This window comes from uncultured Dietzia sp., from assembly GCF_937873725.1.
Classification (GTDB): domain Bacteria; phylum Actinomycetota; class Actinomycetes; order Mycobacteriales; family Mycobacteriaceae; genus Dietzia.
In genome coordinates this window covers 1-57,671 of the sequence record NZ_CALMYY010000030.1, presented here as the reverse complement: position 1 = coordinate 57,671, position 57,671 = coordinate 1, and the positions used below count along the sequence as shown (strand labels likewise).

General features: G+C 72.0%; 52 protein-coding genes and 1 riboswitch (1 of these 53 running past the window's edge). Of the genes, 18 read left to right on the top strand and 34 right to left on the bottom strand.

The window, feature by feature from the left end; translation table 11 throughout:
• Positions 1-671, bottom strand: partial view of a YggS family pyridoxal phosphate-dependent enzyme gene (locus tag Q0444_RS02310; protein ID WP_299021017.1) — the 5' portion only. The gene continues 58 nt to the left of window position 1, outside the view; only the first 671 of its 729 coding nucleotides appear in the window; the start codon lies at positions 669-671; the stop codon falls past the left edge of the window.
• A gap of 114 nt (positions 672-785) precedes the next feature.
• Between Q0444_RS02310 and Q0444_RS02305 the strand changes: the two genes are divergently transcribed.
• Complete coding sequence (locus Q0444_RS02305; RefSeq protein WP_299021015.1) at positions 786-1,229, top strand: META domain-containing protein; 444 nt, start codon at positions 786-788, stop codon at positions 1,227-1,229.
• Positions 1,230-1,267: 38 nt separating this feature from the next.
• Here the strand turns inward: Q0444_RS02305 and pgeF are convergent, their stop codons facing one another.
• From pgeF to Q0444_RS02225, 16 genes are all read right to left on the bottom strand, one after another.
• Positions 1,268-1,990 (bottom strand): peptidoglycan editing factor PgeF, encoded by a 723-nt coding sequence (gene pgeF / locus Q0444_RS02300; RefSeq protein WP_291083913.1) that lies wholly within the window; start codon positions 1,988-1,990, stop codon positions 1,268-1,270.
• 8 nt (positions 1,991-1,998) lie between these two features.
• Positions 1,999-3,192, bottom strand: a complete 1,194-nt coding sequence (gene ftsZ / locus Q0444_RS02295) for a cell division protein FtsZ (protein WP_291083916.1) — start codon at positions 3,190-3,192, stop codon at positions 1,999-2,001.
• Positions 3,193-3,379: 187 nt separating this feature from the next.
• Positions 3,380-4,204 (bottom strand): cell division protein FtsQ/DivIB, encoded by an 825-nt coding sequence (locus Q0444_RS02290; RefSeq protein ID WP_291083919.1) that lies wholly within the window; start codon positions 4,202-4,204, stop codon positions 3,380-3,382.
• 13 nt (positions 4,205-4,217) lie between these two features.
• The gene (gene murC / locus Q0444_RS02285; RefSeq protein WP_291083987.1) at positions 4,218-5,639 is read right to left on the bottom strand and encodes a UDP-N-acetylmuramate--L-alanine ligase; all 1,422 of its coding nucleotides are present in this window, start codon (positions 5,637-5,639) and stop codon (positions 4,218-4,220) included.
• Positions 5,640-5,707: 68 nt separating this feature from the next.
• Positions 5,708-6,826 carry an undecaprenyldiphospho-muramoylpentapeptide beta-N-acetylglucosaminyltransferase gene (gene murG / locus Q0444_RS02280; RefSeq protein ID WP_299021011.1) on the bottom strand — a complete coding sequence of 373 codons (1,119 nt, stop codon included), beginning with the start codon at positions 6,824-6,826 and terminating at the stop codon, positions 5,708-5,710.
• Positions 6,823-8,472, bottom strand: coding sequence for a putative lipid II flippase FtsW (ftsW, locus tag Q0444_RS02275; protein ID WP_291083925.1), 1,650 nt, complete (start codon positions 8,470-8,472; stop codon positions 6,823-6,825). Before ftsW ends, murG begins: the two co-directional genes overlap by 4 nt.
• Positions 8,473-8,476: 4 nt before the next feature.
• Entirely contained in the window at positions 8,477-9,961 is a 1,485-nt protein-coding gene (murD, locus tag Q0444_RS02270) for a UDP-N-acetylmuramoyl-L-alanine--D-glutamate ligase (protein WP_299021055.1), read from the bottom strand.
• A 50-nt stretch (positions 9,962-10,011) separates the two neighbouring features.
• Complete coding sequence (gene mraY, locus Q0444_RS02265) at positions 10,012-11,106, bottom strand: phospho-N-acetylmuramoyl-pentapeptide-transferase (protein WP_291083928.1); 1,095 nt, start codon at positions 11,104-11,106, stop codon at positions 10,012-10,014.
• A complete protein-coding gene (murF, locus tag Q0444_RS02260; RefSeq protein WP_291083931.1) occupies positions 11,103-12,608 on the bottom strand; it encodes a UDP-N-acetylmuramoyl-tripeptide--D-alanyl-D-alanine ligase in 1,506 nt (501 codons plus the stop codon). Before murF ends, mraY begins: the two co-directional genes overlap by 4 nt.
• Positions 12,605-14,164 (bottom strand): UDP-N-acetylmuramoyl-L-alanyl-D-glutamate--2,6-diaminopimelate ligase, encoded by a 1,560-nt coding sequence (locus tag Q0444_RS02255; RefSeq protein WP_299021004.1) that lies wholly within the window; start codon positions 14,162-14,164, stop codon positions 12,605-12,607. Before Q0444_RS02255 ends, murF begins: the two co-directional genes overlap by 4 nt.
• Positions 14,165-14,239: 75 nt before the next feature.
• On the bottom strand, positions 14,240-16,153 hold the full coding sequence (locus Q0444_RS02250) for a penicillin-binding protein 2 (protein ID WP_299021001.1): 1,914 nt from the start codon (positions 16,151-16,153) through the stop codon (positions 14,240-14,242).
• Positions 16,154-16,178: 25 nt separating this feature from the next.
• Positions 16,179-16,997, bottom strand: coding sequence for a hypothetical protein (locus Q0444_RS02245; protein ID WP_291083943.1), 819 nt, complete (start codon positions 16,995-16,997; stop codon positions 16,179-16,181).
• Entirely contained in the window at positions 16,994-18,016 is a 1,023-nt protein-coding gene (gene rsmH / locus Q0444_RS02240; RefSeq protein ID WP_291083946.1) for a 16S rRNA (cytosine(1402)-N(4))-methyltransferase RsmH, read from the bottom strand. The genes Q0444_RS02245 and rsmH overlap by 4 nt, the downstream gene beginning before the upstream one ends.
• 176 nt (positions 18,017-18,192) lie before the next feature.
• The gene (locus Q0444_RS02235) at positions 18,193-18,669 is read right to left on the bottom strand and encodes a division/cell wall cluster transcriptional repressor MraZ (RefSeq protein WP_291083949.1); all 477 of its coding nucleotides are present in this window, start codon (positions 18,667-18,669) and stop codon (positions 18,193-18,195) included.
• Between the two features lie 397 nt (positions 18,670-19,066).
• Positions 19,067-19,477: a DUF3040 domain-containing protein gene (locus Q0444_RS02230; protein ID WP_291083952.1), complete on the bottom strand. Its 411-nt coding sequence runs from the start codon at positions 19,475-19,477 to the stop codon at positions 19,067-19,069.
• Positions 19,478-19,655: 178 nt separating this feature from the next.
• Positions 19,656-20,060, bottom strand: a complete 405-nt coding sequence (locus Q0444_RS02225) for an SAV_6107 family HEPN domain-containing protein (protein ID WP_291083955.1) — start codon at positions 20,058-20,060, stop codon at positions 19,656-19,658.
• A gap of 93 nt (positions 20,061-20,153) precedes the next feature.
• On the opposite strand from Q0444_RS02225, the gene Q0444_RS02220 reads away from it, so the two are divergent.
• Genes Q0444_RS02220 through Q0444_RS02210 form a run of 3 tightly spaced genes read left to right on the top strand, consistent with a single transcriptional unit; the run spans position 20,154 to position 23,048 of the window.
• Entirely contained in the window at positions 20,154-20,753 is a 600-nt protein-coding gene (locus tag Q0444_RS02220; protein WP_291083958.1) for an N-acetyltransferase, read from the top strand.
• Entirely contained in the window at positions 20,737-22,323 is a 1,587-nt protein-coding gene (locus Q0444_RS02215) for an NAD(P)/FAD-dependent oxidoreductase (protein ID WP_299020996.1), read from the top strand. Before Q0444_RS02220 ends, Q0444_RS02215 begins: the two co-directional genes overlap by 17 nt.
• Positions 22,320-23,048 carry an LppM family (lipo)protein gene (locus Q0444_RS02210; protein ID WP_291083964.1) on the top strand — a complete coding sequence of 243 codons (729 nt, stop codon included), beginning with the start codon at positions 22,320-22,322 and terminating at the stop codon, positions 23,046-23,048. Before Q0444_RS02215 ends, Q0444_RS02210 begins: the two co-directional genes overlap by 4 nt.
• 40 nt (positions 23,049-23,088) lie before the next feature.
• On the opposite strand, the gene metF is transcribed toward Q0444_RS02210, so the two are convergent.
• Entirely contained in the window at positions 23,089-24,066 is a 978-nt protein-coding gene (metF, locus tag Q0444_RS02205; protein ID WP_291083966.1) for a methylenetetrahydrofolate reductase [NAD(P)H], read from the bottom strand.
• 93 nt (positions 24,067-24,159) lie between these two features.
• On the opposite strand from metF, the gene Q0444_RS02200 reads away from it, so the two are divergent.
• Both Q0444_RS02200 and mptB read left to right on the top strand, forming a co-directional pair.
• Positions 24,160-25,239, top strand: a complete 1,080-nt coding sequence (locus Q0444_RS02200) for a polyprenyl synthetase family protein (protein ID WP_291083968.1) — start codon at positions 24,160-24,162, stop codon at positions 25,237-25,239.
• Positions 25,240-25,241: 2 nt separating this feature from the next.
• Positions 25,242-26,771 carry a polyprenol phosphomannose-dependent alpha 1,6 mannosyltransferase MptB gene (mptB, locus tag Q0444_RS02195; RefSeq protein ID WP_299020993.1) on the top strand — a complete coding sequence of 510 codons (1,530 nt, stop codon included), beginning with the start codon at positions 25,242-25,244 and terminating at the stop codon, positions 26,769-26,771.
• Here the strand turns inward: mptB and Q0444_RS02190 are convergent.
• Positions 26,768-27,133: an Rv2175c family DNA-binding protein gene (locus tag Q0444_RS02190; RefSeq protein ID WP_291083972.1), complete on the bottom strand. Its 366-nt coding sequence runs from the start codon at positions 27,131-27,133 to the stop codon at positions 26,768-26,770. The genes mptB and Q0444_RS02190 overlap by 4 nt on opposite strands.
• A 98-nt stretch (positions 27,134-27,231) precedes the next feature.
• Here Q0444_RS02190 and pknB point away from each other — a divergent pair, with 98 nt between their 5' ends.
• Positions 27,232-29,415: a Stk1 family PASTA domain-containing Ser/Thr kinase gene (gene pknB / locus Q0444_RS02185; RefSeq protein WP_291083975.1), complete on the top strand. Its 2,184-nt coding sequence runs from the start codon at positions 27,232-27,234 to the stop codon at positions 29,413-29,415.
• 21 nt (positions 29,416-29,436) lie between these two features.
• Here the strand turns inward: pknB and Q0444_RS02180 are convergent, their stop codons facing one another.
• The 5 genes from Q0444_RS02180 to Q0444_RS02160 are packed head-to-tail and all read right to left on the bottom strand — an operon-like array spanning position 29,437 to position 33,509.
• Positions 29,437-30,843 carry a class II 3-deoxy-7-phosphoheptulonate synthase gene (locus Q0444_RS02180; protein ID WP_299020985.1) on the bottom strand — a complete coding sequence of 469 codons (1,407 nt, stop codon included), beginning with the start codon at positions 30,841-30,843 and terminating at the stop codon, positions 29,437-29,439.
• 35 nt (positions 30,844-30,878) lie between these two features.
• Positions 30,879-31,376 carry a polyadenylate-specific 3'-exoribonuclease AS gene (locus Q0444_RS02175; RefSeq protein ID WP_299020982.1) on the bottom strand — a complete coding sequence of 166 codons (498 nt, stop codon included), beginning with the start codon at positions 31,374-31,376 and terminating at the stop codon, positions 30,879-30,881.
• A gap of 5 nt (positions 31,377-31,381) precedes the next feature.
• Positions 31,382-32,125: a 1-acyl-sn-glycerol-3-phosphate acyltransferase gene (locus tag Q0444_RS02170; RefSeq protein ID WP_299020979.1), complete on the bottom strand. Its 744-nt coding sequence runs from the start codon at positions 32,123-32,125 to the stop codon at positions 31,382-31,384.
• Between the two features lie 38 nt (positions 32,126-32,163).
• On the bottom strand, positions 32,164-33,051 hold the full coding sequence (locus Q0444_RS02165; protein ID WP_291085417.1) for a hypothetical protein: 888 nt from the start codon (positions 33,049-33,051) through the stop codon (positions 32,164-32,166).
• On the bottom strand, positions 33,048-33,509 hold the full coding sequence (locus tag Q0444_RS02160; protein ID WP_291085415.1) for an SRPBCC family protein: 462 nt from the start codon (positions 33,507-33,509) through the stop codon (positions 33,048-33,050). The genes Q0444_RS02165 and Q0444_RS02160 overlap by 4 nt, the downstream gene beginning before the upstream one ends.
• A gap of 140 nt (positions 33,510-33,649) precedes the next feature.
• On the opposite strand from Q0444_RS02160, the gene Q0444_RS02155 reads away from it, so the two are divergent.
• Positions 33,650-35,449, top strand: a complete 1,800-nt coding sequence (locus tag Q0444_RS02155; RefSeq protein ID WP_291085412.1) for a long-chain fatty acid--CoA ligase — start codon at positions 33,650-33,652, stop codon at positions 35,447-35,449.
• Positions 35,450-35,499: 50 nt separating this feature from the next.
• Here the strand turns inward: Q0444_RS02155 and Q0444_RS02150 are convergent, their stop codons facing one another.
• From Q0444_RS02150 to Q0444_RS02135, 4 genes are all read right to left on the bottom strand, one after another.
• Entirely contained in the window at positions 35,500-36,633 is a 1,134-nt protein-coding gene (locus Q0444_RS02150; protein ID WP_291085409.1) for a glycosyltransferase family 4 protein, read from the bottom strand.
• Between the two features lie 52 nt (positions 36,634-36,685).
• Positions 36,686-37,699 (bottom strand): NlpC/P60 family protein, encoded by a 1,014-nt coding sequence (locus tag Q0444_RS02145; RefSeq protein ID WP_291085406.1) that lies wholly within the window; start codon positions 37,697-37,699, stop codon positions 36,686-36,688.
• 227 nt (positions 37,700-37,926) lie between these two features.
• Positions 37,927-38,526, bottom strand: coding sequence for a C40 family peptidase (locus Q0444_RS02140; protein ID WP_291085404.1), 600 nt, complete (start codon positions 38,524-38,526; stop codon positions 37,927-37,929).
• Between the two features lie 13 nt (positions 38,527-38,539).
• Positions 38,540-38,689, bottom strand: a riboswitch (cyclic di-AMP (ydaO/yuaA leader).
• An 80-nt stretch (positions 38,690-38,769) separates the two neighbouring features.
• Positions 38,770-38,931: a hypothetical protein gene (locus Q0444_RS02135; RefSeq protein ID WP_291085401.1), complete on the bottom strand. Its 162-nt coding sequence runs from the start codon at positions 38,929-38,931 to the stop codon at positions 38,770-38,772.
• Positions 38,932-39,149: 218 nt separating this feature from the next.
• Between Q0444_RS02135 and Q0444_RS02130 the strand changes: the two genes are divergently transcribed.
• On the top strand, positions 39,150-40,793 hold the full coding sequence (locus Q0444_RS02130; protein WP_291085398.1) for a DEDD exonuclease domain-containing protein: 1,644 nt from the start codon (positions 39,150-39,152) through the stop codon (positions 40,791-40,793).
• Here the strand turns inward: Q0444_RS02130 and trpD are convergent.
• Positions 40,774-41,838: an anthranilate phosphoribosyltransferase gene (gene trpD / locus Q0444_RS02125; protein ID WP_291085395.1), complete on the bottom strand. Its 1,065-nt coding sequence runs from the start codon at positions 41,836-41,838 to the stop codon at positions 40,774-40,776. The two genes, Q0444_RS02130 and trpD, sit on opposite strands and share 20 nt — an antisense overlap.
• A gap of 286 nt (positions 41,839-42,124) precedes the next feature.
• On the opposite strand from trpD, the gene Q0444_RS02120 reads away from it, so the two are divergent.
• The 4 genes from Q0444_RS02120 to Q0444_RS02105 are packed head-to-tail and all read left to right on the top strand — an operon-like array spanning position 42,125 to position 46,480.
• Positions 42,125-42,736 (top strand): heme-copper oxidase subunit III, encoded by a 612-nt coding sequence (locus tag Q0444_RS02120; RefSeq protein ID WP_291085392.1) that lies wholly within the window; start codon positions 42,125-42,127, stop codon positions 42,734-42,736.
• A gap of 56 nt (positions 42,737-42,792) precedes the next feature.
• Positions 42,793-43,677, top strand: a complete 885-nt coding sequence (locus tag Q0444_RS02115) for a c-type cytochrome (protein WP_291085389.1) — start codon at positions 42,793-42,795, stop codon at positions 43,675-43,677.
• Positions 43,674-44,864: a ubiquinol-cytochrome c reductase iron-sulfur subunit gene (locus Q0444_RS02110; RefSeq protein ID WP_291085386.1), complete on the top strand. Its 1,191-nt coding sequence runs from the start codon at positions 43,674-43,676 to the stop codon at positions 44,862-44,864. Before Q0444_RS02115 ends, Q0444_RS02110 begins: the two co-directional genes overlap by 4 nt.
• Positions 44,861-46,480 (top strand): cytochrome bc complex cytochrome b subunit, encoded by a 1,620-nt coding sequence (locus Q0444_RS02105; RefSeq protein ID WP_291085383.1) that lies wholly within the window; start codon positions 44,861-44,863, stop codon positions 46,478-46,480. Before Q0444_RS02110 ends, Q0444_RS02105 begins: the two co-directional genes overlap by 4 nt.
• A gap of 191 nt (positions 46,481-46,671) precedes the next feature.
• Here Q0444_RS02105 and Q0444_RS02100 read toward each other — a convergent pair whose 3' ends face one another.
• Positions 46,672-48,258, bottom strand: coding sequence for an FAD-binding protein (locus tag Q0444_RS02100; protein ID WP_291085380.1), 1,587 nt, complete (start codon positions 48,256-48,258; stop codon positions 46,672-46,674).
• Positions 48,259-48,408: 150 nt separating this feature from the next.
• On the opposite strand from Q0444_RS02100, the gene Q0444_RS02095 reads away from it, so the two are divergent.
• Together Q0444_RS02095 and Q0444_RS02090 are read left to right on the top strand one after the other, a co-directional pair.
• Positions 48,409-48,948, top strand: coding sequence for a DUF3253 domain-containing protein (locus Q0444_RS02095; protein WP_291085377.1), 540 nt, complete (start codon positions 48,409-48,411; stop codon positions 48,946-48,948).
• A 112-nt stretch (positions 48,949-49,060) separates the two neighbouring features.
• Entirely contained in the window at positions 49,061-50,218 is a 1,158-nt protein-coding gene (locus tag Q0444_RS02090; protein WP_291085374.1) for an acyl-CoA dehydrogenase family protein, read from the top strand.
• A 182-nt stretch (positions 50,219-50,400) separates the two neighbouring features.
• On the opposite strand, the gene Q0444_RS02085 is transcribed toward Q0444_RS02090, so the two are convergent.
• Both Q0444_RS02085 and Q0444_RS02080 read right to left on the bottom strand, forming a co-directional pair.
• Positions 50,401-50,817: a cytochrome c oxidase subunit 4 gene (locus Q0444_RS02085; protein ID WP_291085371.1), complete on the bottom strand. Its 417-nt coding sequence runs from the start codon at positions 50,815-50,817 to the stop codon at positions 50,401-50,403.
• 37 nt (positions 50,818-50,854) lie between these two features.
• Complete coding sequence (locus tag Q0444_RS02080; protein WP_291085368.1) at positions 50,855-51,973, bottom strand: cytochrome c oxidase subunit II; 1,119 nt, start codon at positions 51,971-51,973, stop codon at positions 50,855-50,857.
• A gap of 226 nt (positions 51,974-52,199) precedes the next feature.
• On the opposite strand from Q0444_RS02080, the gene asnB reads away from it, so the two are divergent.
• Positions 52,200-54,125 (top strand): asparagine synthase (glutamine-hydrolyzing), encoded by a 1,926-nt coding sequence (gene asnB, locus Q0444_RS02075; RefSeq protein WP_291085365.1) that lies wholly within the window; start codon positions 52,200-52,202, stop codon positions 54,123-54,125.
• Between the two features lie 43 nt (positions 54,126-54,168).
• On the opposite strand, the gene Q0444_RS02070 is transcribed toward asnB, so the two are convergent.
• Positions 54,169-55,146, bottom strand: coding sequence for a carbohydrate kinase family protein (locus Q0444_RS02070; RefSeq protein ID WP_291085362.1), 978 nt, complete (start codon positions 55,144-55,146; stop codon positions 54,169-54,171).
• Positions 55,147-55,211: 65 nt separating this feature from the next.
• Positions 55,212-55,559 (bottom strand): iron-sulfur cluster assembly accessory protein, encoded by a 348-nt coding sequence (locus Q0444_RS02065; RefSeq protein WP_291085359.1) that lies wholly within the window; start codon positions 55,557-55,559, stop codon positions 55,212-55,214.
• A 167-nt stretch (positions 55,560-55,726) separates the two neighbouring features.
• Here Q0444_RS02065 and Q0444_RS02060 point away from each other — a divergent pair, with 167 nt between their 5' ends.
• Positions 55,727-56,419, top strand: coding sequence for a DUF3043 domain-containing protein (locus Q0444_RS02060; protein WP_291085356.1), 693 nt, complete (start codon positions 55,727-55,729; stop codon positions 56,417-56,419).
• A 30-nt stretch (positions 56,420-56,449) separates the two neighbouring features.
• Positions 56,450-57,671: bifunctional adenosylcobinamide kinase/adenosylcobinamide-phosphate guanylyltransferase (locus Q0444_RS02055; protein ID WP_299020949.1), on the top strand; the 1,222-nt coding region annotated here is incomplete at its 3' end.

Below are 57,671 nucleotides of genomic sequence, written 5' to 3'. Positions count from 1 at the left end.
GCGCCGATCGCCGCCTCCAGATCCCCCGACATCCCGGCGGAGAACTCGACGGCCGCGGGGTGATCCCTGCGCAGCGCCTCCCGGACACCGGCGGCGTCGGCGAAGTGGGAGGCCGGATCCCCCTCGAGTGGGGGCACCACCATGAGCCCGGCCAGGCGTAGGTGGGCGAGGCCCGCGACGTGGTCGGCGAGGGCGGGCAGGTCCCCGCGGTCGACCCCGCCGCGCGAGGTGTCGCCGTCGAGGCTGAGCTGCAGGAGGACGGGGAGCGGGCCCACGCCGTCGCGCTCCCCCTCCGCCCGGGCGCGGCCCCTCTCCAGGCCGTCGGCGACCTTGACGGAGTCCACCGAATGGACGCGGTCGGCCCACCCGGCCACCGCGGCGGCCTTGTTGGACTGGATGTGGCCGATCATGTTCCACCGCACCCCCGCCGCCAGGGCCGGTTCGGTGGCCGCCAGGTCGGCCACCTTGGCGGCGGCCTCCTGCACGCGGTTCTCCCCGATGTCGCGTACCCCCAGGCGGGCGAGCCGCGCGACGTCGGCGACGGGATGGAACTTGGTGACGACGACGAGGTCCACCTCGTCGGTCCGGCCCGCCGCCGCCAGGGCCGCGTCGAGGCGCCCGCGCGCCTCGGCCAGTCGCTCGGACAGCTCGCGGGTCCGGGGATCAGTCATGGGCGCCGGTGGCCGGGCGATCGCAGCGGTACATGGCGGTAACCTATCGGAGTCCCCGGACCTGCCGCCACCACCGAGTCGCGGCCCCGGTCGCGTCGTTCAAGGAGTGTCGTCATGTCTCCCACACCCACCCCGCGGACCCTCCGGCGGCTGGCGCTGATCTTGGCCGCCGGAGGGTCCGCGGCGCTCCTGCTGACCGCCTGCTCCGCCGCCTCGGATCCCACGGTGTCCGACCAGGCCGCCTCCGACCCGGCCGTGGGCACCTGGGGGGTCGACGCCGAGCACGCGCCGCAGCTGGTCCTCTCCGAGGACGGGTCGTTCACCGGCACCGACGGCTGCAATCGACTGTTCGGGCGCTGGGAGCGGGGTGGCGACGCCGTCTCCTTCAGGGACGTCGGTTCCACCATGATGGCCTGCCCCGACGTGGACACCTGGCTCGCCGGGCTCGACTCCGCCCGGGTCGACTCCGCCCGGGTCGACTCCGCCGGGGCCGACCGCGACACGCTGCACGTCTTCAGCGCCGCCGGCGCCGAGATCGGCGCCCTCGCCCGGGCCTGACGGGCGGTCGCGGTGCGCGACGGTCCCCGCGGGGACCGTCAGGCGGTCCGCCAGATCACGCTGGCCTGTCGGCCGGTGCGTCCCTGCCGCCGATAGGAGAAGAGGGTCTCGTCGGCGATGGTGCAGCGCGGATCGGAGTCCACCCGCGTCACGCCCAGCCCGGCGAGCTGGCGGGTGATGCCCACGCGGAGGTCCACCCCGGCGGTGCCCGCGGCGGTCCGGGTACGGCTGCCGGGCAGCGCCGCCTCCACCTCGTCGGCGAGGTCGTCGGGCAGTTCGTAGTGCCTGCCCGCGGCCGCCGGCCCCAGCAGCACCGTGATCCGGTCGGGGCGGGCACCGAGCGAGCGCATCGCGCCGATCAGCGAGGGGACGATCCCCCCGACCGCGCCCACGCGCCCGGCGTGCACCGCGCCGATCACCCCGGCCTGCTCGTCGGCGGCGAGGACCGGCACGCAGTCGGCGGTGAGGACCGCCAGCGCCAGGCCCGGGCGGTCGGTGACCAGCCCGTCGGTGGCCGGCACGGGCCCGCCCGTCGCGCGGGTGACGCGGGCGATGCGGGTGCCGTGGACCTGGTCCATCCACACCACGTCGGAGGCCGGGAGCCCGAGCCGGCGGGCGAGGCGGGCCCGGTTCGTGGCCACCGCGGCGGGCGAGTCCCCCACGTGGTCGCCGAGGTTGAACGAGTCGAAATCTCCCGAGGACGCTCCGCCGCGGCGGTCGGTGACCACCCGGCGGACGCGCCCGGGACCCTGTGGGCCCATGCCCGGGCTCAGTGCCGCATGAAGGGCGGGACGTCGATGTCGTCGTCCTCGTCGCGGCGGCGCGACCCCGCCGCGCCGGATCCGGGATGCGTCGCGGGCTCATCGCGGTGCTCCTCGCGACGGCGCCCGTCGAGGGGGGTCGATCCGAGTCCGGCGGCACCTGCGGTGTCGCCGGAGGCTCCGGGGACCGACTCGTCGTCGTCGATGTGGTGGCGGCCGCGGCGCGACTGGCCCCCACCCGCGCCGACCTGGCGGGAGCCGCCCTCGAACCCGGCGGCGATGACGGTCACGCGGACCTCGTCGCCCAGGGAGTCGTCCACGACGGTGCCGAAGATGATGTTGGCGTCGGGGTGCGCCTCCTCCTGGACGAGCGTCGCGGCCTCGTTGATCTCGAACAGGCCGAGGTCGCTGCCGCCGGCGATGGACATGAGCACGCCCTTGGCGCCCTCCATCGTGGTCTCGAGCAGCGGCGAGTTGATCGCGGCCTCGGCGGCCTTGAACGCGCGCCCCTCGCCGCGCGAGGAGCCGATGCCCATGAGCGCGCTGCCGGCGCCGGACATGACGCCCTTGACGTCGGCAAAGTCGACGTTGATCACGCCGGGGGTGGTGATGAGGTCGGTGATGCCCTGGACGCCGTTGAGCAGGACCTCGTCGGCGGTCTTGAAGGCCTCCATCATGGACACGCCCGCGTCGCCGAGCTGCAGGAGCCGGTCGTTGGGGATCACGATGAGCGTGTCGCAGGCCTCGCGCAACTGGTCGATGCCGGTGTCGGCCTGTCCGCCGCGACGCTTGCCCTCGAAGGAGAACGGGCGGGTGACAACGCCGACGGTCAGAGCGCCGAGCTTGCGCGCGATGGCCGCGACGACGGGCGCGCCGCCGGTGCCGGTGCCGCCGCCCTCGCCGGCGGTGACGAAGACCATGTCGGCGCCCTTGAGGACCTCCTCGATCTCGTCCTTGTGGTCCTCGGCGGCCTTGCGGCCGACCTCCGGGTCCGCGCCGGCCCCCAGCCCGCGGGTCAACTCCCGGCCCACGTCCAGCTTGACGTCGGCGTCGGACATGAGCAGGGCCTGCGCGTCGGTGTTCACCGCGATGAACTCGACGCCCTTGAGGCCCTCGTCGATCATCCGGTTGACGGCGTTGACGCCGCCGCCGCCGATCCCGACGACCTTGATGACTGCGAGGTAGTTGTGCGGTGAGCTCATCGAGGCCCGGCCTTCCTATGGGGGTGTCGTGCGCGGTTGAGTGCTGTCTCGGCGAACCCACCCGGAGCCTCAAGTCTCACCCTCTACTAGAGGGTTAAACTTGCTGGTCAGGGGCCGTTTCCGCCGTCGGGACACACGCTAAGCGCAGCGGCCCCGCGCGGCCACGAAGCGCGCGGGCGTGTCGGGTCTACCGCGACGCGGGCAGTGCGGGATTGGACACGTTCCAGGTCTGACCGGGCTGCTCGAGGACCATCTGAAGCGCGACGGCCTTCTCGTGGTCCCGTCCGGCGGCACCCCACTCGATGATCCGTCCGTCCGCCAGCGTGAGCACGATCGACGCCGGGGTCGGCACCGCCACCGCGGCGATCTCCTGCCCCGCCGTGACCCGCACCTCGGCGAAGACCGTCGCCAGGTCCCGCACGATCCCGGGCAGGTCCGCGCGCGCGTCCTGCCCGACGGTCAGGGTCGGCGTCCCCGGGGGAGGCTCCCCCTGCCCGAAGTCGATGCCCTGGCCGTCCACCAGGTGCTGGGCGCCGTCGACCTCGACCACCACCAGGGCGGTCCGCTCGATCAGCTCGATCCTCAGGCCCGACGGGTAGTCGCGCGTGACGGTCACCTCGTCCACCCGCGGGATCCCCGCGACCCGCCGGGCCACCGCGTGGGTGTCCACCTGCAGCAGCGGCGTCCCGGGCGCGACCGCCGCGCGCTCGGTCACCGCCTCGACCGGGATGGTCCGGACCCCGTCCACCTGCACGGTCCGCACGGAGAAGACCGGCAGGAAGTACAGCGCGACGTACCCGACGAGCAGGACGAGCAGCGCCGCCCCCAGCCCGGCGTAGATGCGGTTGGTACGGCGTCGCCGCCGGCGCAGGGTCGCGCGGACCGACGGGTCGGAGTGCCGCACCCGCTCGTCGGAGCGGCGGACCGTGGCGGCCGCGATCCTCCGGTCCGGATCGTCCGTCGTCGCCGGGTCCGCCTCGGCCCCCGGACGGTCGGGCGACGCGTCCGTCACTGCCCGGCCCCCCTCACGAATCCGTCCCGGTCCCCGCCGGCCCGGCCACGATCCTCGGGCCCAGCGTGGTGATGTCGCCCGCGCCGAGGGTGAAGAGCACGTCCCCGGGTCGGGCGATGGCCCACACCGTCTCCAGGGCGCCGTCGAGATCGGGGACGTGGTGCACCGGGGAGGTCACGTGGCGGGCCACCGTCCCCCCGTCGACACCCGGTTCGGGCTGCTCGCGCGCGCCGTAGACGTCGACCACCACGACCTCGTCGGCCGCCGACAGGGCCCGGCCGAACTCCTCGGCGAAGATCCGGGTGCGCGAGTACAGGTGGGGCTGGAAGACGGCCACCAGCCGGCCGCCCTCGGCGTCGACGATCTCCCGGCCCGCGCCAAGCACGGCCGCGACCTCGGTGGGGTGGTGGGCGTAGTCGTCGTACACCCGGACCCGTCCGCCGGCCACCTCGAGGGACCCCTTGGGCTCGAAACGACGGCCGACCCCCCCGAAGCCCGACAGCCCGCGGAGGAACCCGTCGACGTCGAACCCGGCGTCCGCCCCGACCTCGCGGGCCGCCAGGAGCGCGGCGAGGGCGTTGAGCGCCATGTGCTCGCCCGGGGTGCCCACGTGCAGCTCCCCGTGCGGTGCGCTGTCGAGCGTGAGGCGGGCGCGCGTCCCGGCGGAGTCGACGACGATCCCGGAGAGCTCGCCCGCCACCGGCAGGTCCGTCCCCGGACCGTCCGCCGTGCGGTACCCGACCACCCGGACACCCCCGGCCGCGGCGCGACGGGCGCGCTCGACCGCCCCCTCGTCGTCCAGGCACACCACCAGCACGCCGGTGTCCGGGATGCGGGCGAGGAAGGAGTCGAACACCTCGAAGTAGGCCTCGGCGGTGCCGAAGTGGTCCAGGTGGTCCGGTTCGGCGTTGGTGAGGATCACCACGTCGGGCCGGTAGTGCACCAGCGAGCCGTCGGACTCGTCCGCCTCGGCCACGAACACCGGGTCGGCGCCACCGCGCGCATTGGTGCCGAACTGCAGGACGGTCCCGCCCACGGCGAAGGACGGGTCCGCACCGGCCGCGAGCATCCCGGCGATGAGCATCGACGTGGTGGAGGTCTTGCCGTGCGTCCCGCACACCATGATCGAGCGACCCGAGCGGGCGAGGTGGCCGAGGACCTGCGAGCGCGTGACCACGGGGATCCCCGCGGCCCGCGCCGCGATCAGCTCCGGGTTGTCCGCGGGGATCGCGGCCTTGGAGACCACCACGATCTCCGGGGCGGCCCCGAGGAGGTCCAGGGCCGCGGCGTCGTGGCCCACCCGGACGACCGCCCCCCGATCCTCGAGGGCGCGCAGCTCGGCGGAGTCGCGGGCGTCGCTGCCCGAGACCGCCACGCCGTGGTCGAGGAGGATCCGGGCGACCGCGGACATCCCGGCGCCCCCGATCCCGATCATGTGGACCCGGGCCAGGGTCTCGGGGACCGAATCCCCCGCCGCCGGCTCTCCTGGGGTGGTGCTGTGGGTCAACTCCGGGCCTTTCCGGCGGCGTCGAGCGCGATCCGCGCCACGACCTCCGCCGCATCTCGGGAGCCGCCGCGGACCGCGGCGGCGGACATGGTGTGGAGGCGGTCCGGGTCGAGCGCCAGCGGCAGGACCTCGGACCGGAGGAAGCCCGGGGTGAGCTCGGCGTCGTCGACGAGCATCGCGGCCCCGCCCGCCACGAGGTCGCGGGCGTTGAGCGCCTGCTCGCCGTTGCCGTGCGGGAGCGGGACGAAGACCGCGGGCAGCCCGACCGCGGACACCTCGGCCACGGTGATCGCCCCCGAGCGGCACAGGATCAGGTCGGCGGCCGCGTACGCCAGGTCCATGCGGTCGAGGTACGGGACGGCGACGTACGCGGCGCCGCCGCCGGGGACGCGCGGGGCGTCCGCCACGTTCTTCGGGCCCACCGCGTGCAGCACCCCCACACCGGCGCGGGAGAACTCCTCGGCGACCCCGGCCATCGCCGCGTTGAGGGACCTCGCCCCCTGGGAGCCGCCCACGACCAGCACGGTGGGCGCGGAGGGGTCCAGGCCGAAGAACGCCCGGGCCTCCGCGCGCAGTCCGGCCCGGTCGGGGGTGGCCGCCGGGCGCTTGACCGGGTTGCCCACCACCCGGGCGTCCAGGCCGGAATCGCTGACCGCGGCCAGGGTCGCCACCGCGAACCTGGCGCCGAGCCTGTTGGCGATCCCCGCCCGGGCGTTGGCCTCGTGGACCACGATCGGGACCCTGCCCCTGGTCGCGGCCGCCGCCAGGTACACGGGGACGCAGGCGTACCCGCCGAAGCCCACCACGACGTCGGCGCCGGTCCGGCGCAGCACGTCCCGGGCCCCGCGGACCGCCCGGATCAGCCGGACGGGGAGCCTGACGAGGTCGCCGCCGACGCGGCGGGGCATCGGCACCGGGTCGACCAGCTCGAGGGGGAACCCCCGGCGCGGCACCAGCTCCGTCTCCAGGCCCCTGGGGGTGCCCACCGCGGTGACCCGGGCGGTCGGGTCGAGGTCCATGACCGCCTCCCCCACCGCGAGCGCCGGCTCGATGTGGCCGGCGGTCCCGCCGCCCACGACCACCACCGAGAGCCCCTCGGTCCGCGGGGCACTCATCGCTCCCGGCTCCGATGGATCGGGCTGGGCCGGCCGGCACCGGGCGCCTGCCGCGTCCCGGAGTCGGGCGGGGCCGCGGGGCTCCTCCGCTGCCGGTCCTCCGCCTCGCGCCCGCGGACGGTGCGGGCGGTGCGTCCGGTGACCGCGGTGGCACCGCGGCGGTCGCGGGCGGCAGCGCCCGGGATCGGAATCGACTCGTAGGCCGGGGCCGGCGACGCGCCCCGCGCCTGGCGGGGCGCCCGCGCGGGACGCGCGGCGGGCTGCCGGGTGACGGGCTCGCCGTAGCGTCGGGTTCCGGCGCTCGACCGGCCGGGGGTGTCCGACGCGGGGACGGGTCGACCGGGGCGGTACGGGCGCGGTTCCGGCAGGGAGTACCACCGGCGACGGTGTCGGGCGGGCGAGCTGAGGATCGCCGAGATCGCCTCGGGCTCGTGCCGGGCGCAGTTGGCGAGCAGCCCGAGGGAGGTCAGGGTGACCACCGCGGAGGTGCCGCCGTTGGAGATCAGGGGCAGCTGCAGACCCGTGACGGGCAGCAGGCCCACCACGTAGCCGATGTTGATGAAGGCCTGGAGGACGATCGAGGCGGTGACGGTCCCGGCCAGCAGGCGACGGAACGGGTCGACCGAGCGCAACGCGATCCGCATCCCCGCCCAGCCCAGGGCGAGATACAGCGAGACCACCACGGCGGCACCGAACCAGCCGAGTTCCTCGCCGATGATCGCGAAGATGAAGTCGTTGGTCGCCTCGGGCAGGTAGAACCACTTGGCGCTGGACTGGCCCAGCCCCACCCCGAACAGACCGCCGTCGGCGAGCGACAACATCCCCTGGTAGGACTGGTACGCCGATCCCTGGGGGTTGGAGAAGTCGCCCACGAAGGTGTCGAGGAACGTCCGGATACGCTCGAAGCGGTAGGCGAAGGCCACCGCGGACACCGCGAAGACCACGACGCCCAGCGCGATGACCAGGAGGAAGTGGCGGGCCGGGTAGCCGGCGAACCACAGCAGGCACACGAACGCGATGGTCACCGCGGTGGCCATCCCCAGGTCCGGGGCGGCGACGACGAGGGCCGCGATCACGCCGTACCCCACCACCGCGGGGAAGAGCAGGTCGAGCCAGTAGCCGGTCCGCATCCGCTTGGCCACCACCGAGGACGCCCAGATGATGAACGCGAACTTGGCGATCTCGGCGGGCTGGATCGCGAAGAGCTTGAGATCGATCCACCCGCGCGAGCCGTTGACCTCCATCCCGACTCCCGGGATGAGGACGGCGACGAGCAGCACGATGGCCACGAGCAGCAGCGGGAACGCCGCCTTGCGCACCAGCTCGATCCGGGTCCGGAGGGCCACGAGGAACCCCACCCAGCCGATCAGCACGAACAGCGTCTGGCGGAGGAAGATGTCGAACGGCGTCCCGCCCCCGGAGAACGCGAGGACGTTGGAGCTCGACAGCACCATGCCCAGGCCGATGACGGTGAGCAGGCAGGTGACCACCATCACGACGTGGTAGGAGGTCAGCGGAGCCCGGTTGACGGCGGCGAGCGGCGCGGCGATCCGCCCCAACAGGTCCGGTCGGGACCCGGGGTCGGCGGTGGTCGCGGCCTCGGGCGCGGGGCGCCCTCCCCCGCGAGGGGTGTCTTCCTGTGCCATGCCCTTACCTCCCGGCCACACGGCCCACGGCGAGGACGAAGCTGCGCCCGCGGTGGCCGTAATCGGTGAACATGTCCATCGACGCGGCGGCGGGGGCGAGCAACACGGTGTCGCCTCCGGTGGCCATCCGTGCGGCCTCGGCGACCGCCCGGTCCATCGTCTGCTGCGGCTCGTCAGGACCCGCGGCCCCGTCATCGTCTCCCGAGGCCAACTCCACGACGCGCACCGTGGGGGCGTGTCGGGCCAATGCCTCGGCGATCCGCCCGCGATCGCGGCCGATGAGCACCACGCCGCGCAGGACCCCGGCGACCTCCGCCACCAGGGGTCCCACGTCCGCCCCCTTGAGCAGGCCGCCGGCGATCCACACCATCCGCCCTCCCGCGAGCAGCGAGGTGCGGGCGGCGTGCGGGTTGGTCGCCTTGGAGTCGTCCACGAACCGGACACCGTCGACGGTGTCCACGAGCTCGGCCCGGTGGGCGGCCACGGTGAAGCCCCGGAGGGCGGCGGCCACGTGCTCGGGCCGCGCCCCCACGGACATCGCCACGGCCGCGGCGGAGAGCGCGTCGAGGATGCCGGCGGGCCCGGGCGGGCGGACGTCCGCGGCGGGCAGCAGCGCCACCTCGTCGTCGTCCCCCTCCCCGTCCCCGATCCGCGCGGCGCGCACGCCGTCGATCCCGCCGTACTCCCCCGCCCGCGGCGCCCCGAGCCGCACCCCGATCCGCGTGGCGGCGGGCGCGGCGGCGAGGAGTCGCGCGGCGATCCGGTCCTCGGCGCCGGCCACGGCGACCCTGCCCGTGAGCACCTGCGCCTTGGCCGCGGCGTAGGCCTCCATCGACCCGTGCCAGTCCAGGTGGTCCTCGGCGACGTTGAGGACCACGCCCACGTCGGGGCGGCAGCTCGGCGCCCAGTGCAGCTGGAAGCTCGACAGCTCGGCCGCCAGGACGTCCACCCGCGGCTCGGCCAGCAGGACGTCGGTGATCGGCAGGCCGATGTTGCCGCACGCGCGCGCGGCCATCCCGGCCTCCAGGCACATCGCCTCGAGCATCGAGGTGGTGGTGGTCTTGCCGTTGGTGCCGGTCACCGCCAGCCAGGTGCGGCGCGGCCCGAACAGCTCGGCGGCGTCGGCGCGCCACGCCAGCTCGACGTCGCCCCACACCGCGACGCCGGCGGTGGCGGCGGCCACCAGCAGGGGGGAGTCCGGACGCCATCCGGGGCTGGTCACGACCAGGTCCACGCCGCCGCGGGCGCCGGTCCGGCCGAGCAGGGCGGCCGCGCGCTCCAGGTCGATCCCCTCACACCCCACCCCGTGGGGCAGGCCGTCGCGCAGGCGCGCGATGGCCTCGGGGCGCGAGTCGGCCAGGATCGGCTCGGCACCCAGCGCGTGGAGGATGCGCACGGCGCCGGGACCGGAGACGCCGGCACCGAGCACCAGCACCCGCAGCCCGGCGAGCGCCCGGACGTCGGGGCCCTGCCCGCCTGCCGCGGTCACATGGGTCGGCTGGGTCACGTCGGTCGACCGGGTCACGTCAGTCACGTCGGTCATCCCGTCGAGCTCGCGAGCCAGTCGCCGTAGAACAGCGCGATGGCCAGGCCGCAGGAGATGGCCACCAGCAGCCAGAACCGGGCGGTGACGGTGGTCTCGGCCCAGCCGCCGTTCTCGAAGTGGTGGTGGATGGGCGTCATCCGGAACGGGCGAAGGCCGGTGGTGCGGTACGCCGCCACCTGGATGAGGACGGAGACGAACTCGATCACGAAGACCGCGCCGACGACCACCATGAGCAGCTCGGTCCGGGAGACCACGGAGACGCCGGCGACGATGCCGCCCAGGAACATCGATCCCGTGTCGCCCATGAAGATCTTGGCCGGGGCGGCGTTCCACCACAGGAAGCCCAGGCAGGCCCCGAGGGCGGCCGAACACACCACGGCGATGTCGAGCGGATCCCGCACCTGGTAGCACCCCGACAGGTCCACCCCCTCGGCGGTGGAGAAGCACGAGTACCGGAACTGCCAGAAGCTGAACACCACGTAGGTGCCCATGACCATGGCCATCGACCCGGCGGCCAGCCCGTCGAGTCCGTCGGTGAAGTTGACCGCGTTGGACCAGCCGTAGACCAGGATGACGATGAACACGAGGAAGACGACGACGGGGAAGGTCACGGCGACGAAGTCCCGCACGTAGCTCAGCGACCGGCTGGCCGGGGTGAGCCCGTCCGGGTTGCGGAACTGCAGCGCGAGGATGCCGAACGCGATGGCGGCGACCACCTGGCCGATGGTCTTGGACAGGATGCCCAGGCCCTTGTTCTGGCGCTTGAACACCTTGAGTCCGTCGTCGACGAACCCCACCACGGCCAGCGCGGTGGCCAGGCCCAGGATGAGCAGCCCGGACGCGGTGAACCCGCCGCCGCCGACGGTGAGCTGGCCGATCCCCCCCGCCACGATGTATCCGAGCCAGACGGCGGCGAGGATCGCGATGCCGCCCATGTTGGGCGTGCCCCGCTTGCTCATGTGGGACTGCGGCCCCTCGAGCCGGATCTCCTGCCCGAACCCGCGCCGACGGAAGTAGATGATGAGCAGGGGTGTGAGGAAGATGCTCACGACAAAGGCCACGATGCCTGCGACCATGATCTGGGTCATTCGGACTTCTCCTCACCACGCGTCGCCAGCAGCTGCTCGGCGACGCTCCACAAACCGACGGCGGACGACGCCTTGACCAGGACCACGTCCCCGGGTTCCACACGCTCGGCGAGGATGTCCATCGCCTCCTCCGGGGTCTCGACGTGCTCGGCCTCCGATCCCCACGAGCCCTCCTGGATCGCGCCCTGGAACAGCGCGCGTTGCGGCCGACCCCGTCCGACCACCACCAGCTGCGACACGTCGAGCCTGACGAGGAATCGTCCCAGGAGGTCGTGCTCGGTGACCGAGTCGTCCCCGAGCTCGGCCATCTCGCCCAGCACCGCCCAGGTCCGACGGTGGCCCCCGGGCGTCCGCGCCATGACCGCCAGGGACTTGAGCGCCGCCCGCATGGAGTCGGGGTTGGCGTTGTAGGAGTCGTTGATCACGGTGACGCCGTCGGCGGTCACCCGCACGTCCATCCGCCGCGCCGAGGCGGCCTCGGCGGTACCCAGCGCGGCGGCGACGGCGCCCGGCTCCATCCCGCAGGCCAGCCCCACGGCGGCGGCCGAGAGCGCGTTGCCCACCTGGTGCTCGCCGTGGACCCGCAGCGCCACGTGGGCGTCACCCGACGGCGTGACCAGCCGGAAGGAGGCGCGCACCTCGCCGTCCAGCGTCACGTCCTCCGCCCGGATGTCCGCGGACCGGCTCATTCCCACCGTCACCACCTCGGCGACGGTTCGACGGGCCATGGCCAGCACGCGGTCGTCGTCGGCGTTGAGGACGGCGACCCCGCCGTCCGCGGCCGGGGGCAGGGCCTCGACCAGCTCGCCCTTGGTCGCGGCGATCACGTCGCGGGAGCCGAACTCGCCCAGGTGCGCGGTGCCCACGTTGAGCACCACCCCGATCCTCGGCGGCGCGATCCGCGCGAGTTCGGCGATGTTGCCGGGCGCCCGGGCGCTGAGTTCCAGGACGAGGAAGTCGGTGGTCTCGTCGGCCCGCAGCGCGGTCCACGGGTGCCCGATCTCGTTGTTGAACGACCCGGGAGGGGCGACGACCGTGCCCGCCGCGGACAGGACCGCCCCGATGAGGTCCTTGGTGCTGGTCTTGCCGGACGACCCCGTCACCCCCACCACGACGAGCCCGTGCTCGGCGACGAGCCGGTCCACGCTCGCGCGGGCGAGGAGGCCGAGCGCGACGAGGACGGCCGCGCCGGACCCGTCGGAGTCGGCGGCCAGCGCCATGGCGTTGGTCTCGCGCCGGTCGACGGGCGGCACCACGATCTGAGCGCCGGACACCCCGTCCACCTCGCGGGCCACCACGGCGGCGGCCGCTCCCGCGGCCAGGGCGCGGGCGACGAAGTCGTGTCCGTCGACGCGCTCGCCGGGCAGCGCCAGGAACAGGCCGCCGGGCCGGAGCCGTCTGGAGTCGAACTCGACGGACCCGGTCACGGGCGTGGCCGGATCGCCTCCGACCAACCGACCGCCGACGATCCCGGCGATCTGGCCGAGGGTGAGGTCGATCATGAGGTGCTGTCCTCCGTCCCGCCCGGCGAGGCGGAGCCGCCCAGGCGTCTGGTGAGTTCTTCGGCCGCGCGGACCCGGTCGTCGAAGGGGGCCACGGTACCGGCCACCTCCTGGCCGGTCTCGTGTCCCTTGCCCGCGATCAGCACGACGTCGCCGGAGCGCGCCCAGTCGACGGCGGCGGCGATCGCCGCGCCACGGTCCGCGATCTCCACGACCCGCGCCCGGTCCCCCGCCGCGGCCTCGGCACCCGCGCGGACCGCGGCGCGGATCTCGGCGGGGTCCTCGCTGCGCGGGTTGTCGTCGGTCACCACCACGAGGTCGGCGACCTCGGCCGCGGCGGCCCCCATCGGTGCCCGCTTGCCCGGGTCCCTGTCCCCGCCGGCGCCGAGGACCACCGCGACACGCCCCGCGGCCTGCGCGCGGACCGACCGCAGGACCGCCTCGACCGCCCCGGGCTTGTGGGCGTAGTCCACGAGGACCCGGAAATCCTGGCCGCGCTCCACCGGTTCCAGCCGGCCCGGCACCCGGGCGTTCCCGAGACCGGCGGCGGCGGCGCGGACGTCCGCGCCGAGGGCGTCGACGACCGCCAGCGCGACCAGCGAGTTGGCCACGTTGAACCGACCGAGGAGCGGCAGTTCCACGTCGACCCGCAGGCCCCGGGGACCACGCGCGGTGAAGGTCTGGGTGCCCTGCTCGGTCGTCGTGGACTCCCCCGCGGTCCACTGCGCCCGCCCCTGCGGGTCGGCGGAGACCGTCACGGCGTCCGGTCGCATGCCCACGAGCCTGCGGCCCCACTCGTCGTCCACCACGACGACCGCCCGGTCCGCGGGACGGACGGCCGAACCCGGGTCCGCCGCGGCGTCGAAGAGCCTGCACTTGGCCCGGAAGTAGTCCTCCATGCTCGGGTGGAAGTCCAGGTGGTCCTGGGAGAGGTTGAGGAAGGCGGCCACGGCGAAGCGGGTGCCGTCCACGCGCCCCAGCCGGAGGGCGTGGCTGGAGACCTCGGCGGCCACCGCGCGGGCCCCCTCGGACCGCATGACCGCCAGCAGCGCCTGGAAGTCGGGGGCCTCCGGGGTGGTGAGCCGGCTGGCCAGCGGTCGCCCCGCGACGCGGCTTCCCGTGGTCCCGATCAGCCCGGCCACGTGGCCGCAGCCCTCGAGCGCGGCCTCGACCAGGTACGAGGTGGTGGTCTTGCCCGAGGTCCCGGTGATCCCCACCACGTCGAGGTCCGCGGACGGGTCGCCCGCGACGACCGCGGACACCGCGCCGAGAATCGAGCGGGGATCGGGGTGGACGAGCACGGGGACCCGCTCGGCGGCGGACCCCATCAACTCCAGGCCCGCGGCGTCGGTGAGCACCGCCGACGCCCCCGCGTCGAGCGCGGCGGAGGCGAACGAGGCGCCGTGGACGCGGGTCCCGGGGAGCGCGGCGAAGAGCGTTCCGGGCCCGGCGTCCTGGGCGCGGATGGTCGCGGCGGTCACCTCGACGTCGGATCCGTCGCCGTGGCCGAGGACCGAGGCCCGCACCGTGGCCGCCCGCTGTGCTGCCGTGGTCATGACCTGCCCTCGACCCGCCTCTCCTTGTCCGTGACCTCCCGTGAACCCGCTACACGCTACCCTGCGCGGCGCCCGTCACTGCGCCTGCAGGACGAGGTCCGGGGCGGGGGCGGACGGCGGGATGTTGTCGCGGTTGATCAACCACGAGGCGATGTCGTGGAAGAGCGGCGCGGCGGACGCACCGAGCACCCCGCGGGACGGGGCGTCCAGCATGATCGCGATGACGTAGCGGGGGTCGTCGGCGGGCAGGATGCCGGCGAAGGTGATCCAGTAGCGGGAGTTGGAGTAGCAGGAGCACCCCGGGTCGATCTGCTGGGCCGTACCGGTCTTGCCGCTGATCTGGTACCCGGCGATCGCGGCCTGCGGACCCGTTCCCGACTGCGCGCCCGGTCCGGACTGGGTGACGGCGCGGAACATGTCGCGGACCGTCCGGGCGGTCTCCTCGCTCACCACGCGCTGGCCCTCCGGCCGCTCGGCCGGGTGGGACTCGCCGTCCGGACCCACGCGCTCGGCGATGATCCGCGGGGGGACGCGGACACCGTCGTTGGCGATGGTCTGGTACACGCCCGCCATCTGCAGCGTGGTCATGGACAGGCCCTGGCCGATCGGGAGGTTGGCGAAGGACCCGCCCTGCCAGTTCTGCAGATCGGGCACCAGTCCGTCGGACTCACCCGCGAGTTCGACCCCCGTGCGTTGCCCGAGGCCGAACCTCTCCAGGTAGTCGGAGAAGGACTCCCTGCCCACGCGCTGCGCCAGCATGAGGGTGCCCACGTTGGAGGACTTCCCGAAGATGCCGGTGGTGGTGTACGGGGTCGGCCCGTGCTGCCAGGCGTCCGAGACGGTGACCCCGTCCATGGTTATGCTGCCGTCCACCGAGTGGACCTCGTGCGGGTCGGTCAGCCCGGCCTCGATCGCCGCCGCCGCGGTGATGATCTTCTGCACCGATCCCGGCTCGAACGGCGAGGTGATCGCCGGGTTGCCGAGGTCCGCCCCGCGTTCGAGCTCGGCGCCGACGCCCACCGCCGGGTTGAAGGTGTTGTCGTTGGCCATCGCGCGGATCTCGCCGGTGGCCGCGTCGAGTACCACCGCGGAGGCGGCCTGCGCGCCCGAGGAGTCCTTGGCGGACTGCACCGCCTTCTGCACGTGCCACTGCAGGTCCGCGTCGAGGGTGAGCCGGATCGTGTCACCGTCGCGCGGGGCGGACACGCCCCGCAGCGTGCCCGGGATGACGGTGTTGTCCTGGGCCCTGTCGAAGGTCTGACGCCCGTCCTCGCCGTCGAGCTGGTCGTTGAAGAACGCCTCGACGCCCTGGAGTCCGATGAGCTTGCCGTCGTCGCTCTTGGAGGTCGCCCCGACCACGTTGGCCGCCAGCGCTCCCCCCGGGTACTCACGGATGTCCACCCGCTCCGCGCCGATCATGGGGAACTTCCTCGTGATCGCGTTGGCCTGGGTGACGTCGACGTTGCGGACGAGATAGGTGAAGCCTCCCTCGGACCTCAGCTTGGCCTCCACCTCCTCGCGAACCACCGCGTCGCCGAGCACGGCGACGAACTCGTCGGCGATCTGGTCGACCAGCTCGTCCCAGGTGGGCTTCCTGCTGTCCAGATCCCTCCGCGCCTCCGCGTTGCGCCGCTCGACCAGTGGCTGGATGGACAGGTCCCGCGCCTCGCGGGTGAACGCGATCGGATCGCCGTGGACGTCGACGATGGATCCGCGCGCCGCGGGCAGGACCTGCTGGACCTGTCGCTGGCTCTCGGCGCGGGCGGCGAGCTCGGTTCCGCCGATGGTCTGCACCCAGAGGAGCTTGGTCAGCGCGATCACGAGGATCACGGCGAACGCGGACCGCATCCAGGTGAACCGCCGGTCGGTCCCCCCGACCGTCCGGATCCTGCCGGACCGGGTGGGCGGACGGCCCTGACCCGATCGCCCACCGCCGGGAGCCCCCGAGGGGACCCGGGGGCCGTTCCCCGGGGTGCGTCGATCGGTCATCGAGGGGCCTTTCGGGATCGGTTCGTCAGAAGAGCTGGCCGGGTACCGGGGCGAGCGTCGCGGCGTCGACTCGCGGCGCCTCGGGCGCGGGCGCCGGCGGTTCGGGCGCCACGGCCCCGGGGGGCGCAGGGGGCACGGAGGCCGGCGGGATCGGAGCGGGCATCGGCGCCGGCGGCGCGACCTGTGTCGGTGGGCCGGCGAGGGGCGGATACGGGACTGGTGCGACCCCGCGCGGAGCGCGGTCCTGTGGGGCCTGCGCGGGCGGTGCGTCGAACTGACCCCGGTCCGGGGACCTCGACGGTCCGGACGCTACCGGAGCGGGCTGCAGCGGCTTGATCGGCGCGCCGAGCTTCGCGTCGGGCTCCCCGACCACCTCGATCACCCCGTCCGAGCCCCGGGTGAGGATCGGCGCGCTCGCCACCCCGACCATCCCCAGCTTCTCGGCGCGCTGGGCCAGGACCTCCGCCGACCGGGCCCGCTCGTTGGAGGCCCGGAGCGCCTCCATCCGCTCGACGAGTTCGACGTTGGCGTCGCGCGCGTTCTTGAGGTCGTAGGTGTCCTGGGTGGTCTGGGCGGACAACAGGAGCGTGCCGCCCACGCCGGTTCCGATGAGGAGGAGCAGGACGACGACGAAGGGGACTCGACCCGCGAGGTCTGCCGGACTCAGCCGTTGCGCGGGGACCACCACCGTGCGGCGGCCGCGAACCGAGCGGGTGACCGGCTTGCGCCGCAATCCGACGACGCCCGGAACCCGCTCGGAGGCCGCGTCGACGGCGTCCGGCCGGCTCCCGGTCCGGGTGTCCGAATCCTCGGCCCGCCCCGGCGTGTCGATCGTTCTCGTCATGGGGTTCTCCCGTCGATGCGCCGGACGCAGCGCACCCGGACCGAGGCCGAGCGCGGGTTGTGGTCGATCTCCGCCTGTGACGCCTTCTCCGCGCCGCGGGTCACGGACTCGAACTCCGGCCCGTGCCCGGGCAGCTCCACCGGCAGGCCCGCCGGGGTGCGGGAGGCGGTGCGGGCGGTCAGCTCGCGCTTGACGATCTTGTCCTCGAGCGAGTGGTAGGCCATGAACACCGCGCGCCCGCCGCGGCGGAGGAGGTCGAGATAGCCGGGGACGGCGTTCTCCACCGCCTCGAGCTCGGCGTTGACCTCGATCCGGAGCGCCTGGAACACCCGTTTCCCGGGGTGCCCGCCGGTGCGTCGCGCGCCGTGGGGGATGGTGTCGTAGAGGAGCTCGACGAGCTGCGAGCTGGTCCTGACGGGGTCGTGATCCCGGCGACGCACGACGGCCGCGGCGATCTGGCGCGCGAACCGCTCCTCGCCGTACACCCGGAAGATCCGGGAGAGGTCGTCACGGGTGTACTCGGCCAGGATGTCGGCCGCCGTCGGACCCGTGGTGGGGTCCATCCTCATGTCGAGGGGCGAATCGACCGAGTACGCGAACCCCCGATCGGCCACGTCGAGTTGCATCGAGGACACCCCGAGGTCGAGCAGGACGCCGTCGATCGCCGGGCCGACCTCGTCCCGGGCGTCGGCGGGGAGGTTCTCCACGATCCGATCGAAGTCGTCGAAGCGGGCGTGGACGGGGGTGAACCGGTCACGGTAGGCGGTGAGGCGGCGGGTGGCCATCTCGAGGGCCTCCGGGTCGCGGTCGACCCCGACGATCCTCAGGTGGTCGAACTCGGCGAGGAGATGCGAGGAGTGGCCGCCCAGGCCCAACGTGCCGTCGACGATGACCGGGCGACGCCCCTCCGCGCGGGCGGCGTCGACGACGGGGCGGAACAGGTCGATGGTGCGGTCGAGGAAGACGGGGACGTGGCCCGCTCGCGCGGCGGCGCGGTCGGCGTCGGGCTCTCCTGCCATCTCGCCTCCCTCGCGTCCGGATGTGGTGGGTGCCCCGGTTGTGGTGGAGCCCCCTGGTCCCCGTCCGGTACCCACCTGGCGTTGGGGAAATACGTCAGGGTGGTGCCGGGCAGGGGCCGGGGGGCTCCGTCCGTCGCGGGCGGCCGTGCTGTCGTTCCGGCCTCTCCCCCGCGGGATCAGAATTCGATCCCGAGGGAGGTGCCCTCCATCTCGGAGAACACGGGGAGGTTCTCCGCGCTGTACCGATCCCAGGCCTCGGCGTTCCAGACCTCGAGACGCTCCCCGAGACCGTTGACGACGCAGTCCTTGTCGAGACCGGCGTAGTTCCGCTGACTCGCCGGGATGGACACCCGCCCCTGCGAATCGAGTTGCTGGACTTCGGCGCCGCTCACCAGGAGCCGGAAGAACGCCATGTGCCTCTCGCTGAGGTTGGCGGTCGGCCGGACCTTTCTGACCAGCGCGTCGAACTCGTCCTCCGGGAAGACCGAGAGCGTGTTGGTGAACCACCCACACACGACCACCCCGTCCGCCAGGCCTGGCCGGAATCGGGCGGGGATCGTCAGTCGCCCCTTGTCGTCGAGTTTGGGACGGTGCGTCCCGTACCCGACAAAGGCTCGTTCACGTCCGGAGTCGACGGGATCGGCGTCGGTCACCCGCCACCTCCTGGGGTTCAGGCCCTTCGAGCTCCTTGCGTCCCCCACTGTACCCCACAACGCCCCACATTCAAGGCCTGTGCCCCACTTCGCCCCACCGAGTTACATCGATGCAGTTCATAGGCCATATTGCGGGCGGGTTTCTGGAGATCCACGCCGTGGCACGCCGCCCGAACGTCCGGAATCACACCGTTCCCCTGGGTCAGTTGGGACGATTTCACACAATCGAGAGCCATGTGTCACCGACGGTGGGGCGAAGTGGTGACCGGTGGTGGGGCGTGGTGGGGCACCAGGGTCCGGCGGGGACGCGCCGCGGCGGAACCGGGCCCCGAAATCGGCGGAAGGGGCGAGCGCTGGTGCGCTCGCCCCTCCCGGGACGGAATCGGGGACTACGTGGCTACTGCTCGAACCGTCGGCGGAACCGGTCCTCCATGCGGGACGAGTACGACCGGCCGCCGGCGCTCTTGGGGGACGCCTTCCCGGCACCCGGCACCCGCGCGCCGCCACCCCGTCCGGGCGCCGACGCGCCCTTGGGCGGCGTCGAGCGCAGCGCGAGCACTCCCGCGGCGAACATCACGAGGAAGCCCACGAGGCTGAGCACGGGGAAGCCCCCGGTCCTGCCGCTGAGTGCGAGCCCACCCACGAGGAGGCCCACGCCCACGATGCCCAACACGACCACCAGGGCCGCAGGTCGACGGGGACCGGCCGCCCGGGTCTTTCGGACGGACGACGCGAACTTGGGGTCGTCGGCGTAGAGCGCGCTCTCGATCTCGTCGAGCATGCGCTGCTCGTGCTCGGACAGGGGCACTTCGACCTCCTCTAGTCGCTCGCGGGGTACGAGCTCGGCCGAGTGGGCCGTATGACGTCGACCGCCAACGGGGGATCAACCGGTCAAGGGTTCCCCCCATCATACGAGTGCAACGCTGCGGAGACCACCAAGATCTGCGGGACGGACACCGCCGCCCCCGGCACCCGCTCCCGGATCCTCACGCCGCGGGACCCAGGACCCCCAGCCGCTCGTCGACCAGGTCGAGAAACCGCCCGACCGCCCACAGGAAATCATCAGCCATCCGGGCCGTCACGGTGCGAGGGAGACCGTCCTCCACCGCGGCGGCGAGAGTCGAATACCCGCCGAACGCGGCCGCCCATTCCCCCATTTCCGGAACCTCCGCGGCGAGCCTGTGCCACACGTCCGACGGCCCGCGGCGACGTGGGCCCGGGGCCAGGAGCGCCGAGGCGGCGGTGCGGGCGGCGCGATACGCCTCGAGGAACCGCTCGGCGGGAGAGTGCGCGGCCACGGCCCGACCGCGCAGCACCTCGGCGCGCCCCGCCCGCGACAGGGATCCGAGGGCACCCCCGCCCGGACCCCGACCGTCGACTTTCACTGTCATCTCTGCTGCACCTCCCCTTCTGGCCCGCACCGTATAACCGGGGTCCGACACAACACGGGGTCGGCGGGGCCCGTCCGTGGTGAGATGTGGTGGATGGACACCGTGATCGCCCGGCTGGACGCCGGGGACTTCCGTGACCGACTGCCCGAGGCACTCGGCGTCTACGTCGACGCCATGGGCTACCCGCCCCAGGTGGTCCGGACGCGCGCACCGGCGTGGTTGGAGCACAGCCACCGCGAGGGATGGTCGGGCGTCGCGGCGTTCGAGTCCCCCCGGCGTCGGCTGCTCGGGCACACCCGCGGACGCCTGATCGCGATCTGCTACGGCTACAGGGGCGGCCCCGGACAGTGGTGGTACGAGCAGGTGTCGCAGGGGCTACGCGAGCAGGACCGGGAGTTGCCCGCCGACTACGTCGAACTCACGGAGCTCCACGTCTCCCCCAGGTATCAGGGGCGCGGTATCGGCACCGCCCTGCTCCGGGAGTTCCTCTCCGGGCGACCCGAACGGAGCGTCCTCCTCTCGACCCCGGAGGTCGACGACGAGTCCAACGGGGCCTGGCGCCTGTACCGGTCGATGGACTTCACGGACGTGCTCCGGTCGTACAGGTTCGAGGGCGACCCGCGGCCGTTCGCCGTCCTGTCGCGACCGCTCCCACTCACCGAGCCCGGAGGTCCGCGTGAGCAACCGTCCTGACGTCGTGGTGATCGGGTCCGGACACAACGGCCTGATCTCCGCCGCCTACCTCTCGCGGTGGGGGCTCGACGTGCACGTGGTCGAGAAGGACACGGTCCTCGGCGGCGCGACGTCGACCGTCGAGCGCTACCCGGGCCATCGCACGGATCGCGGGTCGTCGGCGCACCTCATGATCCGGCACACCGGCATCCTCGAGGAGCTGGATCTCGCCGCCCACGGCCTCCGCTACATCGACTGCGACCCGTGGGGGTTCGCCCCCGCACCACCGGGGAGCGACTCCCCCCCGATCGTCTTCCACCGCGACCTCGAGGCCACCTGCGCGAGCATCGCCGCGGCCTGCGGGAAGGCCGATGCGGACGCCTACCGGAGCTTCGTCCACCGGTGGGACGTCCTGGCCGGCCGCATGATGAAGGGATTCGGGGTCCGACCCACGGCCGCGGGGCTGGGCTCGGCGTTCCTCGGGGCGGACGACCTCCGGGACCCCTTCGGGGCCGTCCAGACCTTCCTGTCCTCCGGTGACGCGCTCCTCGACGCCACCTTCGCCTCGGAGCGGCTCAAGGCCGCGCTGTCCTGGTTCGGGGCCCAGTCCGGGCCGCCCATGTCCCACCCGGCCACGGCACCGATGATCGGGTTCGCCGCCCTCATGCACCGCATCCCCCCCGGCCGCGCCGTCGGGGGGTCGGGGGCGCTCGCCGAGGCACTCGTGTCCGTCGTCCGCTCGAACGGCGGCTCGGTCACGGCGGGGGCGGGTGCGACCGCGATCCGTCGATCCGGCGGGGGATGGCGTGTCGACACGGTGGACGGGAGGGCGCTGTACTGCTCGGCCGTCATCGCGGCCTGCCACGTCCACACCACCCTGGACCTTCTTTCCCACGAGCTCCCGGCGGGTCGTCTCGATGCCTGGCGCCGTCGGATCCGCCCCGGGTTCGGGTTGGGGATGGTGGTGAGGCTCGGGACCACCGACCTGCCCCGCTACCCGGGCGTGGACCCCTCCACCAGCGCGCACGGGCTCCAACTCCTCGTCACCGACCGTCGGATCCTGGACCGTCGCCACGGGGTGGCCGCCGCCGGCGGGCTAGACGCCGACCCCGCCGTCCTGGCCATGAGCTTCAGCGCGCTCGACCCGACGCTGGCACCCTCGGGACGACACGAACTGACCCTGTGGTCGCAGTGGCACCCCCGGAACCTGGCCGACGGCCGGAGCTGGTCCGAGGCGGGTCCGGAGGAGGCGGACCGGATCATCGCGGCGGCGGAACGCTTCGCCCCGGGACTGACCGACTCGATCGTCCACCGCCACGTCCAGACCCCCGAGGACCTGGAGACGGAACTGGGGTTGATCGGCGGCAACGTGATGCACGTGGAGATGTCGCTGGACCAGATGCTGCCCATGCGTCCCCACCCGGACCTGGCCGGGCACACCGTCCCCGGGGCCGAGGGGGTCTTCCTCGCGGGCGCGTCGACCCACCCCGGCGGGGGCGTCATCGGCACCAGCGGCCGGACCGTCGCCCGCCTCGTCGGTCGTCGGCTCGGCACGTCGACTCGGCACCGGCGGCGTACGCGGGCACAATGACGACCGTGACAGAGCCGAGCCCCACCCCGACCGCCTCCGCGTCCGGCGGCACCGCCCGTGTGCCGCGCCGACTCGCGGGTGTGGCCGCCCTCGTCACGATGATGTTCGTCCTCACCGGGTGCCTGCAGCTCAACGCCCAGATGAGCGTGCGCAAGGACGACACCATCTCCGGCCGGATCCTCGTGGCCGGGGACCAACCGGCCCAGGCCGCCGCGCTGGACCGACTCTCCACCCCCTCCGGCCTGGAACAGAAGGTCCGCATCACCGAGTACTCCGCCGACGGCTTCCGCGGCAAGGAGATCTACTTCACCCAGCTGACCTTCGCCGAGGTGGACGCGTTGTCCCTGGCGATCGACATCGAGGGCGCCCGGCCGTACAGCCTGGGGTTCCGCCGCAGCGGGGACACGGTGTCCTTCAGCGGCTCGGTGGACCTCTCCGGGATCCCGGCGGACCGCGCCCAGACCGCCACCACCCGGGTCGACCTGACCTTCCCCAACCGGATCAGCGAGACCAACGGGACGATCGGCGCGCGCAACTCCGTGAGCTGGAGTCCCGCGCCGGGCTCGATCACCCGGATGCAGGCGTCGTCGTCCTATCCGGACCCGGCGGCACGCGGGTTCGCGGTGTGGATGATCGTGGGGATCGGTGCGGCGCTGGTCGTCTCGATCGGCACGATCCTGGCGGCGCGGACCTCGCGCGCACGCGCCGACCGATTGGTGCGCTGACCCGAGGCGCGCGGGCCGGTCGCCGATCCGGCCGACCGCGTCAGGACCTGGCCGCCCCCACGCCTGTCGAGGGGACCATCGACAGGTTGGTCAGGACCTCGTGGGTCGCACGGGAGAAGTTCAGGGTGTTGAAGTGCAGGCAGGGCACGCCCTCGGCGATCAACCGCTCGCAGAGTTGCGTGGCGAACCCGATGCCCACCTCGCGCACCGCCGCCCGGTTCTCCTCCGGCCCGTCCCCCGCCGCCCTGCGCAGTCGCTCGGACAACCCGGCGGGCAGCTCGCACCCGGACAGTTCCACCATCCTGCGGACCTGGCGCAGGCTCGTGACGGGCATGAGACCCGGGATGATCGGCTTGGCGGCCTGCTCGGCGTCGACGGCCGCCACCCGGTCCCGCAACCGGAGGTAGTGCTCGACGTCCCAGAACATCTGGGTGATCGAGTACTCGGCCCCCGCGCGCAGCTTGGTGGTGAGGACCTCCGTGTCATGGTCCAGATCGCGCGCCCGGTAGTGCCCCTCCGGGAACGAGGCGACACCCACGTGGAAGTCGCCGACCTCGTGGATCAGCCGGACGAGCTCCTCCGCGTAGTGCAGGCCGTCGGGATGCGGCGTCCAGTCCCCCAACGGGTCCCCCGGCGGGTCGCCGCGGAGCGCGAGGATGTTGGAGACGCCGACGTCGGCGTACAGCTGGATCATCTCGCGCAGCTCAGCGACGGTGTGGCCCACCGCGGTGAGATGGGCGATCGGCAGCAGATCGGTTTCCCGGACCACCCGTTCCACCACCTTGACGGTGCGGTCGCGGGTGGACCCGCCGGCCCCGTACGTGACGGAGACGAACGCCGCTCCGAGCTCGGAGAACACGGACGCCGCGCGCCAGAGACGCTCCTCGGCGGCCTCGTCGCGGGGCGGGTAGAACTCCACTGAGAACGGCACCCTCGGGGTGGTCGACGCGGCGATCCGATCGACGATGCTCGGGTGGCGCTCGCCGCCCGTGGGGCCGGGGTCGGGTAGCTGGGTCACCGGATCAGGGTAGCCCGACACGCACCCGTGCCGACCTCCGCCCGGCGACTAGGATCGCAGGGGCGAGGGCGCCCGGACGGACGCCCGGAAGGGATGGTGGCCGTGGTCACGTCGACTCGACCGGACGACGCGGATCGGATTCTCGATTCGCTCCGTCGCCATCTCGACCAGCGTCGCGGGATCGTGGCCGGGGTCGACGATCGGGTGGACCGCCTGGCGGGTCTGCTCTCGGACTTCGTCCTGGGCGGCGGCAAGCGCCTGCGGCCGCGGTTCGCGCTGGCGGGCTGGTCCGCGGCGAGCCCCGCGGACGCGGTCGTGCCGGACCACATCATCACCGCCTGCGCCGCGCTCGAGCTCATCCAGGCCTGCGCCCTGATCCACGACGACATCGTGGACGCCTCGGACACCCGGCGCGGCCACCCGACCGTGCACCGCTCGATCGAGGCCGTCCACCGCGCGGAGGGCTGGGGCGGAGACGCCGGCAGGTACGGCGTCTCGCAAGCGATCCTGGTCGGGGACCTCGCCCTGACCTGGGCGGACGAGATGTTCGTGACCTCCGGCGCCGATCCCGCCGCGCTCGCGCGGTCCCTCGGGCCCTGGTACGCCATGAAGACCGAGGTCCTGGCCGGTCAGATGCTCGACATCCTCGCCGAGGCCTCGGGTGCCACCGACGAGGCGACACCCGCTCGCGTCAACCGATTCAAGACCGCCGCCTACACCGTCGAGCGCCCTCTTCACATCGGGGCCGCACTCGCCGGCGCGGGAGCCGACACCGTGTCGGCCCTCCGGGAGTTCGGCGTCGCGATCGGCCAGGCGTTCCAGCTCCGGGACGACATGCTGGGGGTCTACGGGGACCCCGAGGTGACGGGCAAGCCGTCCGGTGACGACCTGAGGGAGGGCAAGCGCACCCTGCTGCTGGCCCGCGGGGTCGCGCTGGCCTCGGCCGACGACGCCGACTTCCTGCTCTCGGTGACCGGGACGGACCTCGACGCCGCCGCGCTCGAGAGGGCCCGCCGGGTGCTCGTCGACTCCGGCGCGGTCGCCTCGGTCGAGGCGGAGATCGACACCCTCACTGTGCGGGCCCTCGACGCCGTCTCCTCCGAGGCGATCAGCGATCACGGCCGGATCACCCTGCGCGCGCTGGCCGAGGCCGCCACCCGTCGACAGGCCTGAGGGTGACCCCGGCCCCTGCTCCGGACGCCGGGACGGCGGCGTCGGCCTCGTCGTCGTCGTCCCGCGTCGTCACGGCGACCACCTCCCTCACCGCCTCGGCCCGCACCGCCCTGACCGGCCCCTCGGGTCCCGCACTGCTGCGCGGGGTCCTGGGGTCGGTCCTGCTCACCCTCGGGGGGTTCGGTACCGGCGCGCTGCCCGTGGACGGTGGCCCGGCCGCCCGGGTTGGCCTGATCGGCTTCGCCTTCGGCCACGGCGAGATCCTGGCGCTGGCGCTCACCTGGACCGGCGTGGTCCTGCTGGTCACGGCCTGGCTGGCGCTGGGCCCGCGGGCGGTGTCCGGCCGACTGGCCACCCGGGACGCGGTCTGGGCCACCGCGCTGTGGTCGCTCCCCCTCCTGCCCGCCGTCCCGCTCTTCAGCCGCGACGCCTGGTCGTATCTCGCGCAGGGGGCCATGACCGCGGCCGGGGTCGACCCGTACGAGTTCGGCCCGGAGGCGAACCCCGGGGCCTTCTCGGTGGAGGTCAGCCCGGACTGGCAGTCCACGGCGACGCCGTACGGGCCCCTCCACCTGCTGGCGATGCGGATCCTCGTGGCACTGTCCGGGGGGCACCCGGGCGTGGGCGTCCTCCTCCTCAGGCTGGCCGTGTTCGCCGCGCTCGGCGCCCTGGTCGCGCTGGTGGTGACGGCCGCACGCCGGACCGGTGTCCACCCGGGCGCGGCGGTGTGGATGGCGTGCATGTCTCCGCTGTCGGTGATCCACCTGGCCGGCGGCCTGCACAACGAGATCTTCCCGCTCGTCGCGTGCCTGGGCGCGGTGGTGCTCACCCTCGACAGGCGGTACGCGTGGGCCGGCGCGGCGATCGGCGTCGCGGTGGCGTTCAAGGCGACGGCCGTGATCGTGGCGCCCTTCCTGCTGTGGATCGCCCTGGACGCGCGCCGGCGGGACCGGGCCGTGACGCGGCCGGCGATCCGCGCGCTCGGTGACACGGCCGTCGCCGCCGCGGCCGCGGGCGCCGTGTTCGCCCTGGCCACCCTCGCCTCGGGCACGGGGCTCGGGTGGCTCAACGCGATCTCCGTGTCGGACCGGGTGATCAACTACCTCAGCGCCCCCACCGCGGCGGCCCACCTCATCCACGCCGTCACGGACTCCCCCGGCTTCGAGGACGTCCTCGCCGTGACCCGCCGGATCGGACAGGTACTGCTGGCCGCGACGCTCGTCGCCGTGTGGTGGTGCCATCGGCGGGATCGACTCACGGCGGTCCGCGGCATCATGCTGGCGCTGCTGGCCTTTGTCGTACTCAACTCGCTGGCCTGGCCCTGGTACCACTTGTGGGTGGCCGCGTTCTGGGTGCTGGCCCGCCCCGGCCGGCGGGCCACCACGGTGGCCGTGGCGGTCGTCGTGTTCCTGGTCATGGCCATCGGACCCAACGGGTCGACGAGCCTCTACAGTCCCGTGGTCACGGGGATCGCCGTGGTCGCATCGCTGGCCACCGGCTGGTGGTGGTGGCGGGCGACCGCCGAGGGCTAGAACCCCATCGCCTGCGCGCGCCGGACCACCTCGCGGGCCCGGTGCCCGTGGAGCGCCTCCGCGGGACGGCCCGGGAGGCTGTCGTCCTCCGTGAAGAGCCACCGGAGGATCTCCTCGTCGAGGTACCCGCCGTCCCGGAGGACCGAGACGAGTCCGGGCAGGAACCGCGCCACCTCGTCCCCGTCGAGGAAGACCGCGGGGACCGCCACGACACCGGAGCGGCGCACGGCGAGCAGCACCCCCTCGCGGAGGAGGTCGTGGACGCGGGTGACCGGGATGCCCAGTCGCTCGGACACCTCGGGGAGATTGATCGTCTGGACGTCGGCGGGCAGGACGTCATCGCAGTGGGGAACGGTACTCACCCCCACCACCGTAGTCCCACGGCCCGCGCCGGTCATCACCACCGGCCGCGCCGCCCGTCACGCACCGGTTTCGGGACGGGAGGGGCAGAATAGGGTCCATGAGCATCAACGACGGGCAGTTACCGGGGCCGGGCGCCCTGCTCGACGGGCGATACCGGCTGGACGCCGTGATCGCCCGCGGCGGGATGTCGATCGTCCACCTGGCCACCGACGAGCGGCTGGACCGCCACGTCGCCGTCAAACTACTGGACCCGACCCTCGCCGGGGACAGGGCGTTCGTCGACCGGTTCACCCTCGAGGCGCGCTCGGCGGCCCGCCTCTCCGACCCCGGCATCGTCCAGGTCTTCGACCAGGGCGTCGAGGGCGACTTCGCGTTCCTCGTGATGGAACTGGTCCCCGGTGGCACGCTCCGGGAACTGCTGGACGAGCGCGGCCCGATGCCCCCGTACGCCGCGGCCGCGGTGCTGCGCCCCCTCCTCGGCGCGCTCCGGGAGGCCCACGAGGCCGGCCTGGTCCACCGCGACATCAAGCCGGAGAACGTCCTCATCTCCACCACCGGGGCGGTCAAGCTCGCCGACTTCGGACTGGTGCGGGCCGTGGCCGAATCCCGGGCGACCTCCCGCAGCGTCGTGATGGGCACCGCCGCCTACCTGTCCCCCGAGCAGATCTCGGGCGCGGACACGGACGCCCGCTCCGACCTCTACTCCCTGGGCGTCCTCGCGTACGAGATGCTCACCGGGGAGCCCCCGTTCAGCGGGGACAACTCCATCGCGGTGGCCTACCGGCGGCTGGAGACGGACGTCCCCGCCCCGTCCGAGCAGTCGGACACGGTGGCCGAGGACCTGGACCACCTGATCCTCCGCGCCACCCGCCGCAGCCGCGAGGACCGCTACGCCGACGCCGGGGAGATGCTCGACGACCTGGACCGAGCGGCCGCGATCGGCCGGTTCCCGCCGTACGTCGTCCCGGCTCCGCGGCGGTCGTCGTGGGCCAGGGCGCGTGCCAACGCGGCCAGGTCGGCCCCCGACGGCGAATCGGAGTTCGATGCGGCGGATCGCGAGAGCGGAGAGGCGCTGACCTCGGGCGACGGCCCGGTCCCCACGCGGGTCCAGACCCGGGCGGATCTCGCCCCGGCCCCCCTCCCCCGGGGCGCCGCGGGCTCCCACGCCGGGAGCGAGGTGGAGCCGGTCCCCGACCGGACACCGGTCCGCCCCCGCCGGCGACTCGGCCTGCTGTGGCTCATCGTCGTGCTGGCCGCCGCCATCGCGCTGGCCGTGGCCGGGTGGTGGCTGGGCTCGGGCCGCTTCGTCACCGTGCCGTCCGTCCAGGGCATGTCCGTGGGCCAGGCGACCGAGGCGGTCGGCGCAGTCGGGCTGACCGCCGCCATCCGGGACGCCTTCAGCAACGACGTCCCCCGCTCGGGTCTGGTCGGAACCGACCCCGACGCCGGCTCCCGGGTGCCCCGCGGCGACACCGTCGCGGTCCTGGTCTCCGTGGGTCGCCCGGTCGTCCCCGAGGTGGGGGCCGGCCGGGACGTCGAGACCGTCTCCCGGCTGCTGCGGGACTCCTCCCTCGAGCCGGTCCGTGGCGGGGCCGAGTACTCCGACTCCGTCCCCGTGGGCCAGGTCATCTCCCTCGACCCCCGCTCCGGGACGACCGTCGACGTGGGGACCCGGGTGTCGATGGTGACCAGTTCGGGCCCCGCGCCGGTGACGGTGCCCGACGTGGCGGGGCTCGAGGAGGAGCAGGCCAGGAGGGCCCTGGAGGGAGTCGGCCTGACCGTCTCCGGTGTCACGAGGGTCTACGACGGCGAGGTGGACGGCGGCCTGGCCGTGGGCACCGACCCCGATTCCGGAGCCGACGTCGCGCGGGGTGACGGCGTGACCCTCCTGGTGTCCAACGCCCTCACGGTTCCGGACGTGCGGGACGTGCCGGTGGACGAGGCCACCGACGTTCTCACCAGGGCCGGATTCACCCTGGTCCGTGAGGCGCCGGTCACCGACCGTCAGGTGTCCGACGGCCGGGTGGTCCGCACCGACCCGCCTGCGGGGCGACGGGTGGACCCCGCGTCCCCGGTCCTGCGGATCGTCCCGTCGAACGCCGTCACCGTCCCCGTGGTGCTGGGCGCTCGGGCCTCCGACGCCCAGCGCACCCTGCAGGACGCGGGCCTGACGTCGACGATCGACGCGGGGACCGCGAGCGGGATCGTCTACGGGCAGACCCCGCTGCCCGGTCGCGTGGTGGCCAGGGGCAGCCAGGTCGAGCTGGACGCGCTGGGCTGAGCCACCGGGAGCGGCCCCGGGTCAGTTCCGGAGCATCTCCGCCACGAGGTAGGCCAGCTCCAGCGACTGCTGTGTGTTGAGCCGCGGGTCGCACGCGGTCTCATACCGGCCCTCGAGGTCCAGGTCGGAGATGTCCTGGGCGCCTCCGAGACACTCGGTCACGTCCTCGCCCGTGAGCTCGATGTGGATTCCGCCCGGGTGGGAGCCGAGGGCGTGGTGGACCTCGAAGAAGCCCTGCACCTCGTCGATGATCCGGTCGAAGTGCCGGGTCTTGTATCCGTTCGACGTGGAATGGGTGTTGCCGTGCATGGGGTCGCACTGCCAGATGACCTTGTGACCCGAGGCCTCGACGGCCTGGACGATCGGCGGGAGTGCGTCCCGCACCTTGTCGTTGCCCATCCGCGAGACGAGCGTCAGGCGACCCGGACGGTTGCGCGGATCGAGCTTCTCGACGTACTCCACGGCGAGTTCCGGGGTGGTCGAGGGCCCGATCTTCAACCCGATGGGATTCTCGATGAGGGAGGCGAACGCGACGTGGGCGTCGTCGATCCCACGGGTACGCTCCCCGATCCACAGGAAGTGGGCGGACAGGTCGTACAGGCCCTGCTCGGCGTCGCCGGTCAGCCCCGTCCCGTCGTCGGCCAGGCGGAGCATGGCCCGCTCGTAGTCCAGGACCAGCGCCTCGTGGGACGAGAAGATGTCCGCGGAGCGCAGGTTCACGTCGGAGACCCCGCACGCGTCCATGAACCGCAGACCGCGGTCGACCTCGGCGGCCAGCGCCTCGTACCGCGCGCCGGCGGGCGACCCGGCCACGAACTCCATGTTCCATTCGTGGACGCGGTGCAGGTCCGCCGTCCCCGATGCGGTCAGAGACCGGACGAGGTTCATGGCGGCGGCCGCGTTGGCGTAGGCGCGGACGAGGCGGGACGCGTCGTGCTGACGTGCCGCGTCGTCGGACTCGAGGCTGTTGACCATGTCACCGCGGTAGGACAGCAGGCCGGTCCCGTCGCGGTCGGCGGAGCGAGGCTTGGCGTACTGGCCGGCGATCCGGCCGACCTTGACCACGGGCATCGACGCGCCGTAGGTCAGGACGACGGACATCTGCAGCAGCGTCCGGATGACGCCCTTGATGTGCGGCTCGGTGTTGGCCTCGAACGTCTCCGCGCAGTCCCCGCCCTGGAGGAGGAACGCCCGACCGTGCGCGACCTCCGCCAGCTTGTCCGAGAGGTGTTCGACCTCGGACGCCACACAGATCGGCGGCACGCTCTCGAGGACCCTGCGCATGGCCGCGGCGTGCTCCGGATCCCACGACGGCTGCTGCAGGGCGGGCCGCGAGAGGGCGTCGGCCAGCAACCGATCGAGGTCCGCGGAGAGCGGGGGGAGTTCGGGTAGCTGCGCGATGTCGACGTCGACTGTCCAGTTGCTCACCCCGCGAGGATACGTGACCGCGGGCGCCGACGACCTCAGAGTCCGAGGTGGGGTGCCCTGGACGCGATCGCGCGGAACCTCATCATGGCGTGGCGGGCGTCGCCGAGGGCGTCGTGGGCGCCTCCCGGATGCGGGGGAAGCTCCGGCTCGCCCGCCATCTCCCACAACTGACGGACGTCGCGGGTGAACCTCGGCATCGCGGGCGGGAGCTCGGTCATGTCCCCCCAGAGCTGGCACACCGCCACGTGGTCGTAGGCCCCGATCCACGCCCACAGGTCGACCGAGCCCGACATCGGCGCGGTGACGAAGTCGTAGAGCCCGTCCCTGATCCCGGTCCGTGACATCCAGGCGGCGGAGGAGGGATTGGGCAGCTTGGGCAGCACGTTCCGTCGGACCCACGGCCCGGCGGACCCGGGGTCGAATTCGGTGGAGACCGCGTAGAACTCCCGCCCGTCCTCGGCGACGACCCCCACCGAGATCAACTCGATGGTGGTGCCGTCCTCGATGAACTCGCAGTCGTAGAAGTACCGCACCCGGGTCAGCGCTGCCCCTCGACCGGCTGGTCGAGAAGGTTGTGCCCGGACCTCAGGACGGCCTCGTAGCGCTTCTTCATATCCGCGCCGTACGTGTCCTCGACGTAGTCCTGGCCGGTCAGGGCCTGGATGCGGCGCATGAACTCGTCGGTGACCTCGCGCTCGGCAGCCCGGTCGCCCTCGCGGCCCGCCCACGGAGTGAGGTCGAGCGGCTCCCCGATGATCACCTGGACCCGATCGGGGCGGCGGAGCCTGCTGATACTGCGGATGTACTCGTTGGTGCCCTTCACCCCGACGGGGATGATCGGGACCCCGGCGCGCAGCGCCAGGCGGGCGGGCCCGGTCTTGCCGCGGAAGAGCCTGCCGTCCGGGGAGCGGGTGCCCTCCGGGTAGATGCACAGGATCTGACCCGAACCGAGGACCTCCATGCCCGCGTTCAGCGCGGCCTGGGCGGCGTCGGCGTTGGTGCGGTCGATCGGGTACTGCCCGGATCCCGCGAAGAACCACCTGCTGAGCATCCCCCGGACACCCGTACCGGTGAAGTAGTCGCTCTTGGCCAGGAAGGTGACCCTGCGGGGCAGCAGCAGCGGGGTGAACAGCCAGTCCGCGACCGATTCGTGGTTGCCGACCAGCAGCGCGGCACCCGAGGCCGGGAAGTTCTCCCGCCCGGAGATGACCGGCCTGCCGGTCGCCCTCAGGAAGGGCCCGATCAGCACGTACTTGAACAACCAGTACAGCAACGTGGTCACCGGTCCTCGTGTCGTTGGGGGGTGGACGAGTCCGGATACTACCCGGCGCGATCGGCGAATCCCGCCGGTACGAGATTCGGCGGCCAGAGATCCGGATCCGGGACGAAGTCCGCCACCACGGCGCCCGCGGCGGCGTCGAAGCCCGAGTCCACGAGGACGCACCTGGACAGCAGCGCGGGCAGCGGCACCACCGCCCGGAAGCCGTCGAGCTCCAGTCGCAATCCGTCGCCCTCCACCGACGGCGGCGACGTCGGAGCAGCGGGGACCGGGTACTCCACCCGGTACCCGCCCCTGCCGTCCTCCGTCACGGTCGGGGACACCGCACCCCGGGCCAGGGCCGCCAGCGCCGCGGTCCGGCGTGGCGAGCGTCCGGCCACCACCACCTCGATCGGTCCGGCGAGGAACGCGGAGACGTCCGCGGCGAGGAGAGCCAGCCGGTGCGCCTCCCGAACCCGGGTGTCCGCGCGATCACCGGCGGCCATCGACGCGAAGCGGACGTGGGCGGGCCAGAGCGTCTCGACGAACGTCGCCAGCTCCCCCGCGGCCGCGATCTTGCGAACCCCGGCGAGGTCGCCGTCGAGTTCCACCACCACCGTGTCCCAGACCCCCGCCGCGGCCGCCCTGCGCGCGTACTCCCATCCGAGAACCGTCGCGAGGGGGGAATCGCTACCGCTGGCCAGCGCCGCGAGCACCGCGTCTGCGGGATCCGACGCCCCCGAGCGGTACGCCTCCAGCCTGGCCACCGGGTCGTCTGCGCGGACCTCCACGGGTCCGTCCTCGCTGGTGTCCAGGCGCGGATCGACCGCGGTGGTGTCGCCGGTGAGGACCAGGGCCGTCCCGCCGGAGCCGAGGAGGATTCCGGCGGTGGCCTCGGAACGATCCGCCGGTCCGCCCCCCAGGACGGTGACGAATCTCGCCTCGGTCACCGCGACTCGACCCGGCGTTTGAGTTCGCTCAGCGCCTCGGAGAGGATCCGGCGCTCGGCGCGACTGCGCAGTCTGCCGATCACCGGGACGGCCAGCTCGAGCTCCAGCTGGTAGTCCACCCTGGTGCCGTCCTCCACCGGCTCGAGGTGATACGCGCCCGTCTGGGATCGCTGGAGCGTCGAGCTCTCCAATCGCCACTCGAGGCTCCTGTCGTCTGCGGACCAGGAGTAGGCGAGCACGTACTCGTCGACGATCGCGCCGGCGTCCAGGGTGAACCGGACCCGGTCCGGCCGGCCGTCGAGTCCGTGGGAGAGGACCTCCGCCTCCCGGATCGACGCGGACCACTCCGGGTAGGCGGCGAAGTCGGAGATGACGGCCATGACGTCCTCGACGTTCGCCGAGATGATCGTGGAGTCCCTGGTGGGCCAGACCCCCGGGGCACCGATGTCCTCGCTCATGCCCCCAAGCTTCACACATCTGCACCCCGGATGCGTCCTCGGTCCGGCGTCCGGCGGCAGGCGGCGTGGCCGTGCGACCCGCCCGGGGATAGGGTGTTCTCATCTTTTTACCATCGAACGTCTCCACCAGGAGGACCGCAGTGCGCGAATATGTCGCCGCCCCCGCAACATTCACCGTCCCCGACGACTGGTCGTGTGCCCAGGCGGCCTACGACCGCGCGGAGCAGACGCCGGACAACGTCGCCTTCCAGCGCCCGGTGGACGGACGGTGGACGGACGTGACCAACCGCGAGTTCGCCGACTCGGTCCGCGCCGTCGCCCGCGGTCTGGTGGCCCGGGGGATCGAGGCCGGCGATCGTGTCGCCCTCCTGTGCTCCACCCGGTACGAGTGGAACGTCATCGACTTCGCCATCTGGGCCGCCGGAGCGGTGACCGTGCCGGTCTACGACAGTTCGTCCTCCGAGCAGATCCGCTGGATCATGGAGGACTCGGGCGCCAGGCTCATCATCGTGGAGACCGCCGCCCACGCCGCCACCGCCGGCGAGGGCACCAGCGGACTGGACACCGCGCCCGACATCCTCGCGATCGAGGGCGACTCCCCCGCCGTCGAGCTGCTCTCGACCGCCGGGGCCGGAGTCGACGCGGGAGTGCTCGCCGAGCGTCGCGCGGCGGTGACCGCCGATTCCCCCGCGACCCTGATCTACACCTCGGGGACCACGGGACGGCCCAAGGGCTGCATGCTCACCCACCGCAACTTCATGTCCGAGACCCTCGCGATCCTCGAGACCCCGTTCAACCAGTACCTGCGCGCGGACGCGACCACGGTCATGTTCCTGCCGCTGGCGCACGTCCTGGCCCGCGCCATCACCTATGCGGGATTCCACGCCGGGGTCCGCATCGCCCACTCGTCCGATTTGTCGAACCTCGTCGGCACTTTCTCCGAGATGCGGCCGCACTACATCCTCGCCGTCCCGCGCGTGTTCCAGAAGGTGTTCGACAAGGCGCAGGCGACGGCGCAGGACGGCGGCACGTTCAAGGCGTGGATGTTCGACAAGGCCACCGACACCGCGGTCGCCTACTCCAAGGCCAACCGGGGCGGCCGGGTCGGGCCACTGCTCAAGCTCCGCCACGCGCTGTTCTCCAAGCTCGTCTACTCCAAGCTCGTCGCGGCGCTCGGCGGACGCTGCGAGATCGCCATCTCGGGCGGCGCACCCCTGGGCGAGCGTCTCACCCACTTCTTCGACGGCATCGGGGTCAACATCTTCGAGGGCTACGGCCTCACCGAGACCTGCGCCGCGATCACCGTCAACACCCCCACGCAGATGCGCATCGGATCCGTCGGGCAGCCACTGCCCGGCTGTGCCGTGCGTATCGCCACGGACGGCGAGGTCGAGGTCAACGGTCCTGTCGTGACCTCCGGGTACTGGCGCAACGAGACGGCCACCGCCGAGGCGTTCTCCGACGGCTGGTTCCGGACCGGGGATCTGGGATCACTGGACGAGGACGGCTACCTCACCATCACCGGCCGCAAGAAGGAGATCATCGTGACGGCGGGCGGCAAGAACGTCGCCCCGAACCAGCTCGAGGACGCGCTCCGGGCCGACCCGCTCGTGTCCGAGGCCGTGTGCGTGGGTGACGGCAAGCCGTTCATCTCGGTCCTGCTCACGCTTGATCCGGAGGCCCTCGAGCGCTGGAAGCAGTACCACGAGAAGACCGGTTCGCTCTACGAGCTCCTCCGGGACGCGGACATGATCGAGCACCTCGACCAGGCGTTGGTCCGTGCCAACAGGACCGTTTCCCACTCCGAGGCCATCAAGAAGTACCACGTGCTGCCCGACCAGTTCTCCGAGGAGACCGGCGAGCTCACGGCCTCGCTGAAGGTCAAGCGGAACGTGGTCCACCAGAAGTACGCGGCGCAGATCGAGGACCTCTACTCCTGATCGGTGCCGGCCCGGCGACCCGGCCGCGGCCTGACCATGTCAGGCCGCGGTCAGTCGCCTGAGAGCACGCGTTCCATGTCTCGCGCCAGGTCCTCCCAGCGCCAGCGTTCAAGAACCCAGGTTCGGCCCCGGACGCCCATCGCCGACGCCCGGGGCCGGTCCGTGAGCAGGCCGGCCACGGCCTCGGCGATCTCGCCGTCGGAGGTACCGTCCACCACCAGCCCGGTCCGCCCGTCCAGGACGGTCTCCGGGGCGCCGCCGCTGCGACCCGCGACCACCGGCACCCCGCACGCCGAGGCCTCGAGGTAGACGATTCCCAGCCCCTCCACGTCGAGCCCCGCTCCCCTGGTGCGGCACGGCATCGCGAACACGTCCGCCATCCGGTGGTGGTCGACGATCTCGTACGCCGGGACGCGACCGGTGAAGATCACCCGGTCGGCCACGCCGTGTCGGCGCGCCAACCCCTCCAGCGTCCGTCGGTAGGGACCACCCCCGACGACGACGAGGACCGCCCCGGGCGCCCGGCGGGCGATCTCCGGCAGCGCCCGGATGAGCGCGTCCTGGCCCTTGCGCGGCACGAGTCGGGACAGACAGACGATCACCTCCCTGCCGGTGACCCCGTAGCGCTCACGGATCGCCTTCCTCCGGACGGGATCCGGACGGAACCGTTCCGTGTCGACCCCTCCCGGCTGGTGGACCAGGCGGGCGTGCGGGCCGAACGCGGCCGCGACGCGACGCCTCGTGTAGTCGCTGACGTAGGTGACGGCATCCGTCGACTCCCCGATCAACCTCAGCACCTGCCGGGATCCCGGGAGCATCGACCAGCCCACCTCGTGCCCGTGGGTGCTCGCGACGATCCGATCGACCGGACCGCTCCGGAGGACGGGGGCCATCGCGGCGAGGGGCGCAGCGGCTCCGAACCAGATGGTGCTCGCCCCGAAGTCCGAGGCCAGCCTCCTCGCCCGCGCCGCCAGGTCGGGGGTGGGGAGCAGCATCTCCGTCGGAACCCGCTCCACCAGGTACGGGCGGGTCGCGTCGTACTCGACCGACTCGGCCCCGCGGAACGTCGACGCGAGCACCGCGACGTCCTCGGGATCGAAGTGCGCCAGGTAGGTCTCCAGGTACGACTGGATGCCCCCGGGCCGCGGGGGGTAGTCGTTCGTGATCAGTAGCGTCCTCGTCATCGCATCCGAGACTGCCACAGAGCCCCGGCGACGCCCGGACCGCCTGCCGTGCTCAGTATCGGCGGATGCCGCTGATCGGCATCGCGTCGACCTTCTCCAGCTTGACGGGGACGCCGTACGTCGGCGCGTGGAGGACCAGTCCGTCTCCGGCGTACATCCCGACATGCGTCGCGCCCGGATAGTAGATGACCAGATCACCGGGCTGGACGTCCGCCATCGCGACCGGCGCCCCGGAGGCGGCCTGCGCCTGGCTCGACCGCGGGAGCGCCTTACCCTCCTGGGCGTACGACCAGACCATGAGCCCGGAGCAGTCGAACTCGGAGGGGCCCGTGGCCCCCCACGAGTAGGGGGCGCCGAGCCGGGAGAGCGCGACGTTGAGCGCGGCGGAGTTGACGCCGTCGATCGGCGGGGCGACATAGCCGGGGGGCATGACCGGTCCCCCTGCCCACACGGCCCGCTGGGCCTCCGAGAGCGCGTCCACCCGGCGCCGCACCTCGTCGATGCGCAGCCTCATCTCCCCCGAGCGGCGATCGAGTTCGTCGGCGCGATCCCTGGCCTCCCGAGCCGCCTCCCCGGCGACCTCGGAGGCCCGGTCCGCCTCGTCGCGGAGCCGGGCCGCCTCGACCGACGCGGCCCTCGAGGCGTCGAGTGCGCTGGTGGTCACCCCCGACAGCCGCTGGAGGGTCCCGAGCCTGTCCACGAGGTCGCCGGGACTGGCCGCGAGCACGGCGGCCCGGGTGGCGCCGGTATCACCACCGCGGTAGCGCATGGTCGCGAGGCGATCCACGAGCGACTGGTCCCTCGCGGCGCCGAGGTCGGCGACCACCGCGCGACCGGCAGCGACGCCGGCGTCGCGCTCGCGCCTGTCCCGCTCCGCCTGTGCGCGGTCGAGTTCGGCCTGCGCGAGGTGGAGCTCCTCGCCCAGCGCACCGGCCTCCTCGGACAGCCGGGCCAGCTCGACGAGGTCCTCGCCGACCGCGCCCTCGGGGGCGGCCTCCACCTCCGTCGGCGTCACCGGGGCGGGGGCCGAGGGTTGCGCCGAGGCCACCGCGACACCTGTCGTCATCGCGGCGGCCACGGTCGCGGCGATCGCGACCGTACGGAAACTGCGGGGTAGGGGCACTGTCGGCTCTCGGGTCGGTCGTGGCGGGGGTTCTCGCGGGAGGCGGCAGGAGCGGGGCAGGGACGCCGTCAGGCTCCGTCACCGCATAGTACAGACGACGAACCCCGTCGACACCCGGCTGGTGGCCGGTCGTCGACGGGGTACGTGGAGGCCTGAGTCTCCGGTGGGACTCAGTAGTACCGGGTGGCACCGTAGAACGGCATGGAGTCCAGCGGGGCGTAGCTCACGCTGGTGCCGGAGTAGGGGGCGTGGACGACCTGACCGTTGCCGGCGTAGATCCCCACGTGGCTGGCGCCGCTGTAGAACGCGACGATGTCGCCGGGCTGAAGGTCCGCCTTGGACACCTGGGTGCCGCCACCGATCTGGGCCTGGCTGGTGCGCGGGATGGAGATGCCCGCCTCCTTGTAGGCCCAGGAGGTGAGCCCGGAGCAGTCGAACGAGCTCGGGCCGGTGGCGCCCCACACGTAGGGCGAGCCCACGCGGGTGCCGGCGGCCTCGAGGATGCGCTGGCCGGTCGAGATCTGCGGCGCCGGGGCGGCGAACTCGACGGGGGCGACCTGGGCGAGACCGGCCGGGAGAGCGATGCCCTCGGGAACGTCGACGGTGACCTGGGCGGGCACGCCCGGCAGGCGCAGCTCGACGGGGACGTCGACGGTCACGGGCGCGGCGGCCGCGGTTCCGGCTCCCGCGACGGCGGCTCCGGCCGCGAGCAGTCCGGCGGCGGCGACGCGGCGTCCGGTCGAAACGGTCTTGATGCTGTGGGCTCCCACGAGAGTGTTTTCCTCTTTCTTCCTGCGACACCGACCGGGTTAGCTGACGGGTTCGGACACGGAAGTCTGTCCTACGCCCCGGACCTGGTGGCCCTTGGACGATTCACCCCAGTGGAACGTGGTTCCCCGGTGCGCCCCTCTGGCGCTTAGGTGGTGACCCCGGCTCCCCACCGGTGGGCGGGTGATGACTTCCGAGGTCTCGAAAAGGTTACGAAACCGTCTCGCCGAAGTCCAGTCCCTCGCTCACGCCGCGGTGTATTCGGCCACGATCTCGACCGTGGAGACCATCCCGACCTCGATGAGCACCTCGATCGCGGAGCGCACCTCGGGCTGCAGAACGTACCCGCACGACTCCTCGGAAAGCGTGTCCACCTGCGGTTCACCCGCGATCAAGACCGAGACCACGCAGTCGTCACATGTCCGTGGCCGCGCCGGGCACCGAGCACAATCGATGGATAGCATGATCTACATCACACTCCGTCCTGGGCGTGTTGCCCATTCGTTATCTGCCCGCGATCCGGGTCGATGGCGACCGTATAGAACGACTCGGACATCCACGGCCCGGGCGGACTGACGTAGGGCGCGGGATCGGGCTGTCGGACCCCGGAGCTACCGTCTGCGCCATGTCCACCACCTCCTCGCGCGCGCCGGCCGCACCGACCGGGGTCCAGACGGCGTTGGACGAGCTCGAACCGTTGCTGTCCGAGGTGACGTTCGTCGTGGTGGATCTGGAGACCACCGGGACGCGGCCGGGAACGGATGAGATCACCGAGATCGGCGCCGTCCGCGTGGTGGGCGGCGAGGTCCGGGCCGAGTTGTCCACGTTCGTCGCGATCGACGGCGTCCTCCCGGGACATATCAGCACCCTCACCGGCATCGCCCCGGGCGACCTCGTGGGGGCCCCGTCGCTGGGCGAGGTGATGGCGACCTTCCTCGAGTTCTCCCGGGGCGCCGTCCTGGTGGCGCACAACGCGCGTTTCGACCTCGGCTTCCTCCGCGCCGCGGCGGCCTCGACCGGCCGGCGGTGGCCCGACCCGCCGTCGATCTGCACCCTCACCCTCGCGCGACGGGTGCTCCACAGCGGCGAGACCCGCGGTCACCGCCTCGGCGTGCTCGCCGCGCACCTGGGGTCGGCGGTCGAACCGAACCACCGAGCCCTCCAGGACGCCCGGGCGACCGTCGACGTGCTGCACGCGCTGATCTCCCGGGTCGGCGACTGCGGGGTGTCCACGGTCTCGGAACTGAGGGCGTACGACGGGCGCCTCAGCCCCGAGGTGCGGCGGCGGGCCACCCTGACCGAGTCGCTCACGTCCGGACCCGGCGTCTACCTCTTCCGAGACAGCTCGGGCGGTCCCCTCTACGTGGGGTCGTCGGGGTCCGTGCGCCGGAGGGCCCGCTCCTACTACTCGGGCGGGGACGCCCGCGGCAGGATGCGGACGATGATCGGCCTGGCGGCGAGCGCCGAGTCGGTCCCGTGCGCGCACCTCCTGGAGGCGTGGACCGTCGAGGAGCGGCTCATCGACTCCCTCCAGCCCCCGTTCAACAGGCGGTCCCGCAGCCCCCGCCGCGGGTGGTGGCTCGCGCCTCCCACCGGCAGGGCGGTTCGAGGCCGGGTCACCAGGTCCCCGGAGCACCCGTTGGCGATCGGGCCGTTCCGCCGGGCGCAGGACGCCCGTTCGGCGTGGGAGGACCTGTCCGAGGTCGACGGCTCGATCGCCGATCCCGAATCGTGGCGGGAACTGGTGACCGGAACGGACTCGGCACCCTTGCGGGCCCTCATCGACCGCATCGAGGCCCTCGCCACCGGCGGCGCCTTCGAGAGGGCCGCCGGGTTGCGGGACCGCACCGCGATCCTCGTGCGCGTCCTCTCCCGCCACCAGGAACTCACGGCGACCGCGGCACTCCCCGAGCTGATCCTGGTCCAGGCCGGGCCCCGCCGGTCGTGGGCGGTCGCGGTCGTGCGGCATGGGCGCCTCGCCGCGTCCGGGACGGTGCCGACCGGTGCGGCGCCACTGCCCGTCATCGACTCCCTCAGGTCGGGGGCCACCACCGTGCTCCCCGATCCCGGCCCACTCCGCGGGGCGACGCCGGCGGAGGTCCGCAACGTCCACCGATGGATCGATTCCGCCCCCACTCGCATCGTGTCGATCGAGGGCGCCTGGGTGCTCCCCGTCCGCGGGGCGCACACCCTGTCCGGCTGGGCCGAGCGTGCGGAACGCGCCGCGTCGGGGGTCCGCGAGACCGGGGTCAGCCGCGCGTCGCGCTGAAGGCCGCCCACCTCTCCAGCAGGCCGGCCGCCTCGCCGTCGTCTATCGCCGCCGCGGCGCGGTCCAGGGCGGACCTCATCGCGGGCACCAGCTCGGCCCCTCGCCCGAGTCCGTCGAACGCCACCAACGCCGCGGCCGAGTTGAGCAGCACCGCATCGCGGACCGGACCCGTCCTCCCCGCCAGCAGGTCCCGTGCCACACCGGCGTTGTGCTCGCCATCGCCGCCGCGCAGTTCCTCGATCGAACAGGTGTCCATCCCGAAGTCCCCGGGGTGAATCCGATCCTCGTCGACCTGGCCGTCGGCGACCCGCAGGACCCGGGTCGATCCCGTCATGGTGATCTCGTCGAGCCCGTCCGAGCCGCGGACCACCAGGGCCGACCTACCGCGGAGTGCGAACACCTCGGCCATGACCGTCATCAGGTGCTCGAAGGCGCAGCCGATGAGGTTGGCCGCCGGCGCCGCGGGGTTGGTGAGCGGACCGAGGATGTTGAAGACCGTGGGTATCCCGATCTCGCGCCGGGGCGCGGCGGCAAACCGGAGGGCCGGGTGGAACACGGGGGCGAAACAGAAGGCCACGCCCACCTCCTCGACGCAGCGGGCGACATCCTCCGGCCCGAGGTCGATCGCCACCCCGAGGGCCTCCAGGACGTCGGCGCCGCCGCTCTTCGACGAGGCCGCCCGGTTGCCGTGCTTGACCACGGGCACCCCGCACGCGCTCACCACGAGGGAGGACATGGTGGAGATGTTCACGGTGCCCTGCCTGTCGCCGCCCGTGCCCACGATGTCGAGGCACGGGCGGGACGTGGGGACCCGGCGCGAGAAGTCGAGCATCGTCGCCGACAGCGCGGCGAGCTCCGGCCCCGTGACGCCCTTCATCCCGAGCGCGACCCCGAACGCGGCGATCTGGGCGTCTGTCGCGACGCCCTCCATGATCCGGGACATGGCCCAGGCGGCGTCCGCCGGATCGAGGTCCCGTCCCGAGGTGAGCGTGCCAAGCACTGCGGGCCACGATCGGCCCCCGTCGACCGATGCCGAACTTCCCACGTGTCCCGACCTCTCTCCCCTGGTACCGCCGGTCCGTCTCCGCTGGCGGACCGCGCCCCGCCAATCGTGCCACCAGCGCCACCTCCGTCGCTCGCCCAGGCCCGTCATCGGCCGTCCCCGGAACGCGCCGATCAGCCTGAGAGGGCCCTGATAGCCCCTGCATGGGGTGCGGTCCCACATACCCAAGCTGAGAGTTCCCCGGGCGACCTGCGGAAACGCCGGAAGGACACGCCGATTTCGGGGGTCCGTGCAGACTCCGCCCATCTCAGGGGTCATACTTGGCCTCGTGACGAGCGCAGTAGATAACTCAGGAACGGCTATGGCCCAGCGTGTTCATTCGCTGAACCGGCCGAACATGGTCAGCGTGGGCACCATCATCTGGTTGTCCCAGGAGTTGATGTTCTTCGCGGGCCTGTTCGCGATGTACTTCGTCTCCAAGGCGAACTCGGGAGGTGACTGGCCTTCCTATCCGGTGCACCTGAACGTGCCGTTCGCCCTGACGATCACCGTCATCCTCGTGGCGTCCTCGTTCACCTGCCAGATGGGTGTCTTCGCCGCCGAGCAGGGAGACGTCTTCGGCCTCCGCCGCTGGTACGTGATCTCGGCCGTGATGGGGACGGTCTTCCTCATCGGCCAGGTGTACGAGTACACGATGCTGTACTTCGAGGGCGTCACGATCTCCTCTAGCGTGTACGGATCCGTCTTCTTCATCACCACCGGCTTCCACGGTCTCCACGTGCTGGCGGGCGTCCTGGCGTTCGTCGTCCTCGTGATGCGGACGACGATGTCCCGGTTCACACCCGCCCAGGCGACGGCGGCCATCGTGGTGTCGTACTACTGGCACTTCGTGGACGTGGTCTGGATCGGCCTCTTCGTCACCATCTACTTCATTCAGTAGTCAGCTGGCCGCAGGACGCCGCGTCCAGCAGGTCCCAACACCAAAGGGAACTCACAATGAACTCACCTCACCCACCCGCTGCGGACACGCCGTCGCCGGAGCCCGCGGGTACTCCGGCGCGACCGGCCTCCTCCAAGCGTCGTCGGAAGGCCACTGGCGCGCTCGTCATCGCCGCCGGCCTCCTCGGTGCGGGCGCCATCGCCACGGCCGTGGTTCCCGAGCCGCAGGTCGCGACGGCGCAGCAGGACCAGGCCGCGCTGATCGCCGAGGGTAAGTCGATCTACGACGTCGCCTGCATCACGTGCCACGGCCAGAACCTGCAGGGCGTGCAGGACCGCGGCCCGTCGCTCGTCGGCACCGGCTCGGGCGCGACCTACTTCCAGGTCCACTCCGGCCGCATGCCCGCCGCCAACAACGAGGCCCAGGCGCAGCGGAAGAAGCCGCGCTACAGCGAGCACCAGATCGTCGCCCTCGCCGCCTACGTCGACCTGTACGGCGGCGGCCCCGCGATCGTCACCGATCCCGACGGCCAGGTCGCGCAGGGGAGCCTCCGCGGCGCCTCGGGCGAGTCCCGCCCCGAGGAGATCGCTCGCGGCTCCGAGCTGTTCCGCCTCAACTGCGCCTCGTGTCACAACTTCACCGGCCGCGGTGGAGCGCTGTCCGCCGGCAAGTACGCACCCACGCTCGATCCTGCCAACGAGCAGGAGATTTACCAGGCCATGCTGACCGGGCCGCAGAACATGCCCAGGTTCTCGGACCGTCAGCTCACGCCTGACGAGAAGAAGGACATCATCGCCTACATCAAGGACACGGACTCCAAGATCACGCCGGGCGGCTACGCGCTCGGCGGCCTCGGACCCGTGAGCGAAGGCGTGGCCATCTGGCTTGTCGGCATCGTCGCCCTCATCGGTGCGACCCTGTGGATCGGATCCCGTTCATGAGTGAGACACCCAAGAACCCGTCCCCCGCGGACCTCGACCGGATGAGCGACGCCGATCTGGTCCGTCTCGGCACCGAGATGGACGAGGTCGACGTCCGGTTCCGCGAGAACCGTTGGCCGGAGGGCGTCACGACCCGCGCCGAGAAGCGGGCGGCACGCACGGTCACCATCTGGTTCGCGCTCTCCGCCGTGCTGGCCCTCGCCTTTGCCGTCATCTACATCGCCTGGCCGTGGGAGTACCGCGGCGAGGGCGAGGACGGCTACTGGCTCTACATGGTCTACACGCCGCTGCTCGGCGTGACGATCGGCCTGTCGATCCTCTTCCTCGGCTTCGGCGCCGTGCAGTTCACCAAGAAGTTCGTCCCCGAGGAGATCTCGGTCCAGACGCGCCACGACGGCCCGTCGGACGAAGCCGACCGGCGCACCATCGTCGCCGAGCTCAACGACTCGTGGAAGACCTCGACCCTCGGTCGCCGCAAGGTCATGGGCGGCTTCCTCGGTGCGGGAGTCGGACTCATCGGGCTGTCCGCGATCCTCCCGCTCGGCGGGATGATCAAGAACCCGTGGAAGCGCGGCGAGCTCACCGTCGCCGGCGACGGCACCCTGCACACCACCGGCTGGACCCTCGCCTCGAGCAGCCGTCCCGACGGCCTGCCCGCGGAGAAGGTCTACCTCGGTCGCGACACCGGCAAGGTGTTCCCGGACGGGCATCCCCCGGCCGGCGAGGGCCGCCTCGTGCGGATCCACGTCGAGGACCTGGCGGCGGGCGGGCTCGAGTCCGTGTTCCCCCTCCCCGAGAACGACCTCGGCGACTTCGAGGCGCACATGCACTCGATCCACGGCGTACGGAACGCGGTCATGCTGATCCGCTTCCGTCCCGAGGACGCCGCGCGGGTGATCAAGCGGAAGGGCCAGGAGGAGTTCAACTACGGCGACCTCTACGCCTACTCGAAGATCTGCACGCACCTCGCCTGCCCCACCTCCCTGTACGAGCAGCAGACGCAGCGGTTCCTCTGCCCGTGCCATCAGTCGCAGTTCAACGCGCTGGAGTATGCGAAGCCGATCTTCGGCCCCGCCGCGCGTGCGCTGCCGCAGCTGCCCATCGCGGTTGACAGCGAGGGCTACCTCGTCGCCAACGGCGACTTCATCGAGCCGGTCGGACCTGCCTTCTGGGAGCGTCGTTCATGAGCAACAACACCACACTCGCGAAGGTCGGAGACGGCCTCGACTCGCGATACACCATGGCCAAGGGCATGCGCCGGCAGATCAACAAGGTCTTCCCCACGCACTGGTCCTTCCTCCTGGGCGAGATCGCCCTGTACAGCTTCATCATCCTGCTGATCTCGGGTGTGTACCTCACCCTGTTCTTCGACCCCTCCATGTCGAAGGTGATCTACCAGGGCGCGTACGCGCCCCTCAACGGCATCGAGATCTCCCGCGCCTACGAGACGGCGCTGAACATCTCGTTCGAGGTCCGCGGCGGGCTCTTCGTGCGGCAGATCCACCACTGGGCGGCCCTGCTGTTCGTCGCCTCGATGGTCGTCCACATGATCCGCATCTTCTTCACGGGCGCGTTCCGACGCCCGCGTGAGGCCAACTGGACCATCGGTTGCGTGCTGCTGCTCCTGGGCATCGTCGAGGGCTTCCTCGGCTACGGTCTGCCGGACGACGTCCTCTCGGGCACCGGCCTCCGGATCACCTCGGGCATCATCGTCGGCATGCCGGTGATCGGCACCTGGCTGCACTGGATGATCTTCGGTGGGGACTTCCCGGGCGACATCATGATCCCGCGCTTCTACGTGCTGCACGTGCTGATCATCCCGGCGATCATCCTCGCGCTGATCGCCGCGCACCTCGCGCTGGTCTGGTACCAGAAGCACACCCAGTTCCCCGGGCCCGGCCGGACGGAGAACAACGTCGTCGGCGTCCGTATCCTCCCGGTCTTCGCGGTCAAGTCCGTCGCCTTCGGTGCCATCACGGTCGGCATGCTCATGCTCTTCTCGGGCCTGTTCACGATCAACGCCATATGGAACCTCGGGCCGTACAACCCCTCCCATATCTCCGCGGGATCGCAGCCCGACTGGTACATGCTGTGGACGGAGGGCGGCGCCCGTGTCATGCCCGCCTGGGAGCTCTACCTGGGTCCGTACACCGTCCCCGCGGTGATGTGGGTGGCCGTGATGCTCGGCGCCATGGTCGTGCTGATGTTCGCCTACCCGCAGATCGAGGCCAAGTTCTCCGGCGACACCGCCCACCACAACCTGCTGCAGCGTCCGCGCGACGTGCCGGTGCGTACCGCCGCCGGCATGATGGCCATCTCGTTCTACGTGGTCCTGGTGCTGATGGGGTCCAACGACCTGATCTCCTACCACTTCGACGTCTCGTTGAACGCCACCACCTGGGCCGGTCGCATCGGTCTCATCGTGGTGCCGCCGCTGGTGTACTTCTTCACCTACCGGCTGTGCCTGGGTCTGCAGCGCGCCGACCGCGACGTGCTCGAGCACGGTATCGAGACCGGCATCATCATGCGCCTGCCGCAGGGTGAGTTCATCGAGGTCCACCAGCCGCTCGGTGAGGTCGACGAGCACGGCCACGCCGTCCCGCTCGAGTACGCCGGCGCCAAGGTGCCCAGCAAGATGAACCAGCTCGGCGTGGCCGGTCGTCCCCCGCGCGGCGCACTCTCGGCTGACCCGGCCGACGAGGCCCGTCTGCTCGACAAGGCCGAGCACGGCAAGCACGAGCAGGAGTACTCCATGCTCACCACGTTGCAGGAGGAGATCCTCACTCGTCGCGACGAGCACTGAGCCACCGGTAACACCCGACCGCGGGCCGGACCTCCACGTGGAGGTCCGGCCCGCGGTCTGTCGCGGTCCACCCCCCACGCCGCCCCCCGTCGGTCCGCGGGCGTGGAGAGTCTAGGGGGACGACGACGAGAAGGTCCTCACCCCGGGAGGCCGCGGCCTCCGGAAAGGTCAGTGGTGGCCGGGGTCGGGAGTCAGTCGACCCGCGACCCCTCGATCGGAAGTGGCTCCCCCGCCATGTGGGCGACGGCGCGGAAGGCCATCGTCATCCCGGACCCGAGGGGGACCCCGGGTCCCGGGTACGCCTCGCCGGACACCGAGGCCGACGAGTTGCCGGCCGCGTACAGGCCCGGGATGGGGCAGCCGGTGGTGTCGAGGACGGCCCCGTTGGTGTCGATCACCGCGCCCCCCTTGGTCCCCAGGTCGCCCAGGACGAGCCGGACGGCGTGCAGTCGCCCGCCGGGCAGGGGTCGTAGGCACTCCCCCGGCGTCGACGCCCCGAGGAAGAACCGTCCGTAGGGGTCCTCACCCCGGCCGAAGTCCGTGTCGCGGCCCCGCTCGGCGAGCGCGTTGAACCGCTCGACGCTCTCTGCCAGGGCCTCCGGATCGAGGCCCGTCGCCGCGGCGAGGTCCCCGATCGAGGCCGCGGTGTGCCAGAGACCGGCGGCGCGGAGCTCGTCGGCGTCGGGGGCGGGGACGCAGATCGCCGGGTACCCGCCGGCCTCGGCGTCGTCGAAGACACACCAGAACTCGTCCCCCGCCCCGTCGGTGATCCGCGCGTGCATCCTCCGCCCCATCTGGTCGTAGGGCAGGAGCTCGTTGGCGAATCGCCGCCCGGTGGCGTCGACGATGATGCCCGAGCGGAAGCCCAGGGTGAAAGCGGCGTGGCCGTTGGGGAAGAGCGTGGCCGGGCACCACCACGACTGATCGAGCAGGTCGAGTCGGGCGCCGACCCGCTCGAACATCCGGACCGCGTCACCGGACCCGGTGTCCGGGTGGGAGGCGGACCAGTCGGCTGTGGGCATCTGCTGCCACCGTGCCCGCAGTTCGGCGGACCGTTCGAACCCGCCGGCCGCGACCAGGACACCGTGACGGGCACGCAGCACCTGTCGGCCCTCGTCGCCCCGGGTCACCACGCCCACGACCCGACCGTCGTCGTCCCGGACGAGCTCCTCCACGGCCGTGGAGAGCCGCAGCTCGGCGGCGTCCATCGCATCCAGCGCGAGGAGTAACCGGGCCACCCAGGCACGGCCGCCCTCCAGCTTGGCGGTGTCCTCGTCGGCGCCGAACTGGTCGGCCGGGACGGAGCGGCGGATGTCCCCCGTGCGGGCGCCGACCTCCTCGCTCCTGATGGGCTTGGGGTAGATGCTGCGCCCCGTCTCCTGCCGCCCCGGGGCGTCGAAGTAGTCGGGGAACGCCTGGAACCGTGTGGGGATACCGAGGTCGTGCGTGAGGAAGTCCACCACCCGCGGTCCGGTGCTAAGGAAGGCGTCCTGCAGGTCCCGGTCGGTGCGGTCACCGACCACAGCGCGGAAGTAGGTTCGGCCCCTCTCTACCGAGTCCTCGAGACCGTCGCGGGCGAGGACGGCGTTGCCCGGAAGCCACACCGCCCCTCCGGAGTACGCGGAGGTCCCGCCGAACCGGTCGGTCTTCTCCACCAGACAGGTCGTCAGGCCCCGCGATACCGCCGCCGCGGCCCCGAAGAGCGCGGCGATGCCCGAGCCCACCACCACCACGTCAAATTCGGCATCCACGGTGTTCTCCCCGGTCGTCACGGTCACGCGCCTCTCCTCGATCCCCTGCAGCCGTTCGCCATCGCCCTCGGACGACACACTTACTGGAACAGGTTTCACCCTAGCGACTCGGGCGGGTCCCCCGCTTCCGTCTCCCGGTTTCGTGACAGCCCGGGCGCACGGGAGCATGATCGCGGTGTGGCGAGGGACGAGGTCGAGCGCTCCGAGGACGGGCGGTACATCGTGGTCGGCGGTCGGCGGTGGCGCGCGACCGATCCGGCGATCCCGGAGAAGCTCCGCGCGGAACTCGTGTCCGCCCTCATGACGGGACGCCGGCTCGTGAAGACCGAGGGCGACGCCGCCAGGGTGATGGTCGACGACGCCAAGGTGGCGCTCGGGGAACGGGGGGACCCGTGGTGGGATCCCACGGAGGAGGGGACCCGCCGCCGCCTCGCCGCCACCATCCGCACCCTCCTGCGGTCCCGAGGGGGCGGCTCGATCTGCCCGAGTGACGCCGCGCGCGCCGTCGGCGGCGAGCACTGGCGGGACCTCATGGACACCGCCAGGGACGTGGCCCTCGAACTCCGTGACCAAGGGATCGTGGCGATCCGGCAGCGCGGCGAGGACGTGCCCGGGTCGCGGATCCGCGGGCCGATCAGGATCGTCGCGGCCGCCGCCCTCGACTCCAGGCCGGCATCCGGGGACACGGCCCCGGGCACTCAAGCTACCGGCGGGTAACCCTCGCCGTGTCGCAGGTCGCGGCCTAGTACGATCGCCACCAGTAGGAGACAATCACCTGACGCTCCCGGCGCTCGGAATTCGCCGGGGCATCCCACGGAAAGGCATCCCCTTGCGCCGCACTGTGTTCAACGAAGACCACGAGGCCTTCCGCCAGACCCTCCGCGACTTCATCGAGTCCGAGGTGACCCCTCACTTCCAGGAGTGGTTCGAGGCCGGCATCGTCCCCCGCGAGTTCTACTACAAGCTCGCCGACCTCGGATTGTTCGGCATCAACGTCGACGAGGAGTACGGCGGCGCGGGCATCAACTCCCACAAGTTCGAGGCCATCCAGTCCGAGGAGACCGCCCGCGCCGGCGTGAACTTCGGTGGCTCGGGTGTCCACGTGCTGCTCGGACTGCCCTACATCAAGGCCCTGGCCACCGAGGAGCAGAAGCAGCGCTACCTGCCGAAGTTCGTCGCGGGCGAGGAGATGTGGGCGCTGGCCATGACCGAGCCGGGGACCGGGTCGGACCTGGCCGGCATGAAGAGCACCGCCAAGCTCTCCGAGGACGGCACCCACTACGTCCTCAACGGCGCCAAGACGTTCATCACCGGCGGCGTCCACGCCGACCGGGTGATCGTCTGCGCCCGCACCGCTCCCCCGCGCGAGGACGACCGCCGCTTCGGCATCTCGCTCCTCGCCGTGGACACCAAGCTCGAGGGTTACGCGGTGGGACGCAAGCTGGACAAGGTCGGCCTCAAGACCTCCGACACCGCCGAGCTCTCGTTCACGGACGTCAAGGTTCCCGTCGAGGACCTGCTGGGCGAGGAGAACCGCGGGTTCTTCTACCTCGGCCAGAACCTGCCGTCCGAGCGTTGGGGTATCGCCTACGGTGCGTACGCCCAGGCCGCGGCCGCCGTGCGCTTCGCCAAGGAGTACACGCAGCAGCGAGTCGTGTTTGGCAAGCAGGTCGCCGAGTTCCAGAACACGAAGTTCGAGCTGGCCGCCTGCCAGGCCAAGGTCGACGCCGCCCAGGCCGTCGCGGACCGCGCCCTCGAGGCCCTGGACGCGGGCGAGCTGACCGCGGCCGAGGCGGCCTCCGCCAAGCTGTTCTGCACCGAGGTCGCGGCGGAGGTCATCGACCGCTGTCTCCAGCTGCACGGCGGCTACGGCTTCATGAACGAGTACCCGATCGCGCGCCTGTACTCGGACAACCGGGTCAACCGGATCTACGGCGGGACCAACGAGGTCATGAAGTCCATCATCGCCAAGGACATGGGGCTGTAAGCCTGCCCCCTGTACGCCTCCCTCCGGGACCGCACGGGCCGGGGCCGCTGCCGACGCGCAGTGGCCCCGGCCCGACCCGTCTCGCGGTCCCTCACGATCCGATCATCCCAGGACGGCGGACAACAAGCCGGGCCCCCACCGCGGATCGCGGTGGGGGCCCGGCTGCACGCGGTGGCGTGGGGTCAGTGCTTCTCGCGGCCCCAGTGGTACTCGAACACCAGCGCGGAGGCGGTGATGATCAGCGCCACCGCTCCGGCGATGAGGATCCACCAGTTCCAGAAGGCGGCGCCGTAACCGAGGATGAGGATCGAGAACGCCATGAAGAACGGCCAGTAGCTGTGAGGGCTGAAGAAGCCCAGCTCGCCCGCGCCGTCCGAGACCTCCGCCTCTTCGTAGTCCTCGGGCAGCGTGCTGATGCGACGGGCCACGAAGCGCAGGTAGCCGCCGACCAGCAGGCAGAGCCCCGCGGACAGCACCAGGGCGGTGGTGCCGACCCACTCGACCCCGGTACGCGAGGCGCCCGTGAGGTAGCCGTACGCGATGGCCATGACGGCGAGGAAGATCACCAGTCCGTCGAAGATTCTTACTGTTGCGTTCATCGTGCAGGAGCCCTTCGCGTGATACCGGAGAGAGACGTCAGTTAGCGGATGCGTTCTCGATGATGTTGTTCTGGTCGCGGGTATCGCTACGTCCGGTCTTGAACGGTGCCGTGGACGTGGAGTACGGCGCCTGCCCGATGGACTGCAGGGCCTCCGCGTTGGACGCGGTCGGGTTGTCCTCACGGAACTGGATGTACTTCGCGAAGTCCTCGGGCGACACGGCCCGGAGTTCGAAGTTCATCATCGCGTGGTACGCGCCGCACATCTCGGCACACCGTCCCACGAAGGCGCCTTCACGCTCGATCTGCTCGACCTGGAACATGCTCAGCTGCTGGTTCTTGCCCGGGTGCGGCATGACATCCAGCTTGTAGATGAACTCGGGGATCCAGAAGGAGTGGACGACGTCGGCCGACGCGAGGCGGAACTCGATCCGGGTACCGGTCGGCACGACCAGCACCGGGACCTCTTCCGAGGTGCCGATGGTCTCGATGTCGTTGAAGAACAGGTAGGACTTGTCCTCGGCGAGTCGGCCGTGGATCGGGCCACCGGCGGCGGGCTCACCGTGGTGACCGAGCGCCTCACGCTGCTCGTCCGAGAGCACGCCGGCCTCGAGGGCAGCCTGCTGGGCTTCCTCGTTGGTACCGTCGGCGATCCTCACTCCCGCGACGTCGACCTTGTTGTAGCCGAACTTCCAGTTCCACTGGAAGGCGGTGACGTCGACCTTGACCCCGACCTCCTCCTCCGGACGGAGGTCGAGGACCTTGTTCTGCGTGATGACGGTGAAGTAGAAGAGCACCGAGATGATCACGAACGGCACCGCCGTGTAGACCAGCTCCAGCGGTACGTTGTACGCCGTCTGACGCGGGAACTCGCCGTTGTCGTTCTTCCGCTTGCGGTGGAAGGCCATCGACCAGAAGATCAGGCCCCACACGAAGAAGCCGACGATCAGCGAGGTGACCACCGTCAGGGTCCAGAACTCCCTGATGGCGATGCCTTCGGGCGTGATCCCGTTGGGGAACCCGAAGTTCATGGTCTGGTTCCACCATTTGTTGTCGGTGTGGAGGCTACAACCGGACAACAGCAAGCCCAATGTGCCGAGAGACACCGCGAGTGCAGCTCTGCGCGTCCGACGACGCCCGTCACGCTGTTCCACCATCACGCCTTCCTGATCAGCGGCTCCGGCCACGTGGCCGGGACACCTTAGAAGAGTAGACCACGAGTCTCAGTTTGGACGCTGCGGGTCCCGGCTTTTCACCCAACTCACCCCTTCGCCGTTCGGCACCACGGCCGGGAGGATCCGGAGCAGTAGTATTCGAAGCCATCGTGACCCGTATCGGCGGGTCCAGCCCCACCCCGACCACGATCGACGAGGTACCCGACGAATGTGTGGCCTGCTTGGTCTACTGACCCCCGACGGCTCCGCCCGTACCCACGAGTCGCGGATCCTGGGCGCGATGGGGTGCCAGCGCCACCGCGGCCCCGACGAGGTGGGCACGTGGGCCGACGGCGACCTGGCCTTCGGCTTCAACCGGCTGTCGATCATCGACATCGCCCACTCGCACCAGCCCCTGCGCTGGGGACCGCCCGGGCAACCGGACAGGTACGCACTGACGTTCAACGGCGAGATCTACAACTACCTGGAACTGAGGGAGGAGCTCCGGAACGAGCACGGCGCGACGTTCCACACCGAGGGCGACGGCGAGCCGATCATCGTCGCGTTCCATCATTGGGGCCCCGCCGCGGTCCGCCGGCTCCGCGGGATGTTCGCCTTCGCCATCTGGGACACCGTCGAGCGGACGCTCTTCGTGGCCCGCGACCCATTTGGCATCAAGCCCCTCTACATGGCCACCGGCCCCGGGGGGACCGCGTTCGCGAGCGAGAAGAAGTCGATCACCGAACTGGTCGACCTCCTCGTCGTCGACACCTCGCTCGACACCCGCGCCCTCCAGCACTACGTCACCCTCCAGTACGTCCCGGAGGGCGAGACGCTGACCCGCGGGGTCCGCCGGCTGGAGTCCGGCTGCCACGCCACCCTCTCCCCCGGCACGGCCCCGGTGATCGAGCGGTACTTCGAGCCGACGTTCCCGGTCGTCCCGGTGGCCGACGGCCAGGAGGAGAGGCGGTACGACGAGATCGCCGCCGCACTCGAGGACTCGGTGGCCAAGCACATGCGGGCCGACGTCACCGTGGGCTCGTTCCTGTCCGGCGGCATCGACTCGACCGCCATCGCGGCCCTGGCCCGCCGGCACAACGAGAACCTCCTGACCTTCACCACCGGCTTCGAGCGGGAGGGCTACTCGGAGATCGACGTGGCCGCCGAATCCGCCGCGGCGATCGGAGTCGAGCACATCGTCAAGGTGGTCTCCCCCGAGGAGTTCGCCGCCGCGATCCCGGAGATCATCTGGTATCTGGACGAGCCGGTCGCCGACCCGGCGCTGGTCCCCCTGTACTTCGTCGCGCGCGAGGCCCGCAAGCACGTCAAGGTGGTCCTCTCGGGAGAGGGCGCCGACGAGTTGTTCGGCGGGTACACCATCTATAAGGAGCCGCTCTCACTCGCGCCGTTCGAGAGGATCCCCGGCGGCCTGCGCCGGGCGCTGGGCAGGGCGAGCACCCGGATCCCCGAGGGCACCCGCGGCAAGAGCCTGCTGCACCGCGGCTCCATGAGCCTCGAGGACCGCTACTACGGAAACGCGCGGTCCTTCTCCGAGGAGCAGGTGAGGTCGGTCCTCAGGGACTACCGGCCCGAGTGGGGCCACCAGGACGTCACGGCGCCGATCTACGAGCGCTCCCGGGGCTGGGATCCCGTCGCCCGCATGCAGCACCTGGACCTGTTCACGTGGCTGCGCGGCGACATCCTGGTCAAGGCGGACAAGGTCACCATGGCCAACTCCCTCGAGCTGCGGGTGCCGTTCCTCGACCGCGAGGTCTACGAGGTCGCCTCCCGCCTGCCGTACACGGAGAAGGTCGCGCACGGCACGACCAAGTACGCGCTGCGCAGGGCGCTGGAGCGGATCGTCCCGGCGCACGTGCTCCACCGGAAGAAGCTCGGCTTCCCCGTGCCGACCCGCCACTGGTTGGCCGGACCGGAGTTGCACGACTGGGCCCGCGAGCACGTCATGGCCTCCGGCACCGACGAGTTCGTGGACAAGGCGGCGGTGCTGAGGATGCTCGACGAGCACCGCGACGGCGTCTCCGATCACAGCCGCCGGATCTGGACCATGCTGTGCTTCATGATCTGGCACGGCATCTTCGTGGAGGGGCGGATCACCCCGGACATCGAGCGGCGCGAGTACCCGGTCCGCCTCTAGGCCCCGCCAGCCCGGCCCGCAGCGGCCGGGCCTCTCGCGGGGGTCAGGCCGGGAGCAGCGCGGCGATCTCCTCGGCGGCCTCGTCGCCGTAGGTGGCGGCAAGCCGGCGGCGCGCCGCGGCGGGGTCGATGGTCCACTCCTGCGTCCCGGTGGTCTCCAGGACGTGGGTCGCGATGAGCGCGCCGAACTGCGCGGAACGCTCCAGCGACAGGCCGTCGAGGACCCCGGTGAGGAAGCCGGCGCGGAACGCGTCGCCGACGCCGGTGGGGTCCAGGAGGTTCTCCGAGGGGACGATGCCCACCTCGAGGGGCTCGGCGCCCCTCTCCACGATCACGACGCCCTTCCCACCCCGGGTGGTGACACGGGTGCCGACCCTGGAGTCCAGCTCCTCGGGCGTCCACCCGGTCTTCTTCAGCAGGAGCTCGTACTCGTACTCGTTGGTGAACAGGTACCGGGCGCCGTCGACCAGCGCGGCGGCCGCCTCGCCGTCGAGGAACGCCAGCTGCTGGGAGGGGTCGGCGGCAAAATCCAGGCCGAGCTCGCGGCACTCCGCGGTGTGGGAGTTCATGGCCGTCGGGTCGTTGGCGCCGATGAGCACGATCTCGGGCCGGCCGATCCGCTCCACCAGCCGGGCGAGGGAGATGGTGGCCGCCTCCCCCATCGCACCGGGGTAGAACGACGCGAACTGCGCCATCTCGGAGTCGGTAGTGCACACGAACCGCGCGGTGTGCAGCGCGGAGCTGATGTGGACGGCCGAGCAGTCCACGCCGTGGTCCTCGAGCCAGGTCCGGTATTCGGCGAAGTCCTCGCCCGCGGCCCCGACGAGGTGCGGCGCGCGGCCGAGCACGCCCAGGGCGAACGCGATGTTCCCCCCCACCCCGCCACGCCGGATCTGGAGCGAATCCACGAGGAAGCTCAGCGACACGTGCGCGAGCTGGTCCGGCAGGAGCTGCTCGGAGAACTTCCCCGAGAAGGTCATGAGGTGGTCGGTGGCGATGGACCCGGTGATGACGACAGACATGGACCCGACAGTAGACGACCCGGTCCGATCGATGATCGGGCCGGGTCGTCCGTGGCGCTGTGAGGTCAGTTGAACGAGTCGCCGCAGGCGCAGGAGCCGGTCGCCTGGGGGTTGTCGATGGTGAACCCCTGCTTCTCGATGGTGTCGACGAAGTCGATCGACGCCCCGGTGAGGTAGGGCACGCTCATCCGGTCGACGGCGAGCTTGACGCCGCCGAAGTCGTCGACCACGTCGCCGTCGAGGCTGCGGTCGTCAAAGAAGAGCTGGTAGCGCAGGCCCGCGCAGCCACCGGGCTGGACGGCGATGCGCAGCGAGAGGTCGTCCCGACCCTCCTGGTCGAGGAGGGCCTTGGCCTTGGAGGCGGCGGCGTCGGTGAGCAGTACACCGGTGGCGGTGTTCTCCGCAGTGGTCATGTCGGTTCTCCTTGCGATCCGAGAGGGTCTTCGGTGGCGTCCTACCGTCGTGCAACGCCCACCGGGGAGCTCTCTATTCCCCGGACATCCGGTCCCCCGACACGATACGCCTGGAGTGACGAGCGGGTGAATGCTCGCCTCCCGGGCCCATCGCCTAGCCTGGGGGCGTGAAGTTGCGTGCATTCGGCTCCGGTAAGAACGACACCGGCATGAGTTCCCCAGGTCCCGACGTCGGGCCGGACTCCGCGGCCGCCGCGGGCCCGGACCCGTCCACCGACGCGCGCCGACCCGCGGGCAAGGGCAAGCCCACGCCCAAGCGGCGCGACCAGGAGCGCGCGCGGGGTCTGCGCTCCGGCCCGGTGACCGCGCCCATGACCCGCAAGGAGGCCAAGGAGCGCCGCAAGACCACCGAGGCCGCCATGACCAAGGACGAGCGCAAGGCCGCCCGGGCGCAGGAGCGCGCGGCGCGCGAGGAGCGGCGCCAGCTCATGATGGAGGGCGACGACCGCTACGTGCTCTCCCGCGACCGGGGCGAGGTCCGTCGCTTCGCCCGTGACTGGATCGACACCCACCGGCGCCTCATCAACTGGTTCATGCCGCTGGCGCTGTTCGTGATCGTGTTCCAGCTCGTCCCCGGGCCCCTGCAGGAGCTCAGCCAGCTCGCGTTCATGGCGATGATCGTGGTGATCGTGGTGGACGGGCTCCTCCTGGGCCGCACGGTCAACCGGGCCGTCCGCGACCGGTTCCCCGGCACCGAGGACGCCGGCTTCGGCATGGGGTGGTACGCGGTGATGCGGGCCACGCAACCGCGGATGCTCCGCACCCCGCGTCCCCGGGTCCGCCCGGGCGACGCCATCTGACCCCCACCGACCCGGAAGGCCACGACCCCCATGCGCCTGCTCGTCCTCGGCGGTACCCGCTCGGGCAAATCCGGCCACGCCGAGGCGGTGGCCGCCGCCACCGGTACCGACGTGGTGTACGTGGCCACCGCGCGACGGGATCCCGACGACGACGAGATGGCCCGCCGGATCGCCGCGCACACCGGCCGCAGACCCGCGGAGTGGGCCACGGAGGAGACCGCGGAGATCGCCCGGGTGCTGGCGGAGCATCCGGCGGGGACGGTTCTCGTGGACGATCTCGGGGGGTGGCTCACCCGCCGGATGGACGCCACCCTGGGGTGGACCGACGGCGGCGCCGCCGTGGCCGGGGAGATCGACGCGCTGGTCTCGGCCGTCGCCGACCATCCCGGGTCGGTCATCCTCGTCTCGCCCGAGGTCGGCCTCGGGGTGGTGCCGGACACGCTGGCGGGGCGGGTCTTCTCCGACCTGATCGGTTCGCTCAACCGGCGTCTGGCCGAGGTCTGCGACTCGGCCGTCCTCGTCGTCGCGGGGCGCGCCCTCCCCCTGGAGGCCCCCGTCGGCGCCGATTCCACCCGCACTGATTCCACCCGCAGCGCCTCCACCCGCACCGTCATCGCACCGTCTCCCGCGGCACCGTCTCCCGCGGCGCCGTCCCCCGCGGCACCGTCCCCCACCGCCGTGGCCTCCCCGGAGTTCCCGGGGCTGGGCGACGTCGAGCACTACGACGACCCCGTGTCCTTCCCCCCGGTCCACCCGCCGTCCCACACCGTCGCCGACGAGGCCCGCGCCCGGCAGCTCACGCTGACCAAGCCTGCCGGCTCCCTCGGGCGGCTCGAGGAGCTCGGCGTGTGGATGTCCTCCTGCCAGGGGGCCTGCCCGCCGCGACCGCTCGAGCGGCCCAGGGTGGTGGTGTTCGCCGGCGATCACGGCATCGCCGAGCACGGGGTCTCCGCGTTCCCGCAGGAGGTCACCCTGCAGATGGCCGACAACATCGTCGGCGGCGGCGCGGCGGTGTCCGTCCTGGCGCGGGCGGCCGGCGCCACGATCCGCGTGGCCGACATGGCGATGTCCGCCGAACGACCGGGCGGACTCGACGCGCACAAGATCCGTCGCTCCAGCGGGTCCATCGACCGCGAGGACTCGCTGAGCCACGACGAGGTCCGCGCCGCCATCGCAGCCGGCCGCCGGCTCGCGGACGAGGAGGGGGACTCCGGGGCCGACCTGCTCATCGCGGGCGATCGCGGGATCGGCA

Bases quoted from the DNA above. Each gene is read 5' to 3' on its own strand.
- Q0444_RS02305 (WP_299021015.1), top strand. From the start codon at position 786: ATGTCTCCCACACCCACCCCGCGGACCCTCCGGCGGCTGGCGCTGATC.
- pgeF (WP_291083913.1), bottom strand. From the start codon at position 1,990: ATGGGCCCACAGGGTCCCGGGCGCGTCCGCCGGGTGGTCACCGACCGC.
- ftsZ (WP_291083916.1), bottom strand. From the start codon at position 3,192: ATGAGCTCACCGCACAACTACCTCGCAGTCATCAAGGTCGTCGGGATC.
- murC (WP_291083987.1), bottom strand. From the start codon at position 5,639: ATGATCGGGATCGGGGGCGCCGGGATGTCCGCGGTCGCCCGGATCCTC.
- murG (WP_299021011.1), bottom strand. From the start codon at position 6,826: ATGAGTGCCCCGCGGACCGAGGGGCTCTCGGTGGTGGTCGTGGGCGGC.
- ftsW (WP_291083925.1), bottom strand. From the start codon at position 8,472: ATGGCACAGGAAGACACCCCTCGCGGGGGAGGGCGCCCCGCGCCCGAG.
- mraY (WP_291083928.1), bottom strand. From the start codon at position 11,106: ATGACCCAGATCATGGTCGCAGGCATCGTGGCCTTTGTCGTGAGCATC.
- murF (WP_291083931.1), bottom strand. From the start codon at position 12,608: ATGATCGACCTCACCCTCGGCCAGATCGCCGGGATCGTCGGCGGTCGG.
- Q0444_RS02255 (WP_299021004.1), bottom strand. From the start codon at position 14,164: ATGACCACGGCAGCACAGCGGGCGGCCACGGTGCGGGCCTCGGTCCTC.
- Q0444_RS02250 (WP_299021001.1), bottom strand. From the start codon at position 16,153: ATGACCGATCGACGCACCCCGGGGAACGGCCCCCGGGTCCCCTCGGGG.
- Q0444_RS02245 (WP_291083943.1), bottom strand. From the start codon at position 16,997: ATGACGAGAACGATCGACACGCCGGGGCGGGCCGAGGATTCGGACACC.
- rsmH (WP_291083946.1), bottom strand. From the start codon at position 18,016: ATGGCAGGAGAGCCCGACGCCGACCGCGCCGCCGCGCGAGCGGGCCAC.
- Q0444_RS02225 (WP_291083955.1), bottom strand. From the start codon at position 20,060: ATGACAGTGAAAGTCGACGGTCGGGGTCCGGGCGGGGGTGCCCTCGGA.
- Q0444_RS02220 (WP_291083958.1), top strand. From the start codon at position 20,154: ATGGACACCGTGATCGCCCGGCTGGACGCCGGGGACTTCCGTGACCGA.
- Q0444_RS02210 (WP_291083964.1), top strand. From the start codon at position 22,320: ATGACGACCGTGACAGAGCCGAGCCCCACCCCGACCGCCTCCGCGTCC.
- Q0444_RS02200 (WP_291083968.1), top strand. From the start codon at position 24,160: ATGGTGGCCGTGGTCACGTCGACTCGACCGGACGACGCGGATCGGATT.
- pknB (WP_291083975.1), top strand. From the start codon at position 27,232: ATGAGCATCAACGACGGGCAGTTACCGGGGCCGGGCGCCCTGCTCGAC.
- Q0444_RS02160 (WP_291085415.1), bottom strand. From the start codon at position 33,509: ATGAGCGAGGACATCGGTGCCCCGGGGGTCTGGCCCACCAGGGACTCC.
- Q0444_RS02150 (WP_291085409.1), bottom strand. From the start codon at position 36,633: ATGACGAGGACGCTACTGATCACGAACGACTACCCCCCGCGGCCCGGG.
- Q0444_RS02145 (WP_291085406.1), bottom strand. From the start codon at position 37,699: ATGACGACAGGTGTCGCGGTGGCCTCGGCGCAACCCTCGGCCCCCGCC.
- Q0444_RS02130 (WP_291085398.1), top strand. From the start codon at position 39,150: ATGTCCACCACCTCCTCGCGCGCGCCGGCCGCACCGACCGGGGTCCAG.
- Q0444_RS02115 (WP_291085389.1), top strand. From the start codon at position 42,793: ATGAACTCACCTCACCCACCCGCTGCGGACACGCCGTCGCCGGAGCCC.
- Q0444_RS02110 (WP_291085386.1), top strand. From the start codon at position 43,674: ATGAGTGAGACACCCAAGAACCCGTCCCCCGCGGACCTCGACCGGATG.
- Q0444_RS02105 (WP_291085383.1), top strand. From the start codon at position 44,861: ATGAGCAACAACACCACACTCGCGAAGGTCGGAGACGGCCTCGACTCG.
- Q0444_RS02085 (WP_291085371.1), bottom strand. From the start codon at position 50,817: ATGAACGCAACAGTAAGAATCTTCGACGGACTGGTGATCTTCCTCGCC.
- Q0444_RS02080 (WP_291085368.1), bottom strand. From the start codon at position 51,973: ATGGTGGAACAGCGTGACGGGCGTCGTCGGACGCGCAGAGCTGCACTC.
- asnB (WP_291085365.1), top strand. From the start codon at position 52,200: ATGTGTGGCCTGCTTGGTCTACTGACCCCCGACGGCTCCGCCCGTACC.
- Q0444_RS02070 (WP_291085362.1), bottom strand. From the start codon at position 55,146: ATGTCTGTCGTCATCACCGGGTCCATCGCCACCGACCACCTCATGACC.
- Q0444_RS02065 (WP_291085359.1), bottom strand. From the start codon at position 55,559: ATGACCACTGCGGAGAACACCGCCACCGGTGTACTGCTCACCGACGCC.